41 protein-coding genes are annotated in these 46,591 nt (G+C 73.0%); 12 read left to right on the plus strand and 29 right to left on the minus strand.

The window, feature by feature from the left end:
* Positions 1-13: 13 nt before the first annotated feature.
* The 10 genes from ACFFJG_RS17575 to ACFFJG_RS17620 form a co-directional block, all read right to left on the minus strand.
* Positions 14-1,207, minus strand: a complete 1,194-nt coding sequence (locus ACFFJG_RS17575) for an acyl-CoA dehydrogenase family protein (protein ID WP_378520074.1) — start codon at positions 1,205-1,207, stop codon at positions 14-16.
* A gap of 87 nt (positions 1,208-1,294) precedes the next feature.
* Positions 1,295-3,565 (minus strand): YfhO family protein, encoded by a 2,271-nt coding sequence (locus ACFFJG_RS17580; protein WP_378520075.1) that lies wholly within the window; start codon positions 3,563-3,565, stop codon positions 1,295-1,297.
* Positions 3,562-4,608, minus strand: a complete 1,047-nt coding sequence (locus tag ACFFJG_RS17585; protein WP_378520076.1) for a glycosyltransferase family 2 protein — start codon at positions 4,606-4,608, stop codon at positions 3,562-3,564. The genes ACFFJG_RS17580 and ACFFJG_RS17585 overlap by 4 nt, the downstream gene beginning before the upstream one ends.
* Positions 4,605-4,814, minus strand: coding sequence for a hypothetical protein (locus ACFFJG_RS17590; RefSeq protein ID WP_378520077.1), 210 nt, complete (start codon positions 4,812-4,814; stop codon positions 4,605-4,607). Before ACFFJG_RS17590 ends, ACFFJG_RS17585 begins: the two co-directional genes overlap by 4 nt.
* Positions 4,811-6,142: a DUF6752 domain-containing protein gene (locus tag ACFFJG_RS17595; protein WP_378520078.1), complete on the minus strand. Its 1,332-nt coding sequence runs from the start codon at positions 6,140-6,142 to the stop codon at positions 4,811-4,813. Before ACFFJG_RS17595 ends, ACFFJG_RS17590 begins: the two co-directional genes overlap by 4 nt.
* Positions 6,139-7,740 (minus strand): LicD family protein, encoded by a 1,602-nt coding sequence (locus tag ACFFJG_RS17600; RefSeq protein WP_378520079.1) that lies wholly within the window; start codon positions 7,738-7,740, stop codon positions 6,139-6,141. The genes ACFFJG_RS17595 and ACFFJG_RS17600 overlap by 4 nt, the downstream gene beginning before the upstream one ends.
* Positions 7,741-7,800: 60 nt before the next feature.
* On the minus strand, positions 7,801-10,875 hold the full coding sequence (locus tag ACFFJG_RS17605) for a cutinase family protein (protein WP_378520080.1): 3,075 nt from the start codon (positions 10,873-10,875) through the stop codon (positions 7,801-7,803).
* A gap of 1 nt (position 10,876) precedes the next feature.
* A complete protein-coding gene (locus ACFFJG_RS17610; protein ID WP_378520081.1) occupies positions 10,877-12,265 on the minus strand; it encodes a phospholipase D-like domain-containing protein in 1,389 nt (462 codons plus the stop codon).
* Between the two features lie 177 nt (positions 12,266-12,442).
* The gene (locus ACFFJG_RS17615; protein ID WP_378520082.1) at positions 12,443-12,859 is read right to left on the minus strand and encodes a hypothetical protein; all 417 of its coding nucleotides are present in this window, start codon (positions 12,857-12,859) and stop codon (positions 12,443-12,445) included.
* Complete coding sequence (locus ACFFJG_RS17620; RefSeq protein WP_378520083.1) at positions 12,859-14,037, minus strand: exonuclease/endonuclease/phosphatase family protein; 1,179 nt, start codon at positions 14,035-14,037, stop codon at positions 12,859-12,861. The genes ACFFJG_RS17615 and ACFFJG_RS17620 overlap by 1 nt, the downstream gene beginning before the upstream one ends.
* A gap of 167 nt (positions 14,038-14,204) precedes the next feature.
* Between ACFFJG_RS17620 and ACFFJG_RS17625 the strand changes: the two genes are divergently transcribed.
* From ACFFJG_RS17625 to ACFFJG_RS17640, 4 genes are read left to right on the plus strand one after another with little or no spacing between them, the layout of a single operon-like run.
* Positions 14,205-15,500 (plus strand): magnesium transporter MgtE N-terminal domain-containing protein, encoded by a 1,296-nt coding sequence (locus tag ACFFJG_RS17625; protein ID WP_378520084.1) that lies wholly within the window; start codon positions 14,205-14,207, stop codon positions 15,498-15,500.
* A complete protein-coding gene (locus ACFFJG_RS17630) occupies positions 15,497-16,042 on the plus strand; it encodes a DUF1003 domain-containing protein (protein WP_378520085.1) in 546 nt (181 codons plus the stop codon). The genes ACFFJG_RS17625 and ACFFJG_RS17630 overlap by 4 nt, the downstream gene beginning before the upstream one ends.
* A gap of 31 nt (positions 16,043-16,073) precedes the next feature.
* Positions 16,074-17,234 (plus strand): Mrp/NBP35 family ATP-binding protein, encoded by a 1,161-nt coding sequence (locus ACFFJG_RS17635; RefSeq protein WP_378520086.1) that lies wholly within the window; start codon positions 16,074-16,076, stop codon positions 17,232-17,234.
* 30 nt (positions 17,235-17,264) lie between these two features.
* Positions 17,265-17,597 (plus strand): sec-independent translocase, encoded by a 333-nt coding sequence (locus ACFFJG_RS17640; protein WP_378520087.1) that lies wholly within the window; start codon positions 17,265-17,267, stop codon positions 17,595-17,597.
* 22 nt (positions 17,598-17,619) lie between these two features.
* Here the strand turns inward: ACFFJG_RS17640 and ACFFJG_RS17645 are convergent, their stop codons facing one another.
* Positions 17,620-18,165 carry a hypothetical protein gene (locus ACFFJG_RS17645; protein ID WP_378520088.1) on the minus strand — a complete coding sequence of 182 codons (546 nt, stop codon included), beginning with the start codon at positions 18,163-18,165 and terminating at the stop codon, positions 17,620-17,622.
* 103 nt (positions 18,166-18,268) lie between these two features.
* Here ACFFJG_RS17645 and ACFFJG_RS17650 point away from each other — a divergent pair, with 103 nt between their 5' ends.
* Both ACFFJG_RS17650 and ACFFJG_RS17655 read left to right on the plus strand, forming a co-directional pair.
* Positions 18,269-18,904: a LysM peptidoglycan-binding domain-containing protein gene (locus ACFFJG_RS17650; protein WP_378520089.1), complete on the plus strand. Its 636-nt coding sequence runs from the start codon at positions 18,269-18,271 to the stop codon at positions 18,902-18,904.
* Entirely contained in the window at positions 18,904-19,440 is a 537-nt protein-coding gene (locus ACFFJG_RS17655) for an Rv3235 family protein (protein ID WP_378520090.1), read from the plus strand. Before ACFFJG_RS17650 ends, ACFFJG_RS17655 begins: the two co-directional genes overlap by 1 nt.
* A gap of 28 nt (positions 19,441-19,468) precedes the next feature.
* Here ACFFJG_RS17655 and secA read toward each other — a convergent pair whose 3' ends face one another.
* The 10 genes from secA to ACFFJG_RS17705 all read right to left on the minus strand — a co-directional run bounded on the left by secA (position 19,469) and on the right by ACFFJG_RS17705 (position 32,928).
* Positions 19,469-22,309: a preprotein translocase subunit SecA gene (gene secA, locus ACFFJG_RS17660; RefSeq protein ID WP_378520091.1), complete on the minus strand. Its 2,841-nt coding sequence runs from the start codon at positions 22,307-22,309 to the stop codon at positions 19,469-19,471.
* 15 nt (positions 22,310-22,324) lie between these two features.
* Positions 22,325-23,545 carry a winged helix-turn-helix domain-containing protein gene (locus ACFFJG_RS17665; RefSeq protein ID WP_378520092.1) on the minus strand — a complete coding sequence of 407 codons (1,221 nt, stop codon included), beginning with the start codon at positions 23,543-23,545 and terminating at the stop codon, positions 22,325-22,327.
* A gap of 35 nt (positions 23,546-23,580) precedes the next feature.
* Complete coding sequence (locus tag ACFFJG_RS17670; RefSeq protein ID WP_378520093.1) at positions 23,581-24,267, minus strand: response regulator; 687 nt, start codon at positions 24,265-24,267, stop codon at positions 23,581-23,583.
* A gap of 49 nt (positions 24,268-24,316) precedes the next feature.
* A complete protein-coding gene (gene hpf, locus ACFFJG_RS17675) occupies positions 24,317-24,931 on the minus strand; it encodes a ribosome hibernation-promoting factor, HPF/YfiA family (RefSeq protein ID WP_378520094.1) in 615 nt (204 codons plus the stop codon).
* Positions 24,932-25,343: 412 nt separating this feature from the next.
* Positions 25,344-26,066 (minus strand): ComF family protein, encoded by a 723-nt coding sequence (locus ACFFJG_RS17680; protein WP_378520095.1) that lies wholly within the window; start codon positions 26,064-26,066, stop codon positions 25,344-25,346.
* Positions 26,067-26,134: 68 nt separating this feature from the next.
* On the minus strand, positions 26,135-27,871 hold the full coding sequence (locus ACFFJG_RS17685) for an LpqB family beta-propeller domain-containing protein (RefSeq protein ID WP_378520096.1): 1,737 nt from the start codon (positions 27,869-27,871) through the stop codon (positions 26,135-26,137).
* A gap of 11 nt (positions 27,872-27,882) precedes the next feature.
* A complete protein-coding gene (gene mtrB, locus ACFFJG_RS17690; protein WP_378520097.1) occupies positions 27,883-29,499 on the minus strand; it encodes an MtrAB system histidine kinase MtrB in 1,617 nt (538 codons plus the stop codon).
* Between the two features lie 3 nt (positions 29,500-29,502).
* On the minus strand, positions 29,503-30,201 hold the full coding sequence (gene mtrA, locus ACFFJG_RS17695; protein WP_378520098.1) for an MtrAB system response regulator MtrA: 699 nt from the start codon (positions 30,199-30,201) through the stop codon (positions 29,503-29,505).
* A gap of 81 nt (positions 30,202-30,282) precedes the next feature.
* Positions 30,283-31,731, minus strand: a complete 1,449-nt coding sequence (gene ahcY / locus ACFFJG_RS17700; RefSeq protein WP_378520099.1) for an adenosylhomocysteinase — start codon at positions 31,729-31,731, stop codon at positions 30,283-30,285.
* A gap of 90 nt (positions 31,732-31,821) precedes the next feature.
* The gene (locus ACFFJG_RS17705; protein WP_378520100.1) at positions 31,822-32,928 is read right to left on the minus strand and encodes a DUF808 domain-containing protein; all 1,107 of its coding nucleotides are present in this window, start codon (positions 32,926-32,928) and stop codon (positions 31,822-31,824) included.
* A gap of 420 nt (positions 32,929-33,348) precedes the next feature.
* On the opposite strand from ACFFJG_RS17705, the gene ACFFJG_RS17710 reads away from it, so the two are divergent.
* A complete protein-coding gene (locus tag ACFFJG_RS17710; protein ID WP_378520101.1) occupies positions 33,349-34,767 on the plus strand; it encodes an HNH endonuclease signature motif containing protein in 1,419 nt (472 codons plus the stop codon).
* 102 nt (positions 34,768-34,869) lie between these two features.
* Complete coding sequence (locus tag ACFFJG_RS17715) at positions 34,870-35,829, plus strand: alpha/beta fold hydrolase (RefSeq protein ID WP_378520102.1); 960 nt, start codon at positions 34,870-34,872, stop codon at positions 35,827-35,829.
* On the opposite strand, the gene ACFFJG_RS17720 is transcribed toward ACFFJG_RS17715, so the two are convergent.
* On the minus strand, positions 35,775-36,512 hold the full coding sequence (locus tag ACFFJG_RS17720; protein ID WP_378520103.1) for an alpha/beta hydrolase: 738 nt from the start codon (positions 36,510-36,512) through the stop codon (positions 35,775-35,777). The genes ACFFJG_RS17715 and ACFFJG_RS17720 overlap by 55 nt on opposite strands.
* Before the next feature lie 66 nt (positions 36,513-36,578).
* On the opposite strand from ACFFJG_RS17720, the gene ACFFJG_RS17725 reads away from it, so the two are divergent.
* The gene (locus ACFFJG_RS17725; protein ID WP_378520104.1) at positions 36,579-37,466 is read left to right on the plus strand and encodes a GNAT family N-acetyltransferase; all 888 of its coding nucleotides are present in this window, start codon (positions 36,579-36,581) and stop codon (positions 37,464-37,466) included.
* A gap of 10 nt (positions 37,467-37,476) precedes the next feature.
* Here the strand turns inward: ACFFJG_RS17725 and ACFFJG_RS17730 are convergent, their stop codons facing one another.
* The 4 genes from ACFFJG_RS17730 to ACFFJG_RS17745 all read right to left on the minus strand — a co-directional run bounded on the left by ACFFJG_RS17730 (position 37,477) and on the right by ACFFJG_RS17745 (position 39,768).
* Positions 37,477-38,076 carry a hypothetical protein gene (locus ACFFJG_RS17730; RefSeq protein ID WP_378520105.1) on the minus strand — a complete coding sequence of 200 codons (600 nt, stop codon included), beginning with the start codon at positions 38,074-38,076 and terminating at the stop codon, positions 37,477-37,479.
* 92 nt (positions 38,077-38,168) lie between these two features.
* Positions 38,169-39,200 (minus strand): SIS domain-containing protein, encoded by a 1,032-nt coding sequence (locus ACFFJG_RS17735; protein ID WP_378520106.1) that lies wholly within the window; start codon positions 39,198-39,200, stop codon positions 38,169-38,171.
* 18 nt (positions 39,201-39,218) lie between these two features.
* The gene (locus ACFFJG_RS17740; protein ID WP_268932199.1) at positions 39,219-39,395 is read right to left on the minus strand and encodes a Trm112 family protein; all 177 of its coding nucleotides are present in this window, start codon (positions 39,393-39,395) and stop codon (positions 39,219-39,221) included.
* A gap of 10 nt (positions 39,396-39,405) precedes the next feature.
* Positions 39,406-39,768, minus strand: a complete 363-nt coding sequence (locus tag ACFFJG_RS17745; RefSeq protein ID WP_378520107.1) for a DUF3499 domain-containing protein — start codon at positions 39,766-39,768, stop codon at positions 39,406-39,408.
* A 49-nt stretch (positions 39,769-39,817) separates the two neighbouring features.
* Here ACFFJG_RS17745 and ACFFJG_RS17750 point away from each other — a divergent pair, with 49 nt between their 5' ends.
* Positions 39,818-40,264 (plus strand): metallopeptidase family protein, encoded by a 447-nt coding sequence (locus tag ACFFJG_RS17750; RefSeq protein ID WP_378520108.1) that lies wholly within the window; start codon positions 39,818-39,820, stop codon positions 40,262-40,264.
* On the opposite strand, the gene ACFFJG_RS17755 is transcribed toward ACFFJG_RS17750, so the two are convergent.
* The 3 genes from ACFFJG_RS17755 to ACFFJG_RS17765 are packed head-to-tail and all read right to left on the minus strand — an operon-like array spanning position 40,261 to position 44,854.
* Complete coding sequence (locus tag ACFFJG_RS17755) at positions 40,261-41,646, minus strand: DUF5719 family protein (protein WP_378520109.1); 1,386 nt, start codon at positions 41,644-41,646, stop codon at positions 40,261-40,263. The two genes, ACFFJG_RS17750 and ACFFJG_RS17755, sit on opposite strands and share 4 nt — an antisense overlap.
* Positions 41,639-44,536 carry a glycosyltransferase gene (locus ACFFJG_RS17760; RefSeq protein ID WP_378520110.1) on the minus strand — a complete coding sequence of 966 codons (2,898 nt, stop codon included), beginning with the start codon at positions 44,534-44,536 and terminating at the stop codon, positions 41,639-41,641. The genes ACFFJG_RS17755 and ACFFJG_RS17760 overlap by 8 nt, the downstream gene beginning before the upstream one ends.
* A 60-nt stretch (positions 44,537-44,596) precedes the next feature.
* Complete coding sequence (locus ACFFJG_RS17765) at positions 44,597-44,854, minus strand: WhiB family transcriptional regulator (RefSeq protein ID WP_121140335.1); 258 nt, start codon at positions 44,852-44,854, stop codon at positions 44,597-44,599.
* Positions 44,855-44,979: 125 nt separating this feature from the next.
* On the opposite strand from ACFFJG_RS17765, the gene cofD reads away from it, so the two are divergent.
* Positions 44,980-46,050 (plus strand): 2-phospho-L-lactate transferase, encoded by a 1,071-nt coding sequence (gene cofD, locus ACFFJG_RS17770; protein WP_446686238.1) that lies wholly within the window; start codon positions 44,980-44,982, stop codon positions 46,048-46,050.
* On the plus strand, positions 46,047-46,591 hold a 545-nt coding region (locus ACFFJG_RS17775), incomplete at its 3' end, for a coenzyme F420-0:L-glutamate ligase (RefSeq protein WP_378520111.1). The genes cofD and ACFFJG_RS17775, both read left to right, overlap by 4 nt.

Below are 46,591 nucleotides of genomic sequence, written 5' to 3' on the forward strand. Positions count from 1 at the left end.
CGGACGAGGTGGCTCAGAGGCGGTAGTCCTTGAGCAGGCTGCGCCCGATGATCATCTTCTGGATGTCGGAGGTGCCCTCGCCGATCAGCATGAACTTCACCTCGCGCATCAGCCGCTCGATCTCGTACTCCTTGGAGTAGCCGTAGCCGCCGTGGATGCGGAAGGAGTCCTCGACGACCTCGTTGGCGTACTCGCTGGCGACCATCTTGGCCATGCCGGCCTCGACGTCCATCCGCTGGCCGGTGTCCTTGAGCCGCGCGGCCTTGACCATCATCGTGTGGGCGACCTCGACCTTGGTGGCCATCTCCGCGAGGCGGAACAGCACGGCCTGGTGCTCGGCGATGGCCTTGCCGAAGGTCTTGCGCTGCTGGGCGTAGGCGATGCCCAGCTCGAACCCGCGCCACGCGAGGCCGCACGCGCGGGCGGCGACGTTGACCCGGCCGACCTCGACGCCGTCCATCATCTGGAAGAAGCCCCTGCCGGGCTCGCCGCCCAGCACCTGGTCGGCGCCGATCCGGTGCCCCTCGAGGATGAGCTCGGTCGTCTCGACGCCCTTGTAGCCCATCTTCTCGATCTTGCCGGGGACGGTGACGCCCTGCGCGGTCTCGCCGAACCCGGCCTCCTTCTCGACCAGGAACGTCGTCATGTTCTTGTAGACCGAGTCGGCACCCTCGTCGGTCTTCGTGAGCACCGCGACGAGCGTGGAGGTGGCGCCGTTGGTCAGCCACATCTTCTGCCCGGTGATGGAGTACGAGCCGTCGTCCTGCCGGGTGGCCCTGGTGGACACGGCCGAGACGTCGGAGCCCAGGCCCGGCTCGGACATCGAGAACGCGCCGCGCACCTCGCCGGTCGCCATCCGGGGGAGGTACTTCTGCTTCTGCTCCTCCGTGCCGTGCTGGACGAGCATGTAGGCGACGATGAAGTGGGTGTTGATGACCCCCGAGACGCTCATCCAGCCGCGGGCGATCTCCTCGACCACGAGCGCGTAGGTGAGCAGCGACTCGCCGAGCCCGCCGAACTCCTCGGGGATCGTCAGGCCGAAGACGCCCAGCTCCTTGAGCCCGTCGATGATCTCCTGGGGGTACTCGTCGGCGTGCTCGAGCTCCTGCGCGACCGGGATGATCTGCTCGTCCACGAACTGCCGCACGGCCTTGAGGATCTCGGTCTGGTCCTCGGAGAGGCCGTCGGTCTGGCAGAGGCGGGGCATGCAGGGCTCCTTGCGCTCGCGGTGCGGATCGCTCGGAGTCTAGTGAGCGGTACTACGGCATGGCAGGGGCGACGGCGGAGACTGATGTCACACCGTGCGGGGCTCCAGGTCGGCCTCGTCCCGCCGCTCCGCGTCGCGCTCGCGGCGGCGCTGCCTGCGCTCGCGCAGGCCCCAGAGCAGCAGGCCCGCACCGAGCAGGGTGCCCGCCCCGGCGCCCACCAGGCCGAGGGCCAGGCCGGGCGGGCGGTAGGTGAGGTCGACGGTGCCGCTGGCCCCCTGCGGGAGGCTCACGGTGAGCAGGCCGGCGTCGGTGCGCCCGGTCGTCAGCGCACGCCCGTCGAGCTCGGCGGACCAGCCGGGCCACGCCAGCATGGAGAACACGAGCTGTCCGCCGTCGGTGGCCGAGGTGACGTCGACGCTCTCGTGGAGGTCGCTGCGGGTGCGCGCCGAGGCCACCTCGACGCCGTCGGAGGCCCACGACAGCTCGGACCCTGCCCACGGCTGCTCGCCGTCGTGGCGCAGCAGGACCATCCGGTCGTCCTGGGAGTCCACCGACCAGCCCTCACCGGGCTGGACGCCCGCGGCGATGTCGGGCTGCACCACGACCGTGTCGAGCTTCATCAGGTCCGCGAGCGGCGGCTGGCCGGAGCCGCCGGCCTTCCAGAGGTTGCGGTAGCCGCAGGGCTGGGTGAGGCCGTCGTACTCCATGCAGAACGTGCGGGTGAAGGGCACGAAGCCCATGCCGGTGTAGTTGTTCACCGCCTGCACGCCTGCGGGGTGGTACATGCTGCCGGGCAGGAACGCACCCTGCCACTGCTGCTCCAGCTTGCGGGTCTGGCCCTTGTTCTGCAGCGGCTTGAGGTCGGCGAACTGCATCACCCGGCCGGTGTGGTCGGAGAAGCTCGCCTGCAGCGCCGCGACGTCGCTCGGCACGTGCCACAGCCGCGAGCTGGCGTTCTCGCCGTAGACGCCGACCTGCAGGGCGAGGACGGCGCCGACGCCGCCCATCGCCACGAGGGCGACGAGCGCGGTGCGGCGCAGGACGAGGTGGGCGGCGAGCGCCACGACGGTCAGCGCGGCGACGACGGCGGTGCCGAGCGCGGCACGGCGCAGCGCCTCGGGGTCCTGCGACCAGGTCATCCAGCCGAGCGCGACGACGACGAGGGCGGTCACGACCAGGCGCGGGCGCATGGTCGAGCGGGCCAGGCCCTGGCTGAGCAGGACCGCGAAGACGACCATGACGCCGAGGTAGAAGTACTCGATGACGCGCAGCGGCCAGCGGAACAGCCACAGCTTGCTCGGGCCGAGGGTGAGGGCGAGGTAGGCCACCGTGACGAGGCCGAGGCCGACCATCTCGCGCGAGCGACGGCGCAGCACGTCGTAGCGCAGCCACGGCAGGAGCGGCAGCACGAACCACGCCAGGAAGGTGGCCGGCACCATCATCGGGCCGGTGATCGCCCGGATCGGCGGCGTGTGGAGCGGCGAGCTCGCGGCGAGGAGGTCACCGGCCGCGGGGCGGAGCTTGCCGCTGTTCTCGAAGAGCGCACCGGTCGAGCGCACGGCCAGGTCGGAGGACTCCAGCAGCGGGAGGTAGACCAGCGGGAGGAACGCGGCCACCGCGACGCCGACGAGCGCGATCCTCAGGACACCGCCCCAGCTGCGCTGCACGACGCCCTCGACGAGCAGGGCGGCGCCGACCACGATGACCGCCAAGGTGCCGTAGGGGTTGCCGTTGAGCACCGCGAGCACACCGGCGAGGAACGCCCAGAACGGGCTGCCGACGCCGCGCAGCGCCCGGCGGAAGGTGAGCCAGACCCAGGGCGCGTAGGCGAAGGACATCAGCCCCGACGGCCACGAGCCGGCGTCCCAGAAGAGCGTGAAGCCGGAGAACGGCAGCGCCACCGCCACCGCCGCGGCCGCCGCGGGGACGGCGTCGTACTCGCGGGCGAGGTGGTAGGTGCCCAGGGCGAGCAGCACCATCACCGTCGCCTTGACGAGGTACGTCGACACCGCGAGGTCCGGGCCGAGGTTGACCGCGAGCCAGACGAGGACGTTGAGCGGGTTGTAGGTGCCGAAGAGCGCCTCGCCGACGTAGTTGCCGCCCGCCCACGACTCCGGGTCGAGCCACAGCGGCCACTGGCCGGAGCGCAGCATCTCGCCGAAGTGCCACCAGGTCGGGGCGAACTGCGCGGCGGTGTCGCCGCGCTGGTAGAACCAGCCGGTGATGGCGTACGGGACCGCGGTGTAGACGGCCGTGACGACCACGACGAGCAGGGCCCACGCCCATCCCGACCTGAGCGGCGCCCGACGCGGCCCCCTCCGGTCGGTGCGGGTGCGCGGGGGGGTGGGGTCGCTCACGCGTGCTCGCTCCGTTCGGTGACGTCGTTGAGCGCCTCGTGCTCCCGGCCGAGCGCGGCGGTGACGGGCACGTCGGACTCGCTGCTCTCCTTGAGCAGGAACAGCGGGCGCTGCTTGGTCTCGGCGTAGATGCGTCCGAGGTACTCCCCGATCACGCCGAGCACGATGAGCTGCACGCCGCCGAAGGCGGTCACCGCGCAGATCGTGGTGACGTAGCCGGGGACGCTGTTGCCGTGCCAGACCGCCTCCAGCACCACCCACAGCGCGTAGGCCACCGCGACGACGGTGGCCAGGATGCCGAACCAGATCGACATCCGCAGCGGGCGGTAGTTGAAGGACACCACGCCGTCGATGCCGTAGTTGAAGAGGTTGCGGATGCTCCACTTGGTGGCGCCGGCCTCGCGGGAGACGTTCTCGTAGTCGACGACCGCGGTCGGGAAGCCGATCCAGGCGAAGAGGCCCTTGGAGAACCGGTTGGTCTCGCCGAGCGTCAGCAGCGCCCGCACCGCGCGGCGGTCGAGGACCCGGAAGTCGCCGACGCCGTCCTGGAGCTCGACGTCGACCAGGCGGTTCATCAGGCGGTAGTAGAGCCGCGACAGGGCCGTGCGCACGGCGGGGTCGCCCGCGCGGGTGCGGCGGGCCACCACCTGGGAGTACTCCCCCGACTCCAGCAGCGGCAGCATCTGCGCGAGCAGCGTCGGGGGGTGCTGGAGGTCGGCGTCCAGGATGGCGACCTTCTCGCCCCGCGCGTTGCTCAGCCCGGCCAGCATCGCCGACTCCTTGCCGAAGTTGCGGCTCAGCGAGAGGTAGCGGAAGCGCGGGTGGTCGCGGTGCACCTCGCGCAGCATCGGCAGGGTGCGGTCGCGGCTGCCGTCGTCGACGAGGATCACCTCGAAGTGCGGCGTCAGCGCCGAGAGCTCCTGGGTCAGCACCTCGACCAGGCGCGGCAGCGACTCCTCCTCGTTGTAGCAGGGCACGACCACGGAGAGCTCGACGTGCTCGTCCTCGTCGGGGGCGGCGGGTCCGGTCGGCATGGCGCTCATGCTCCCATCCCCCGGCCGTGGCGCCGCGCCAGCACCTCGGCCACGTCGCGCTCGAGGCCCCCGACCAGCGCGGTCAGCGGCACCGCGAGGTCGGCGTTCTCCCGCACCGCGACCTCGAGGGAGGTGATCCGGGCCTCCAGGCCGGGGGTGCCGGCCAGCCCGGTGACGGCGCGGACCCGTTCCGCGACGCGCTCGCGCGCGCTCACAGCGACCGGTCCCGGTAGGTCCGCAGCGCCTGCATGGTGATCTCCTCGTCCTGCTGGGCCGCCGGCAGCAGCAGCTCGGCGACGACGTCGGAGAGGGTGGCGACCCGGAGGTGCAGCGCACGCGCTGCCTCGACCTGGGCCTCGAGCTCGACGACGCGCTGCTCCAGCTGCGCCACCCGCCGGTCGCGCACAGGTGCGGTGGCCCGGTGCAGGGTGCCGGCGACCACGCGGCGCAGCCGGGCGGCCCGTCCGTCGTCGACACCCCCCTGCGCCGGGTGCGCTGCCCCGGAGGCGTCGAGCGGCGTGCGTACGTCGGCCCCGGCCTCCCGTGCCCACACGAGCAGGTCGGCGAGCGCGAGCGCCGCCGACCCGGCGACCTCCTCGTCGCCGACCTCGCCGGGGAGCCGGCCCGCGGCCGGGCCCGGACGCAGGTCGTCGAGGTCGCCGTGGACCTGGTAGCCCGCGGCGGTGATCGCCTCGACGGCCCGGCCGGCCTCGGCGGTGGCCTCCTCGGCGTGGGCCGGCGTCAACCCGATCGGCTCGCGCCCGATCGGGGCCAGGACGGTGTGCGCGAGCAGGTCGCGCAGCCACAGCGACTTCTGCCGGCCGCCGGTGATGCGGCCGTCGAGGGCGACGTTGACCCGCCGCAGCAGCTCGGCCTCGACCACCCCGAGCGACTCGTTGGCGCGCTCGACCGCGAGGTCGAGGTCGGGCACGTCGGTGAGCCCCGTGGCCGCGGCGAAGCGGTGCCAGAGCTCGTCGGTGCCGGCGGAGCGCGAGGGCACCGTCACCACGTGCACGCGGTCGGCGGGCAGGTCGGCCCCCCAGCGGGCGGCAACGTTGGCCGGCTGCATGGTGCGCCAGCCCCACTCGCTGCCCTCGGCCGACTCCTGCGGCGGCGACCACTGCTCGAGCGGGCGGGTGACGCCGAACTTCAGCTGCTCCTGCCACGACGACGCGATGGCCTTGCCGAGGTCGCGCGCGGTGACCACGACGTGCACCTCGATGCCGTCGAGGTCCGCGAGCGCTGCTCGCGCCTGCTCGGCCGAGGCGTTGGCGAAGAGCTCGTAGCTGACCACCGCGCTGCGGCCCTCCCACGCGCGCACCTGGGCCACGACCCGCTCCCAGGCCGCTGCGGCGCTCTCGGGGAGGTCGGCCAGGCGCGGGTCGCCGCGCACGGCCATGGCGGCGTGGATGAGGTCCAGGCGCGGTCCCACGACGAGGACGCCGGCCCGGGCCAGCGCCTCGGCGTTGTGCTCCAGCACCTGCTGGACGAACGTGGTGCCCGACTTGGGGCCACCCACGTGGAGATGTACGACCTGCGTCATCGGTGCGTCCGATCCTCCTGAGCCTGTGCCGCGCCGACCGGGGCCCGGTCGGGGTACTCGACCATCATCCGCCACCGTGCCGGGCTGCCTGTGCGGCTGGCCCGGGCGGCGGCAGCGAAGCCCTCGCGGTGCACCACGCGGCCTCCGCTGGCCCGTACGTCGGCCTCCACCGCGGTCGGGTCGACCGGCCACAGCCGCGGCGAGCCGGTGCGCTCGGACTCGAGGCGGCACTGCTCGGGCGAGCGGCTGACCCCCTCGACGTAGGCCCGACCGCCCGTGGCGAGGGCCATGGACGCGAAGCGCCACAGCTGTGCGCGCGAGCGCGGCGGGACGGCCTCGAGGAGCCGGCGCGCGGTCACCACCTTGTCGCCCTTCTGCCGTGCCGCGAGCGCGCCCACGGTGAGCACGTCGCGCTCGTCGAGCAGGTTGAGCACGCGGCGCCCGACGCTCTCGGGGAGGTCGATCTCCTTGCCGCCGAGCGCGTGCTTGCCGGGGTGGGCGTAGTCGTAGCCGATCGCCTTGCAGCCGGCCCGGTCGTAGAGCCGCAGGTCGGCCGAGGAGCCGGAGCCGACGTCGAGGACGCGCAGGCCCTCGACGTCGTCGCCGAGCCGGTCGACGACCCACCGGGCGAACGAGCTCGGCTGCATCCCGGCCGCACCCTGCTGGCCGTTGAACTGCGTCCAGTCGCGGCGGTTGGTCATCACCGAGCCGAACCAGCCGTCGAAGCGGTCGGTCACCTCGCGCGAGGGCAGGTGGCGGAACGAGGGGTCCGGCACCCGCCACCCGGGGCCGTAGGAGACCGTCAGCATCCGGTCGGGGTCGGCCGGGGCCGGCATGTCGCGGCCCTCGAACTCCAGCGCGCGCAGCGGCAGGATCGCCGACCGCGGGACGCGCTCGCGCACCGTCGCGGTCTCGTGGAGCAGGTCGCCGACGTAGAAGCAGGTGTAGATGTCGATGCCGTCCTCGCCGCCGTCGGGGGCGTCGTAGACGACGGTGATGAAGCTGGCCGTCTTGTGCTTGACCGAGATGCCCGCGTCGACCAGCGCGCGGGCGACGCCCCAGATCTCCACCGCCATCTCGGCGGGCGTCTGCTTCTCGGACAGGAAGCAGAGGTCGATGTCGCTGTCGTGGCCGATGACCGAGCCCGAGCGGGCGGCGCCGAGCAGCGTGCCGAAGGAGATCCACCCCTCCAGCCCGCACGCCTGCCGCATCACCTCGAGCACGCGCTCGGCCATGGAGGTCATCGCCTCGACCGCCCCCGACTCGCGCCGGGTGGCGAAGACGCGCTGCGTCAGCCCCCACTTGTCGATGATGACGGGGTTGCCGAAGCGGTCGACGATCTCGACGCGGCCCTCACCGCTGCCGAACGAGACCTCGGACCGGAAGACCTCCTCGTCGTCGGAGGTGACCGTGACCAGCGACCGCCCGTCGAGGCGCGCCGCGAGCCGCTTGGGCCACGGGACGGTCACCGGGTCGGGGCTGTCCTCGACCGCGACGGACCAGCCGCGCCAGCCGTCGAAGTGGACGTCGAGGGAGCAGTCGGTGCCCCGCTCGAGGTGGAGGCCGTCGTCGTCGACGCGCAGCACGACCGGCAGCATCCACGACTCCTCCCTGCAGTGGCTGCCCACCCCCGTGGCGCGGGGCGGGCAGCCGGGACACTACTGCACGGAGAAGCGCGAGGAGACCACGGCGTGGTCGGTCGTGCGGCGCACCTGGGCGCCCTGGTTGACCTCGGTGGTGTCGAACGTCCCACCCTTGCCGAAGATCCAGTCGACCCGCATCGCCTTGGGCAGCTGGCAGGTCTTGCCCTTCGTGCGCCCACCCACCGCGGCGTTCATGTCGAGCGGGCAGGCGATGCGCTGGAAGGCCTTGGCGTGCTCGTTGAGGTCACCGGTCACCAGGACCGGCAGGCCGTCGACGGAGAGCTGCTTGACGACCTGCTTGATGATCTCCATGCCCTTGTCGCGGTCGTCCTGCATCTTGCCCGGCGACAGGTGCGCGTTGATCCAGTAGACCTCCTGGCCGGTGGCCTTGTTGCGCAGCCGCACCAGCGCCTGCGGGCGCGAGGACCTCATGAACGGCATCTGGACGGTGTTGCTCCAGACGTAGGCCCACTCGGAGTCCTTCCACATCACCGACTGCGGCGCGGCGTCGTAGCCCATGGTGTTGCCCGGGAAGATCGAGAAGTCCCCGTTGGTGGCCACGTCGAGCGAGGTGATCTGGTCGGGCTGCGGCTCGGAGAGCCCGACCAGGGTCGCGCCGCGCTGCGTGATGAGGTTCTTGGCCCACTCGGCCCGGACCCGCCCGGGGGCGAAGTTCGGCCGCGCCCCGCCGGGGGCGGTGTGCTGGCTGCCGAGGATGTTGAAGGTCATCACCTGGATCGCGGTGCTGCCACGGCGGGCGCGGGCGTTGACACCGGGACGCGAGGCGATCGCGGTCTGCGCGACCTTCGCCGCCGACCACTTCCGCACCTGCTGGGTGGTCAGCGTGGTGCCCGGTCCCCACGGCGCCGCGGCCTCGGCCGGCATCGGCGAGGGGGCGATGGTGCCGTTGCCGAGCTGCCCGGCGTCGTTGGCGCCCCAGCAGCCGGCGCCCTCGGCGCACAGGTGCAGCCAGCCGCCGGTGACGGGGCCCGAGGAGACCAGGCCGGAGCCGACCGGGGTGCTCGACCCGCTGCCCGAGGCGGCCGGGCCGAGCTGGCCGTAGCGGTTGTCGCCCCAGCACAGCACCTGGCCGTCGTTGCGCGTGGCGCAGGTGGCGGTCAGGGCGGTGCCGACGCCGGTGAAGGTGCCGGGGTCGCTGACCTGGACCGGCTTGGCGGAGTTGGTGCGGGTGCCGTTGCCGAGCTCGCCGTTGGAGTTCTCGCCCCAGCACCAGGCCTGGCCGCTCGCGGTGACGCCGCAGGTGCGGCCCCACGTCGTGGCGACCTGCACCAGCTGGAGGCCGCCGCCGACCACGGTCGGGCTGGGGCGGTTGGTGATGGTGCCGTCGCCCACCTGGCCGAAGGCGTTGTCGCCCCAGCAGTAGGCCGCACCGGACGTGGTGGTGCCACAGCTGTGCCAGCCGCCCGCGGAGACCGACGTCCACTGCTGCGTGCCGGCCACCCGCACCGGGGCGGTGCTGGCGTTGGCGGTGGCGCCGTTGCCGAGCTGGCCGCGCTGGTTCTGGCCCCAGCACCAGGCCGAGCCGTCGGCCTGGGTCGCGCAGGCGTGCTGCCACGACGCCGAGACCTCGCGCCACGTCGTGCCCGTGCCGACCTGGCGCGGGACCAGCGAGGTGGCGCGGTCGGCGCCGCCGAGCTGGCCGAAGTTGTTGAGGCCCCAGCACCACAGCGTCCCGTCGAGCTTGACGCCGCAGGTGAAGCTGCCGCCGGTCGCGATGCGAGACCAGCCCCCGGCGCCGGCGACCTGGACCGGGCTGATCCGCAGCGTGGTGGTGCCGTCGCCGAGCTGGCCGAAGTCGTTGCGGCCCTGGCACCAGGCCGTGGCGTCCGCGTGGACGCCGCACGACGACTGGCCGCCGGCGGCGGCGCCGCTGGACGGAGCGCGCACGTTGACCAGCACGCTGCCGCTGCGCCCGGGCGTGACGGGCGAGACGCCCGCGACCGTGAAGGACACGGTGTAGATCCCGGCGGTGTCGACGCGGCCGGTCAGCAGGCCTGCGTCGCTCAGCGTGAGGCCCGCGGGCACGGAGACCGGCGTGAACCGGGCGGGCTGGCCGGACGGCGAGCCGCCCTGCACGGCGACCTGGGTCGAGACCTGCTCACCGATGGCGACCACGACCTGCTGGGTCGCGGCGACCGGCCACAGGGAGACCTGGTCGAAGGCGCGCTCGGCGGCCAGCCGCATCGCGGCGCGCGACTTCTTCGAGGCGTACGACAGCGACAGCCCGAGCGCCTTGCGCGCCGAGGTCTTGCCGCCCGGGTCGCAGACCAGGTCGCCGCGGTGGCAGACCTGGACGACGCGGAAGGTGTCGGTGGGGTCCGGGACGTCGCCGGCCGACCGGGTCAGACGGGTCAGCACGCCCTCGGTGGCGCGGCCGGCACCCGGGTTGCCCAGCGGGCGCCCGGCCGACGACTTCGGCGTGCGGGTCGGGTCGGAGACGAGGACGGCCGCCGGCACCTGGCGCAGGGCGTCCTTCTTGTCCAGGTCCTGGAGCACCTGGTGGGCGACCGCGGCGCCCTGGGCGTAGCCGACGAGCACCACCTGCTGCTCGGGGCACGCCGAGAGCTGGCTGTTGACCTGCTTGCGGGTGGCCTTGATGCCGGCGCGCACGGGCTTCTTCCAGCGCTTGAGACCCGGACGCGACACCGCGGGCAGGGCGGCGCCGCGCTTGGTGCGCAGCACCACGACGGCACCGGGCGTCCTGAGCCGCACGCGCTTGGTGGTGACCGTGCGGCCCTGAGCCTCTGCCTTCTTCTCCAGCTTGGAGCTGATGGCCGAGACCACCTGGCCGGGCGCGCTGCCCTTGCCCTGCCCGTTGCCGTCGATCCCGACGACCAGCAGGTCGGTGCAGGACGCGGCGCGACGGGCCTGGGCGGCGACGGGGGCCAGGTCGGCGGCGGTCCGGCCGCCGACGGCCGTCGGGGCCTGCTGGCCGGCGTTGGCAGCCAGCAGCAGGCCCGCGACGAGGCTGACCGAGGCCAGCCGGGCGATGCGTGACGACGCGGGTGCGAACCCGGCGACGCGAGACTCCTCGGGGAATCGTCGGGACCGGGATCGCAGCTGCGTCATGTCAGTTCTCCTCCTTGATGAGGGCGTAGGGGTCGACGCCGCGCTTCTTCGCGCGGGCCTCGACCATCGCGTCGTACTGGTCGGTGGCAGCAGCCCGGGCGGCGTAGCTGCCGAGACCGCTGGCGACGACGCGACCGGTCGGGTCACCGCCGCCGCTGTTGCCGGGGTGCTCGGGGCCCCACGCGGCCGGACGGTGCGTGAACATGTAGTCGATCCACTGCATGTAGCGGTTGGTGACCCACTTCTTGCGGACCACGCCGACCACCTCGTCGCTGGCCAGCGCCACCGAGGTCCAGTTCGCCGAGCCGTTCCAGGTGATCCGCGCGGCGGGGTCGCCCCCGACGTTGCCGCTGATCGCCATCGACTTCATGTGGACGTACCGGTCGTAGAGGCCGTCCTCGTTGTTGTCGTAGGCGAGGTGGGTCAACGGGACCTGGGCGGCGCGCATGATGCGCAGCACCTCGCCACCGAACATGGCGTAGACCAGGCGGATGTTGCAGCCCTGGCGCTGCAGCTGCGCGATCTTGCGGGCGAGCTTGAGGCCGCGGTCGCCGTACATCGACGTCTGCGCGATGCGGATGCGGGTCGTGCCGTTCTTGTTGGTCGTGGCGCCCTTGCAGGCGACCGAGTTGAGCACGTCCATGATCGGGTCGGGCGTCGCGGCCTGCTTGCCGACGTAGGGGTAGAACGAGGTGCCGACGACCCCGTCGTCGTAACCGGTGTAGGCGTTCTTGACCGGCTGGTCCTCGACCATCTGGTCGAAGATGTCGAGGAAGTTGCGGTAACGCGTCTCGTCGTTCTTGATCGTGTAGAGGTCGTTCCACTGGATCGTGGCGCCGAGCTCGGTGGCGTTGTAGGAGCCGAACATCGTCACCCAGCGCACGGTCTTGACCTGCTTGTGCTTCTTGGTCCTGACCTTGTTGAAGAGGAAGAACTTGGAGTGCGGGATGCCGTGCTTGCCGCGGCACGAGCCGATGCAGCGCTTGAGGAAGCTCTTCTTCTCGGGCGAGAGGCCCTTGTTGCCGACCTTGAGGGCGGCGGCGAGGCGGGCGGCGTCGGCGTTCGGGTTGTTGGGGTTCCAGTTCGCGCGGTCCATGACGACCTGGACGCTCACCTTGCGGTTGTGGGCGCGGATCAGCGAGTTGGTGATCGCCGCACTGCGCACGTTCCACGCCGAGATGCGGATCTTGCCGCCCTTGGGCACCGAGTCGACCGTGCGGTTGACCTGGCTGATCAGCCGGCGCACGTCGGCCTGCTTGCCGTAGGGGTTGTTGAAGGCGGGGCCCGCCTTCGGGACGTACTTGTCCGGCGTCCCCTTCGCCGAGGCCGGGGCCCCGGTGAGCGACACGGCGACCAGGGCGGTCGCGACGAGCATGATGATCTTGCGCACGGATGATCCCCACATGGTGTGTGTCACGGCGCGTGGACCGGCCACCGCGAGGGCATGCCGGGGCTCTCCCCGTGACGATTGGTTGTCGACTGTATCTCAGTTTTCACATCAGTCACACCAGCCCCATGCCGGGTGGGTGCCTGGATCGTGACCGACGGCCGTCCAGGCCGATCCGGGTCAGGCCCCGCAGGAGGCCAGGATCTTCTGGAAGTCCTTATTGCGACGCAACGGTACGTCGGACTCGTTGACGACCTCACCCTTGGCTGCGTAGAAGGTGGTCCCGAAGGTCACCAGCCGCTGGCCGGAGGAGCAGCGGTAGGTCATCGCCTGGACCCACTTCCCCTTCGCGTCGTCCTGGCACCCGGAGTAGTTCGCGGGCAGGGTGGCACCCGCCACCCAGACGTCCGCGCACGCCGGTCCGGCGGGCTCGTCAGACGAGGTGTCGGACGGGGTATCAGACGGGCTCTGGGACGAGCTGCTCGGCTGCTGCGACGGCTCGGCCGCGGAGTCGGGCTCCTGGTCGCCGCAGGCCGTGAGCGCGAGCCCGGCGAGCGCGAGCCCGGCGAGCAGAGGTGCGCGGCTGGTGCGTGTCATCAGTTGTCCCCCGGGTCCACGACGTTCACGTCGGCGTGGATGAAGTAGTGGTCACTGGCCCTTGCCAGCGTAGACCCGTCCTGCATGTAGCCGGAGAACGCGACGCCTCCGCCGCCGCCGCCCATGATCCAGTCGACGCGGAGCGGGGGCGGGGGCAGGGTGCAGCCCGCGCCGCCGCCGTTGGCGGCGAGGAAGCCCGTGGCCTGGCAGACCTTGTAGAAGAACTCCTCGTGCTCGTTGACGTCGCCGCCGATGATCACCGGCTTGCCCGTCTCGGCCTCGAGGCGCTGCATCAGGGAGATGGCGACGGCCGTGCCGGCGTCGCGCTCGCCCTCGAGGCCGCCGGCCGAGGTGTGGATGGAGATCACCCAGAACTCGGCGCCGGTCTGCAGGTCGCGCAGCAGGACGTAGGGCATCGGGATGGCCTGGCTGGCGAAGGTGAAGGTCACCGACCCGCCGTCGACCATCTCGAAGCGCGAGGAGCGCCACGCGATCTGCAGGCGCTGGCCGTTGTTGCCCAGCGACTGCTGGGGCCAGATGGAGTAGCCGGCGAGGCGGGCGTTGAGCACGCCGAGCTGGTCGTCCTGGACCTCCGAGAGGGTCACCACGTCGACCCCGCGCGACATGATGATGCCCGAGGAGATCGCGGCACGCTCGGTGCCGGGGCCGTAGCCGCCCGGACCGGCCGTGTGCTGGCTGCCGAGGATGTTGAGGGCACCGACGCGGAAGCTCGAGGACTTCGACATCGCGGCGACGCGCGCCTCGCGACGCAGCCGCTGGGCCTCGCGCTTCTCCCGCTTCCTCTCGAGCGCGGCCTGCCGCTTCGCGCGACGGGCCGCGGCGCGCGCCTGCGCCTCGCGCTGCTCGACCACGGCGTGGCCCTTGCGGGCGGCGGCGTTGTCGAGGGGCAGCGCCCGGCGGGTGCCGACGTCCTCGAGGCCGGCGACCTTGCGACGCACCTGGGCGCGGGACGCCTGCGGGGTGTGGGTGGCGGCGACGTCAGCAGCAGACAGGCTCGTCGTGCCGCTGACGCGGGCGACGTCGTCGCCCGAGCCCGGCAGGAGGAACAGGGAGGCCACCATCACCCCCGTGGCCACGGAGGCGGGCACGAGGAGCCGCCACGAGGCAGCACGGGAGGTCGGCTTGCCGCGGCGGGGGGCAGCGCGGTGGGAGGACACGGAGGAGGGGATCCTTCGACGTCGGGGGCAGGAGCAGACCCCGAGGGGGGCACGCGGGGTCGGTCGAGGGTAACGCATGACGCGCCCTCGCCTCAGGCCTTCGGCAAAGACCGCCGGCGGCCGCACCCGCCCACGAGGAGGTGCTCGCGCACGCTACCGTTGCCGACGTGAGCACCACTCCGACCCGCGTCTTCGTGGCCCGGCTCGTGGGACTGCCGATCTTCGACCCCCAGGGCGACCAGGTGGCCAAGGTGCGCGACCTGGTCGTCGCGCTGCGGACCGAGACGAGCCAGCCGCGGGTGCTCGGCATGGTCGCGGAGGTCTTCGGCCGTCGCCGGATCTTCGTGCCCATGACGCGCATCACCGCCATCGACAGCGGCCAGGTGCACACCACCGGGCTGCTCAACATGCGCCGGTTCGAGCAGCGCTCGACCGAGACGCTGGTGATGAGCCAGATGCTCGACCGCACGGTCACCATCAAGGACTCGGCCCGCGACGGCGGCATCACCGGCGTGGTCTACGACGTCGCGATGGAGCAGGCGCGCAACCGCGACTGGGTGCTCTCGCGCGTCGCGGTCCAGGAGCCCAGCAAGGGGTTCCGCCGGCGTGGCCAGACCCACGTCGTCGAGTGGCGCGACGTCACCGGCCTGACCCGCCAGGAGCCGACGCAGGGGGCCACGCACCTGATCGCCGCGCTCAACGACATGCGTCCGGCCGATGCGGCCAACATGATCCACGACCTGCCGGCCGAGCGACGCACGGCCGTGGTGGCCGCGCTCGACGACGAGCGGCTCGCCGACGTCCTGGAGGAGCTCCCCGAGGAGGACCAGGTCGAGATCCTCGAGCACCTCGACTCCGAGCGCGCCGCCGACATCCTCGAGGAGATGTCCGCCGACGACGCCGCCGACCTCATCGCCGACCTCAACCCCGAGACCGCGGCCACCCTGCTCGGCCTGATGGAGCCCGACGAGGCCGAGGACGTGCGGCGGCTGATGTCCTACGCCGACAACACCGCGGGCGCGATGATGACGCCGGAGCCGGTCATCCTCTCCCCCGACGCCACGATCGCCGACGCGCTCGCCCACGTGCGCAACCCCGAGCTGACGCCGTCCCTGGCGGCGCTGGTCTACGTCTGCCGCCAGCCGCTCGAGACTCCCACCGGCAAGCTCCTCGGCGCCGCGCACATCCAGCGGCTGCTGCGCGAGCCTCCGTCGACCCTGGTCGCCGCGGCGCTGGACGACTCGATGGACCCGCTGCGCCCCGACGCCTCGATGGACCAGGTGGCGGCCCACCTGGCGACCTACAACCTCGTCGCGGCGCCGGTCGTCGACGACGAGGGCCGTCTGCTGGGCGCCGTCACGGTGGACGACCTGCTCGACCACATGCTGCCCGAGGGCTGGCGTGACCGTGCACCGCGACCCGGCCGGATCAACGGCGGGCCCAGCGCAGGGAGGGCCGGGTGAGCGACAGCCGGCGCGAGCGCCTCGACACCCCGCGCGACACCCGGCGCCAGATCGTGCGGCGCCCGACCGTGGACGCCGACGCGTTCGGTGTGTTCGCCGAGTCCTTCGCGCGCTACATGGGCACGGCCAAGTTCATCCTCTGGATGACGCTCTTCGTCATCGTCTGGGTGGCCTGGAACGTGCTGGCACCCGCCGACCTGCGCTTCGACGAGCCGCCCTTCATCGCCCTCACGCTGATGCTCAGCCTCCAGGCGTCCTACGCGGCCCCGCTGATCCTCCTGGCGCAGAACCGGCAGGAGCAGCGCGACAAGGTGATCGCCGAGCAGGACCGGCAGGCCAACGCGCGGGCCCACGCCGACATGGAGTTCCTGGCCCGCGAGGTGGCCTCGCTGCGGATGTCGGTGGGCGAGGTCGCGACCCGCGACTTCCTCCGCTCGGAGCTGCGCGGGCTCCTCGGCGACATCGAGGACCTCCAGCGCAGGGAGACCGACGACGAGACCCCGCCCACACCGGGCGAGACCGGCCCCCGGTCGCCCGCGTAGTCCCTCGGGGCGGCTCGTAGACTTCTGCGTCATGAGCACCCCCACGCAGCAGCAGGTGACCGACGCGCTGGCCGGCGTCAACGACCCCGAGATCAAGCGCCCGATCACGGAGCTGGGGATGGTCGACTCGGTCGAGGTCGCCGAGGACGGCTCGGTCGCGGTCCACGTGCTGCTGACGGTGGCGGGATGCCCGCTCAAGGACACCATCGACCGTGACGTGACCGCCGCCGTGTCGGCCGTCCCGGGCGTCACCTCGGTCGAGCTGAGCCTCGGGGTGATGACCGCCGAGCAGCGCGCCGGCCTCAAGGAGATCCTCAGCGACGGACGCGCCCAGCGCGAGATCCCGTTCGCCCAGCCGGGCTCGCTCACCAAGGTCTACGCGATCGCCAGCGGCAAGGGCGGCGTCGGCAAGTCGTCGGTCACGGTCAACCTCGCCCTCGCCCTCGCCTCGCAGGGGCTCAAGGTCGGCATCGTCGACGCCGACATCTACGGCCACTCGGTGCCGGCCATGCTCGGCATCGCCGACGCCCGTCCCACCCAGGTCGACGACCTGATCATGCCCGTGCCCACCGCCAGCGGTGTCTCGGTGATCTCCATCGGGATGCTCAAGCCGCGCCGCGACCAGGTCGTGGCCTGGCGCGGCCCGATGCTCGACCGCGCGCTCGTGCAGATGCTCGCCGACGTCTACTGGGGCGACCTCGACGCGCTCCTGCTCGACCTGCCGCCCGGCACCGGTGACATCGCGATCTCGCTGGGCCAGCACCTGCCCAGCGCCGAGGTGGTCGTGGTGACCACCCCGCAGGAGGCCGCCGCCGAGGTGGCCGAGCGCGCCGGCACGATGGCCTCGATGATGCACCAGCGCGTGGTCGGCGTGGTCGAGAACATGAGCTACCTGCCCTGCCCGCACTGCCCGCCCGAGGACGACCACCGGCTCGAGGTGTTCGGCACCGGCGGCGGCGACCGGGTGGCGGCGACCCTCTCCGAGCGCTTCGGGTACGACGTCCCGGTGCTGGCCCGGATCCCGCTCGACCTCGCGCTGCGCGAGGGCGGCGACGTGGGGAAGCCGATCGTGGAGGCCGACCCGGCCTCGCCCGCCGCGCGTGAGCTCGTCGGCGCCGCGCAGACCCTCTCGGGTCGCGGCCGCGGCCTTGCCGGGATGCAGCTCGGCCTGACCCCGTCGAACCGGTTCTGACGGCCACGGCGGCCCGGTAGGTTCTGCAGCATGTTCGACATCGGGTTCATGGAGCTGGCCGTGATCGCCCTCGTGGCGGTCGTCGTGCTGGGGCCCGACCGGCTGCCCGACCTGGCCCGTCAGGCCGCGCAGCTGCTCCACCGTGCGCGGGGCCTGGCCCACAACGCGCGCGACGAGCTGCGCAGCGAGCTCGGTCCGGAGTACTCCGACCTCCAGCTGCGCGACCTCGACCCGCGCACCATCGTGCGCAAGCACATCACCGAGGCGATGGCGGAGGTCGACCGCGAGGAGGCCGAGCGCGCGGCCGAGCGCACCCGGCTCGCCGACGGCCAGGTGCCCCCGTTCGACGTCGAGGCGACCTGAGGGTCCCCCGCCGGTCGTCCGGCTAGCCCTCGCGGCTCTGCACCGCCACGAGCGCGGCGTGGGCCACGAGCACCGGCTCGCCGTGCGCCTCGTCGTCCGGGACGCACTCGACGAAGTCCGCGCCTGCCCGCTCCAGGCGCCCGGCGCGCCACGAGCCGTCGGCCAGGTGCAGGACGCAGCGCGCACCTGTCTCCGCGAGCCGTCGCAGCGCGGCACGGAGGCCCAGCCGGTCGACCGGTGACCACGCCACCTCCGGCACCGAGCGCTCGCCGCAGCCCTCCACGGTGACGAGGTGCGCGAGCGGCACGATCCAGTCCTGCCCGGCCCCGGACAGCAGGCACCACCCGTCGCCGACGCGGTCCAGGCGCCCCTCCACGCGGCCGACGTGCGGCAGCCCGAGCTGCACGTCGCGGCCCCGCGAGGCCATCAGCCGGCTCGCCAGGCTGACCGAGGCGTACTCGGCCCGCGCCCGGTCGGCGAGCTCGGCCTCGCGCTCGGCCTCCCACAGCGCCGCGGCCTGCCCCTCGAGGTCGTCGAACAGGGCGAACAGCTCGTGCTCCCAGGACATGGTCCGAGCCTAGGGCCCCTCCGCTTCCTGTGGAGGACGCGTTGACGTCGCTCCCAAATCGTCGTTGGATGAAGCAAACGCACGCAAACGAAAGGATCGGACGATGTCTCGGGGGATCATCCGGCCACTGCGCACGGCCGTCGTCTGGCTGCTCGCCTCCGCTGCGGCACTCGGCGCCGCCCGGCTCGCGGCCGGCAGCTGCACCGCGTCCACCGCACCCGGCGGGCCGACCGGTGCCGCGCCGCTCCTCGTGGCCGTCTGCGCCGTGGCCCTGGCGGTGGCGCTCGCCTGGCTGTGGGTGGTGACCACCTGGACCGTCGTCGAGGTGGCCACCGGACGGGTGCGCGCCGGCGGCGGCGCGACGCGGCGCCTGGTCCTGCTCGCCTGCGGGGCGGCGGTCGTCGCCGGGGTCGCCTCTCCGGCCGCGGCCGCCGGAGGTGGCGGGCGGGCCGACGTGCTGGCCGGCCTCGCCCTTCCGGAGCGGGCCGTGGCGCCGAGCGCGTCGCCGGCGCCCGTGGTCGACCGGCCCGGCACCGGGGACTACGTCGTCCGCGCGGGCGACTCGTTGTGGTCCATCGCCCGCGACCACCCCGCGGCCGCGACCAGCACCGACGAGCGCTGGCGCGAGATCTGGCGCGCCAACCGCGCGGTCGTGGGCACCGACCCCGACCTGATCCACCCCGGACAGGCGCTCCGCCTGCCGGTCCACAACGACGGCCACCAGGACGGAGACCGATGATGAGCACCCTCCACGACCGAGCCCGCCACGCCGAGGTGATCGCGCTCCACCCGCCCGGCCCCGGTGCCGTGCCGGTGGGGAGCGTGCAGGGAGCCCTCGCGCTCGACCTGACCCCCCGCACCGCTCCCCCGCGGCCACGACTGCGCAGCGCGCGGGCCAACGACCTCGTCGAGCTCGAGCGAGCGGCCCGGGCGCACGTCGACGCGTTCGTCGGGCGCTACCTCCAGGCAGCCGTCGAGGTGGCCGCGGGCGACCGCCCGGTCACCCAGGTGCTGCGGCACACCGTGCCCGAGGTGTACGAGGAGCTCGGCGAGCGTGCCCGCCTCGTCGCGGCAGCCGCCGGCGCGACCGACGCGAGCGTCCGCGGCCCCCACCCGTCACGACCGGTCGTGCTCGGGGTGCGCACGGCGCTGATCCGCCCCGACGCCGTCGAGGCGAGCGCCCACGTGCGCTACGGGCGACGCTCGCGCGCGGTCGCCGCCCGGTTCGAGGTCGTGCGCGGCCGCTGGCAGTGCGTCGCCCTGGTCTGGGGCTGACGCACTGCCGCGGGACGCGTCGAGCTGCTCAGCCGCCCATGGTGGCGCGGCCGGTGGCCCCGCCGGGGGCGCCGTGGCAGCGCTTGAACTTCTGGCCGGAGCCACAGGGGCACAGCGCGTTGCGGCCGGTGCCGGCGAACTCGTCGTCCTCCTCGGCCACCGACGCCACGACCTCGGCGTCGCCGTCCTCCGACGGCGCGCTGTAGGACAGGTTCTGCGGGCGCTTCGGCTTGTCGAGGCCCTTGGCGCGGATCGTCGGCGTGTGCGGCTGCTCCGCCTCGGCCTCGCCCGCCGCGGCGGGTGCGTGGGCCGCGGCCTGCGCGAAGTCGATCTGCGGGGTGGCCACCGAGATGGTCGGCGCCGGGGCCTGCTCCTCCTCGACCTCCACCTGGAGGTTGAACAGGAAGCCGACCGACTCCTCCTTGATGCCGTCCATCATCGCCGCGAACATGTCGAAGCCCTCGCGCTGGTACTCCACGAGCGGGTCGCGCTGGGAGTAGGCCCGCAGGTAGATGCCCTCGCGGAGGTAGTCCATCTCGTAGAGGTGCTCGCGCCACTTGCGGTCGAGCACGGAGAGCACCACGCGACGCTCGAGCTCGCGCATGACCTCCTCGCCCATCTCGGCCTCGCGGCGGTCGTAGGCGGCCTGGGCGTCCTTCTGCAGGTCCTCGACGAGCTTCTCGCGGCTGACGTTGGCCAGGCCGCCGGCCTCCTTCTCCAGGACCTCGCGGGACAGCGAGACGGGGTAGAGCTGCCCGAGGGCGGTGAAGAGCGCCTCGAGGTCCCAGTCCTCGGCGTAGCCCTCGGTCGCGCCGCGGACGTAGCCGGCGATGACGTCGTCGATGAAGCCGCGGATCTGCTCACCGAGGTCGGCACCCTCGAGCACGCGGCGGCGCTCGGCGTAGATGACCTCGCGCTGGCGGCTCATCACGTCGTCGTACTTCAGCACGTTCTTGCGCGACTCGAAGTTCTGCGACTCGATGTTGGCCTGCGCGCCCGCGATGGCGTTGCTGACCCGCTTGGCGTCGATCGGCACGTCGTCGGGGACCTTGAGGACCGTGAGGATCCGGTCGACCCACTCCGACTTGAACAGGCGCATCATCTCGTCCTGCAGCGACAGGTAGAACCGGGACTCGCCCGGGTCGCCCTGACGGCCCGAGCGACCGCGCAGCTGGTTGTCGATGCGGCGCGACTCGTGGCGCTCGGTGCCGACGACGTAGAGGCCGCCGAGCTCCTTGACCTCGTCGTGCTCGGCGGCGACCTGGGCCTTGATCCGCTCGAGCATCGCGGGCCAGGCGGCGTCGTAGGCCTCCGGGTCCTCGACCGGGTCGAGGCCCTGCTTGCGCAGCTCCTGGTCGGCGAGGAAGTCGACCGAGCCGCCCAGCATGATGTCGGTGCCTCGGCCGGCCATGTTGGTGGCGACGGTGACCGCGCCCTTGTGGCCGGCGAGCGCGACGACCTTGGCCTCGTCGGCGTGCTGCTTGGCGTTGAGGACCGTGTGCGGGATGCCGCGCTTCTTCAGCAGGTTGGAGAGGTACTCCGACTTCTCCACCGAGACGGTGCCGATGAGGACGGGCTGGCCCTTCTCGTGGCGCTCGGCGATGTCGTCGGCGACCGCGATGTACTTGGCCTCCTCGGTCCGGTAGACGAGGTCGACGTTGTCGATGCGCTGCATCGGGCGGTTGGTCGGGATGGGGACCACGCCGAGCTTGTAGATCTTGTCGAACTCCGACGCCTCGGTCATCGCCGTGCCGGTCATGCCGGAGAGCTTGGTGTAGAGGCGGAAGTAGTTCTGCAGGGTGATCGTGGCGAGGGTCTGGTACTCCTCGCGGACGGTCACGCCCTCCTTGGCCTCGATGGCCTGGTGGAGGCCGTCGTTGTAGCGGCGCCCGGCCAGGATGCGGCCGGTGTGCTCGTCGACGATGAGCACCTCGCCGTCCATGACGACGTACTCCTTGTCGTTGCGGAACAGCTCCTTGGCCTTGATGGAGTTGTTCAGGAACGAGATGAGCGGGGTGTTGACCGAGTCGTAGAGGTTCTCGATGCCGAGGTGGTCCTCGACCTTGGTGATGCCCGGCTCGAGGACCGAGATGGTGCGCTTCTTCTCGTCGACCTCGTAGTCGGTGTCGCGGACCAGCGAGCGCGCCACCTTGGCGAACTCGGCGTACCACTTGACCTCGTCCTGGGTGGGGCCGCTGATGATCAGCGGCGTGCGCGCCTCGTCGATGAGGATCGAGTCGACCTCGTCGACGACGGCGAAGTTGTGGCCGCGCTGGACGCACTCCTCGACCGAGTCGGCCATGTTGTCGCGCAGGTAGTCGAAGCCGAGCTCGTTGTTGGTGCCGTAGGTGATGTCGCAGGCGTAGGCCTCGCGGCGCTCGGCGGGACGCATCGACGGCAGGATCACGCCGGTGGTGAGGCCGAGGAAGTGGTGCACGCGGCCCATCTGCTCGGACTGGAACTTGGCGAGGTAGTCGTTGACCGTGACGACGTGGACGCCCTTGCCCTCGAGGGCGTTGAGGTAGGCCGGGAGGACCGCAACGAGGGTCTTGCCCTCACCGGTCTTCATCTCGGCGATGTTGCCGAGGTGCAGGGCGGCGGCACCCATGATCTGCACGTCGAACGGGCGCATGCCCAGCACGCGCTTGCTCGCCTCGCGCACGGTGGCGAAGGCCTCCGGCATCAGCGCGTCGAGGGACTCCCCCGCCGCGAGCCTCTCGCGGAACTCCGCGGTCATCCCGCGCAGCTCGTCGTCGCTCATCGCGACGAAGTCGTCCTCGATGGCGTTGACGGCCTTGGAGACGGCCTCGAGCTCGCGGAGGATCTTGCCCTCGCCGATGCGGAGCAACTTGTCGATGATGGCAGGCACGAGTGGTAACTGTACCTACCGCGGCAACGCGGCTCCCAATGCGTGCGACAGGTCACCCCTCGGGCCCACGACCACGTCGTCGAGCCCGAGCCAGCCGGCCAGCCGCCACAGCTCGGCGGCGAGCTGCTCGGCGGTCTCGGCGGGGGCGTGCGGCTCGGCGAACGCGCCGGGGACCAGCAGCGTGCGGGAGGCGCGGTCGGCCTTGAGGTCGACCCGGGCGACGAGCCGGTCGCCCAGCAGGAAGGGCAGGACGTAGTAGCCGTGGACGCGCTTGTCGGCCGGGACGTAGATCTCGATGCGGTAGAAGAAGTCGAAGAGCGCCTCCGCGCGGCTGCGCTCCCAGACCACGGGGTCGAACGGGCTGAGGAGCGTGCGGGCGCCCACCGTGCGGGGCAGCCGGGCGTCGCGGTGGAGGTACGCCGGGCGCTTCCAGCCCTGCACGGAGACGGGGAGCAGCTCGCCCGCGGCGACCAGCTCGTCGACGGCGACCCGGGTGCTCGGCAGCCCGGGCGCCGGCTGGAGCCGGAGGCGGTAGTAGTCGGCGAGGTCGGCGGCGGTGGCCACGCCGTGGGACCGCGCGGCCCGGCGCACCAGCTCGGTGACCGCCTCCTGCGGCGTCGGGGTGGGGGCGTCGAGCACGGCGGCGGGCAGCACGCGCTCGGTGAGGTCGTAGAGGACCTCGAACTGGCTGGTGCGACCGGCGATCGCGACGTCGCCGACGAGGAAGAGGTAGTCGAGGACCTTGCGGGCCTCCGACCAGTTCCAGCCCCAGTGCTCCCGGCTGCGCGGCCCGCTGCTGAACTCCTCCTCGAGGTCGCGCGCGGTGACCGGTCCGCGCTCGCGGACGGCCTCGAGGACGCGGGGCTCGAGGGTGGGGTCGGCGGTGAACCCCCACTTGCCGCGCTCGGAGCGGTAGTGCGCCATCCGGTGCCGCATCGCCGGCCAGAGCTCCACGGGCATCAGCGCCTGGACGTGGGCCCAGTACTCCACGACACGACGGGGGCGGCGCTCGGAGGCGCGCCTCAGCAGGTCGGTGTCGTAGGGGCCCATCCGCGAGTAGAGCGGCATGAAGTGGGCCCGCTGGAGCACGTTGACCGAGTCGACCTGCAGCACCCCGGTGCGCGTGAGCGTGCGGTCGAGGGTGCGCATCGACGGCACGGCGTGCGACCGGTCGGTGAAGCCCTGGGCGGCGAGCGCGATGCGGCGCGCCTGGAGCTGGGTGAGGGACTCGGTCACGCCCCGCACTCAACCACCTGCGTCGGACACCCGGGTCAGGGCAGGTCGAGGAGCTTCTCGCGCATGGCGTACATGACGGCCTCCATGCGGGAGTGCAGCTGGAGCTTCTCCAGGATGTTGCGCACGTGGTTCTTCACGGTGTTCTCGGAGATGAACAGCTCCTTGGCCACCTCGCGGTTGTTGAGGCCCTTGGCCACCAGCCGCAGCACCTCGAGCTCGCGCTCGGTCAGGCGCAGGCCCGGTCCCTGCTCGCGCTCGGGCTTCGACATCTGCTTGAACTCGTCGATCAGCTTGACCGCCATCGACGGGCTGATCAGCGACTGGCCCTCGTTGACCACGCGGATCGCCTGCGCGACCTCCTCGATCGAGGAGTCCTTGAGCAGGTAGCCCGAGGCACCGTTCTTCACCGACTCGTAGAGGTCGGCCTCCTCGTCGGAGACGGTGAGCATGATGATCTTCGCCGCCGGGACGGCCTCCTTGATCGCGCTGCACGCCTCGACGCCGGTGCGGCGCGGCATGCGGACGTCGAGGAGGATCACGTCGGGCGCGGTGCGCACCGCGAGCTCGGTGGCGGTCACGCCGTCGGCCGCCTCGCCGACGACCTCGATGTCGGAGTCGCCGCTGAGCAGCATGATCAGCCCGCGCCGGAAGAGCTCCTGGTCGTCGACCACCAGGACTCGGACGGGCTCGGTGCCACCTGGGATGCCAGTTACCTCGGTCACGCGCGCATCATGTCATGCGCGCGTGACCCAGGTGTGGTGCTTGTGTGGATCACTCGTTCACGTCGAGCGAGATCACGCCGTAGTCGTAGCCGCGACGGCGGTAGACCACCGACGGCTTCTCGCTCTCCTTGTCGACGAACAGGTAGAAGTCGTGGCCCACGAGCTCCATCTCGTAGAGGGCCTGGTCGAGCGTCATCGGCGCGCCGGTGTGGGACTTCTCCCGCACCACCAGCGGCCCGTCTCCCGTCACCGTGATGGGCCCGACCTTGCGCTCGACGACGCCGTCGTCCTCGGCCTCGTCGCCCAGCTCGGGCAGCTCGGCGAGCGCCTGGCCCACGGACACGTGCTCGTTGCGTCCCTTGTGCACACGCCGGCGGTCGGCCGCGCGGCGCATCTGGGCCTGCATCTTGTCCAGCGCGAGGTCCAGCGCTCCCATCTTGTCCTCGGCGGCGGCCTCGGCGCGGATCACCGGGCCCTTGGAGAACGCGGTGAGCTCGACGCGGGTCGCGCGGTCGTGCTGTCGGGGGTTCTTCTCGAGCTCCACCTCCACCTGGACGCGGATGATCCTGTGGTCGTGCTTCTCCAGGCGGCTGAGCTTCTCCGAGACATGCTCGCGGAACCGGTCGGACACCTCGCAGTGCCGTCCCGTGACCACAACCTCCATGTGAACCTCCTCAAGTGGCGAACGGCCGCACCCCTCCATGGGCCACGACGCCGTGCACGAGGGCACGGATCGCCGGGGCAGGGTGGGATGGAGTCCGCCCGGCCGACCTGGTCTTCGACCCCACAGCCGCCTGCTGAGACGTTCGCAGCTTCTCCGCCACTACTGGCCTTCTCCCGACGTCCCCCGCTCGCGCGAGGAGACCGGCGCATCTGACGCCGGCGTCGAGGCAGGACTTACTCCTAAGCCGCACCGTGATCATCCCGCGGGCAGGACCCGGGGACTTACGTGGACCGTTTCGCCTGCGACTGGCATCGGCTAGCCACGGCGCGGGCTGGGCGGCGGACCTGGCGGAACGCCGCGCACCCCTCTCCGTGACGCAACCACGGACCCGGGCGGACTCCATGCAACGACGCTAGCCGCTCCCGGTCCCACCGCCAACTGCGGGTCCCGTCCTGCGAGTCGCGGCGACGGCCGCGACGGCCACGGGCGGCAGGCCGACCGCCTCGAGGGCGCGCTGGGCCTCGCGCGCGGTCGCGCCCGTGGTGAGCACGTCGTCGCAGACCACCACGTGCGCCGCGCCCCCGCGCCGCGCGGCCCGGCGCAGCCGGGTGGCCGGGCAGTGCATCGACCCCGCCACGTTGGCCGCGCGTCCGCGGGCGTCGAGCCCGGCCTGGTCGGCGGCGCCGCGGGACACCAGCAGCGAGGCCACCGCCACCGCCCGCTCCTGGCGCAGGTGCGCGGCGGCCGCCCGGACCAGCGCGCCCGTGGCGTCGTACCCGCGCTGGCGGGCGGCTCCGGGCCGTGAGGGCACCGGCACCAGCAGCAGCGGCACCCGCGGGTCGAGCCCGGTCGCCGCGGCGCGGACGGCGGTGCCGAGCAGGTCGCCGAGGACTCGTCGGTGCCCCCACTGGCCGCGGTCCTTGTGCCCGACCACCAGCTCACGCACGGCGCCGGAGTAGGACTCGGTGGCCCACGGCGTCACCAGCCCGCTCGGCACGGGCGAGGGCCACGCCGGCGCGGCGACGCCCGACAGCCCCGCCCGGCACTCGCGGCACAGCATCCGGCCGGCCAGCCCGCAGCCCACGCACCCGCTGCCGAGGAACAGGTCGAGGGCGGCGTCGAGCACGGCCCCCATCGCAGCAGCGGGCCGGGTGCCGCCGCAACGCCCTCGCACGGACCTGTGGAGGACCCCGCCGGCCCGGGTCAGCCGACGTAGGTCAGCGACGTCAGGCCGGCCGGGAGGTCGGGCACGGTGCGCTCCTGGCGGGTGAGGTCGCTGATGCTGCGCCCGCCCACGGCGTACGCCTCGGGGTCCTCGAGCGGCGCGGACACCAGCGCGCGGAACCGGCCGCGCAGGCTCGTCGCGCCCCCGGTGTCGACGCGACCCGGCGCACCGTCGACGGAGATGGTGCGCACCTGGGAGAAGTCGGCGTTGATGTCGCTGAGCACCGACACGGTCGTCGGCGAGCGCCAGGCCACGTCGCGGACGCGGGTGCTGCCCTCGGCCGGGAGCGGCAGGGTGCGCAGCGAGGTGAACCCCAGGACCGCTCCGGACGCGTCGTGGAGCACCCGGGCCGCGACGATCCGGTCGGCGCTCGCGCCGCGCACCACCGCGACCAGCCGGGTGCCGTCGCGCGAGACCAGCAGCTTGGTGACGTCGCGACCGGTCAGGCCCGGGACGTCGACGGCCCGGGCGTCGCCGTCGACCACGAGGAGGATGCGCGCCCGCCCGCCCGCGCGGTCGAGCAGCCAGGTGCGGTCGCGGTAGTCGAAGGCGGGCGCGGCCAGGTCGACGCCGTCGGTCACCGGGGCCGTGACCACGCCGTCGGGGGTGTCGGTGGGGGCGGTGAGCAGCTGGGTGCCGTCGCGGGAGATGCCGGCGACCCGCGCGCCGGTGAGCGTGACGCCGAGCGACCTCAGCCGGTAGGCGCCCTGGCCCAGCGGTCCGAGCGTCTCCTCGAACGAGCCGACGTCGCCGGCGACCACCCGCCCGCGGTCGAGCGCGAACAGCTGGCGGCTCGAGCCCGGGCCGCTCGGGTCGTAGCGGCTGCCGACGTCGAGGCCGACCTGCGTGGAGCTGCTCCCGAAGGTGATGAGGCGGTCGCCGACCGTCAGCTGGACGGCCCGGATGCTCAGGTCCTGGCGCAACGTCCACGCCAGCTGGGTGAGCATCCGCTGCGCGGTGTCGGTGTCGATCGCGTCGGGGTCGCCCGAGAGCGAGACCTCCGCGATGCCCGCGCGGGTGATGACCACCGGTCGGGTGGTGGTGCCGGCGGGGAACCAGGTGCGCGCCACGTCGACCGACTCCCCCGTCGGCTGCGCCAGCAGGCCCCGCACGAGGGAGGAGGCGAACTGGTCGCCGCGCGGCACGAAGACCGGCTCCGGGACGAGCACCTCCGACGTGGGGTCGAAGTAGTAGAGCGAGACCCGCTGGTAGAAGTCCTCGAACCACGAGTCGGGCACCACGAGGGCGTCGGGCACCTGGTCGATCCGCCACTCCCCGTCCTCCTGCACGAGCGTGAGGTCGAGGTCGCGCGTGGCGCGGGTGCGCTGCCAGGCGCCGCGGTCGTCGTAGAGGTTCACGTCGGACATCGGGAGCCGCACCGCGGAGACGCCCGTGGGCGTGCCGAGCTCGGCGTACGTCACGATCTGCTTCTCCGGCGCCCACGTCTTGTCGGCGCTGCGGGACAGGAACTGGCGCGCCACCGTGAGGCTGATAGGGGTGGCCTTCATCGCCTCGAGGAAGCCGGCGACGATCTCGGAGGGCGTCTCGTCCGGACGGGGCGGCCGCGGGTCGAACGAGATGCCGGGGGCCTGCTCGCTCTCGGCCGGCACCCGCGGCTCGACCACCGGCCCCTCGGTCGGCATCCGGACGCAGCCCGCCAGCAGGACGCACGCGGCGGCCGCGAGGAGGGCCCGCAGCCCGCGCGTGCGTCGCACGCACCGGGCGCTCACGCGGTCTCCCGCGCGTCGTCGGGCACCAGCGGCAGCGGGGAGTGCCGCAGCTGGGTGCCGAGGTGGCGCGGCAGGGTCAGGCGGAACTGCGCGCCCTCGCCCGGCCGGCCCCACGCCTGGAGCCAGCCGCCGTGGAGGTGGGTGTCCTCGAGCGAGATCGACAGCCCGAGCCCGGTGCCGCCGCTGGTGCGGGCGCGGGCGGGGTCGGCGCGCCAGAACCGGTTGAAGACCATGGCCGACTCCCCCGGACCGAGGCCCACGCCGTGGTCGCGCACGGCGATCGCCGCGCCCTGCCGGTCGGCGCCGATGAAGACCTCGATGTCGCGGGTCTCGGCGTGGTCGATGGCGTTGGTGACCAGGTTGCGCACGATCCGCTCGACCCGTCGTACGTCGGCCTCGGCGACGCACGGGTGGCCGGGCTCGTGGACCACCACCCGCGTCCCGCGCTGGGCGGCGAGCGCCGAGGTCATGTCGACCACCCGGTGGGCGACGTCGACCAGGTCGACGTCGTCGGCGTCGAGCACCGCCGCGCCGGCGTCGAAGCGGCTGATCTCGAGCAGGTCGGCGAGCAGCGTCTCGAACCGGTCGAGCTCCTTCTGCAGCAGCTCGGCGGCCCGGCCGGTGACCGGGTCGAGGAACGGCCGGGCGTCGTGGATGACGTCGCTGGCCATCCGCACGGTCGTGATCGGGGTGCGCAGCTCGTGGGAGACGTCGGAGACGAACCGCCGCTGGAGCCGGCTGAGCTCCTCGAGCTGGCGGATCTGCTTCTGCAGGTTGGACGCCATCTGGTTGAACGACGTCGCCAGGCGCGCCAGGTCGTCCTCGCCCCGCACCCGCAGCCGCTCCTGGAGCTGCCCGGCGGCGAGCCGCTCGGCGACCCGGCGGGCCATCCGGATCGGCGTCACGACCTGGCGGGTGACCAGCCAGGTGAGGCCGGCGACGAGCAGGAGCAGCGGGACGCCGGCGACGAGCATGGCGCGCGAGACGAGGGCGAGCGTCTCGTTCTGCTCGTCGAGGGAGTAGAGGTAGTAGAGCGTGTAGAGGTTGTCGTCGGCCGGGAGTCGCACCTGGCTGCCGACCACGATGCCGGGGCCCTCCGGCAGGCCCGGGATGTCGCGCAGCGTGCGGATGTCGGTGTAGGTCCAGGCGGTCGGCGAGGCCTGGTCGAAGCGGGCCTCGAGCTTCTCCGGCACGCTGCTGAGGTCGAGGTCCTGGGTGAACTTCGCACCGCCGTCGGCCAGGCGGCTGCCGTCCTTGACCGGCGGGGACAGCACGACCGCGAACCCGCGCGTGGCGCCGCGGGCGATGAGCGGCTCGACGAGGTCCTGCTGCTGGCGCGACTCGTTGACGTCGAGGCCCGGCGTCGCCGCGAGCGCGTCGCGCGCCGACTGCGTCTCGCTCTCGGCCTCCGCCACGACGGCGTCGACGCGCTGGTCGAGGAGGCCGTCACGGGTCTGCTGCATGAGGAACCACCCGACGACACCGACGACCGCTGCCGAGAGCAGCACCGTGCTGACCACGACGCGCGCCTGCACCGAGCGCCGCCAGAAGGCCGGGCCGTGGCGCAGGATCTGCGGGAGCCGGTCGAGCAGGCTCCCCTGGGTCCGGGCCATGTCCTAGGACTTGCCGGCCTTGTAGCCCACGCCGCGGACGGTCACCACGACCTCCGGGTTCTCCGGGTCGTGCTCGACCTTGGAGCGCAGCCGCTGGACGTGGACGTTGACCAGGCGGGTGTCGGCGCTGTGGCGGTAGCCCCAGACCTGCTCGAGCAGCACCTCGCGGGTGAAGACCTGCCAGGGCTTGCGGGCCAGGCAGACGAGGAGGTCGAACTCCAGGGGCGTGAGGTTGATCGGCTGCCCGTCGCGCGTCACCGAGTGGCCGGCGACGTCGATGCTGACGTCGCCGATGGTCAGCCCCTCGTCGGGCGCGACGTCGTTGCGGCGCACGCGCGCGCGGATGCGGGCGACGAGCTCCTTGGGCTTGAACGGCTTGACGACGTAGTCGTCCGCGCCCGACTCCAGGCCGACCACCACGTCCACGGTGTCGCCCTTGGCGGTGAGCATCACGATCGGCACGCCGGACTCGGCGCGGATCTCCTTGCACACGTCGATGCCGTCCTTGCCGGGCAGCATCAGGTCGAGCAGCACGACGTCGGGCCGGTAGTCGCGGAACGCCTCCATGGCGAGGTCGCCGCGACCCACGATGCGGCTGTCGAACCCTTCCTGGCGCAGCACGATGGAGAGCATCTCCGCGAGGGAGGCGTCGTCGTCGACGACGAGCACGCTGCCACGCGCGGGCTCGGCCAGGTCACTCATGGCGCCAGTGTAGGGCGGGGCCCCGCCCCACCTGCGTGGAACGGGGCCCCGACCGGGAGCCGGGCAGGGCCCGGCCGGTGCTCAGTAGCGGTAGTGGTCCGACTTGTACGGACCCTCGATCGGCACGCCGAGGTAGGCGGCCTGCTCCTTGGTCAGCTCGGTGAGCTCGACGCCGAGGGCGTCGAGGTGCAGCCGGGCGACCTCCTCGTCGAGGTGCTTGGGCAGCACGTGCACGCCGAGCTCGTAGTCGTCGGCCTTCGAGAACAGCTCGATCTGGGCCAGCACCTGGTTGGTGAAGGAGTTCGACATGACGAAGGACGGGTGGCCGGTGGCGTTGCCCAGGTTGAGCAGGCGGCCCTCCGACAGCACGATGATCTTCTTGCCCTTGCCGGGCGTGCCGTCCTCGGCGGGGAAGATCCACTGGTGGACCTGCGGCTTGATCTCGTCCTTGACGATGCCCGGGATCTTGGCCAGGCCGGCCATGTTGATCTCGTTGTCGAAGTGGCCGATGTTGCCGACGATCGCCTGGTGCTTCATCTTGTGGAAGTGCTCGACGGTGATGATGTCGAAGTTGCCGGTCGTGGTGATGAAGATGTCGGCGGTCTCGACGACCGACTCGAGGCGGCGGACCTCGTATCCGTCCATCGCGGCCTGCAGCGCGCAGATCGGGTCGATCTCGGTGACGATGACGCGCGCACCCTGGCCGCGCAGGGACTCGGCCGAGCCCTTGCCGACGTCGCCGTAGCCGCACACGACCGCGACCTTGCCGCCGATCATGACGTCGGTGGCGCGGTTGATGCCGTCGACGAGCGAGTGGCGGCAGCCGTACTTGTTGTCGAACTTCGACTTGGTGACCGAGTCGTTGACGTTGATCGCCGGGAAGAGGAGCGTGCCCTCCTTGAAGCGCTCGTAGAGGCGCAGCACACCGGTGGTGGTCTCCTCCGAGACGCCCTTGATCATCGGCGCACGGTTGGTCCAGCGCTGCGGGTCGGCCTCGAGCGAGCGGGCCAGGACGCGCAGCACCTCCTTGAACTCGTGGTTGTCGGTCGAGTCCTGCGAGGGGACCTCGCCGGCCTTCTCGTACTCGACGCCGAGGTGGAGCAGCATCGTGATGTCGCCACCGTCGTCGAGCAGCATGTTGGGGCCGCCCTCGGCGAAGTCGAAGACCTTCTCCGCCTCGTCCCAGTACTCGGCCAGGCTCTCGCCCTTCCACGCGAACACGGGGACGCCCTGGGGGTCCTCGGGCGTGCCGTTCGGGCCGACGACGACCGCGGCGGCCGCGTGGTCCTGGGTGGAGAAGATGTTGCAGGTGGCCCAGCGGATGTCCGCGCCGAGAGCCGCGAGGGTCTCGATCAGCACGGCCGTCTGGATCGTCATGTGCAGCGACCCGGCGATCCGGGCGCCCTTCAGCGGCTGCTCCGCGCCGTAGCGCTCGCGCATCGCCATCAGGCCGGGCATCTCGTGCTCGGCGAGCTCGATCTCCTTGCGGCCGTAGGCGGCCAGGGTGAGGTCAGCGACCTTGAAGTCCATCGGATGTCTCCTGGTGATGAGGACGTCTGCGCCGCACATCTGTGCGCTGTCGGGATCTCCCGCGCGGACCAGAAGAGAGTAGGTCGGGGGTCAGGGATTCGGGGAATCCTCGGGGAGCCCCCCGGCGGGCTCCCCGGCATGCCCGCCGGCGTGCTCGTCGGCGTGCTCGTCGGCGTGCTCGTCGGACGCGTGGTCGGACCCGTGGCCCCCGATCCCGAAGGGGCGGAGCGCGAGCAGCACGACGAACCCGACGACCAGGCCGACGACCGCGGACAGCACGGTGTTGAGCAGCCAGCCGGCCAGGCCGCCGAGCACGCCACCGACCGCGTCGTGGACGTCGACCTCCCAGTGGTGGACCTGGTCGTACGGGACGTGCAGCGCGTGGCCGAGGCCGGTGCCGTCGAGCAGGCCGCCGTCGCCGCCGATCTCGTAGAGGCTGACGAGGAAGATGTGGCCGCCGACCCAGAGCATGGCCAGCGTGCCGATGAAGGAGATCGCGGCGAGCAGGCGCGGCATCGCCTGCACGAGCGCGAGTCCCACGCGCTGCGAGGCCTTCGAGTCCTTCTCAGCGAGGTGGAGCCCGACGTCGTCCATCTTCACGATGAGCGCGACCACGCCGTAGACGAGGACGGTGATCACCACGGCGACGACCGCGAGGACGATGGCACGCATCCAGATGCTGGCGTCGGCGTCGGAGCTGACGACCTCCTTCAGCGCGATCACCATGATCTCGGCGCTCAGGATGAAGTCGGTGCGCACGGCCTGCGCCACGGTGCGCTTCTCGTGCTCCGGGGTCAGCTCGCCCTGCTCCGAGAGGTCGGCCTCGGCGTCGGAGGCGTGCCCGGTGAGGCGCTCGTGCACCTTGTGGGCGCCCTCGTAGGCCAGGAAGGCACCACCGAAGATCAGGATCACCGGCAGCAGCTCCGGCAGGAACTGCCCGAGCAGCACGGCCGCGGGGAGGATGAACAGCAGCTTGTTGCGCAGCGAGCCGATCGCGATCTGCTTGATGATCGGCAGCTCGCGCTCGGCGGCGGAGCCCTGGAGGTACTGCGGGGTCACCGCCGTGTCGTCCACGACCACGCCCGCGGCCTTCGCGCTGGCGCGACCCGCGGCGGCACCCACGTCGTCGACGCTGGCGGCGGCGATCCGCGCGAGGGCGGCGACGTCGTCGAGCAGGGCGAACAGTCCGCCGGCCATGGGTGGTCCTCCGGGTCGTGGGTCGGTGAGGGTGCAGCCTAGCGGCGCGCCGGCAGCCCACCGGCTCTGGCAGACTCCGGCGCCACGCGGGGGACGCAGCGCGCAGGGTGGCCCGCGCCGTGGTGGTCGCCGGCGTGGTCCTCGGTGCCGTGACGGCCTGCGGCGGCCGGGCGGTGGAGCCGGTGACGACCGATGCCGCGGTCGAGGTCGGCCTCGGTGAAACCCTCGGCGCCGTCGCCCTCGACCTCTACCCGCGTCGCACCGGTCGCCCCGTCACCGACCCGGGCGTCCCCTGCTCTGGCGCCGAGGGGCTCCGTCCGTCCGCTAGGGGGTTTCCGTGGTGCGGCGCGCTTCGGACTGTCCACAGGGGTGGCCTCACCTGATCGACGACTGTCGGACCCTTCGCCTAGAATCGAACACATGATCGACACGCGAAGCGGACTCGGAGCGAGCGAAGTCACCGACGACCTCAGCGCCTCCGACCTGCTCGCTCTCGCCCGCCGCCGCAAGGCCGACGAGGACCGCGCCGCCGCTGAGATCCTCCAGCTCGCGGCCCGGTGGGCCGACCTGCACCCGCCGGAGTCGATCCACCACGCCGCCGCGTTCAGCGTGCCGGGCTTCGACCACGAGGAGCCCATCGCCGGCGAGGGGTGTCCGCTGGTGACGGAGTTCTGCATCCCGGAGCTGGGCACCGTCCTGGGGATCTCCACCACCGCGGCGAAGAAGCTCATCGGTCACGCCCTCGAGCTGCGGCACCGCCTGCCCCGCCTGTGGGACCAGGTGCACGCCGGCCGGGTCCCGGCCTGGCGGGCACGGCTGGTCGCCGAGGCCACCATCCACGCGGTTCCGACGTTGACGGTCGAAGCAGCCGGGTGGATCGACTCCCAGGTCGCGGCGGTCGCCGGGAAGGTCAGCACTGCGCAGCTCGACCGGCTCGTCGCGGAGGCCATCAAGCGCTACGACCTCAGCGTCGAGCCCCGGCCCGACTTCGCCGCGGGTGAGGACCACGAGGACTTCGAGGCCGACCAGTACCTCAACCACGACCGTCGTCACGTCACCTTCGACACCCGGCACGTCCACTACGACGGCCTGATGAGGATGGAGGCCGAGCTCGACCTCGCCGACGCCTACGACCTTGACGCCGCCATCGCGCACGGTGCCGCGGCCTTGAAGGCGCTCGGCTCGACGGCTGCGCTCGGTGCGCGGCGTGCCGCTGCGCTCGGTGACCTCGCCCGCACGCAGACCGCGCTCGACCTCCACACCCAGGGCACGCCCGCCCCGGCCCCGGCCGGTGACAACCTGCCGGCCGCTCGTGAGGTCGTCCTGCACGTCCACCTCGACGCCGACGCCGTCGGTGGTGAGACGGTGTTCGGCCCCACTGGGCGTCTCGAGAACGGGCAGCGCCTCGCGCTCCTCGACCAGGTCAAGGGCTGGTGCGCGTCGTCGCGGACCAAGGTCACCATCCGCCCCGTCCTCGACCTCAACGCCGAGCTCACCACCGACACCCACGCGATCCCCGACCGGATCCGCGAACAGGTCATGCTCCGCGACCGGACCTGCGTGTTCCCCTGGTGCACCCGCCCCGCCCGGGCCTGCGACATCGACCACATCACGCCGTACGACCACGACGCCGCTGCCGAGGGCAGACCACAACCCGGCCCGACCGCGACCTCCAACCTCGCCCCACTGTGCCGGTCGCACCACCGGCTCAAGACCCACACCGCCTGGCGCTACGTCCACCTCGGCCCCGGCGTCTTCGAGTGGACCTCACCCCACGGTCACCACTTCCTCCACGACCACGACGGCACCACCGCCCTCGACCCGCCCTGCCGACCATGACCCCGCCCCGCACCCCGCCACCCACCCGGTAGCGGGGCCACCGGCACGTCCGGGCCGGAAAAGGAGCTCAGCCCCACGGGCACGGACCGGCACGATGACCCCATGGATCCCCTCACGGTCGACCTCCCCGACGGGCGCCGGGTCGCCTACCTCGACGGTGGCGACCCGGCCGGCTACCCGGTGATCGGACTCCACGGCACGCCGGGATGCCGCCTCAACCGCCTGCCCGACGACTCGGTCTACGCGCGCGCCGGGATCCGTTACGTCACGACCGACCGGGCCGGCTACGGGCAGTCGTCACGCCACCACGGGCGCGTCGTCGCCGACGAGGCCGCGGACGTCCGTGCCGTCGCCGACGCCCTCGGTCTGAACACCTTCTCCGTCATCGGAGGGTCGGGCGGCGGCCCGCACGCCTTGGCGTGCGCTGCGCTGCTGCCCGGCCGGGTCGAGCGAGTCGCCTGCCAGTCGAGCCTGGCCCCGCTCGGTGGAGGTGGACTCCGTCGCGACGAGTGGCTCCACCAGATGGCACCGGACGCCGCTGAGGCACTCGCGTGGGCCGAGGCCGGCGAGGACCACCTCACCTCCAGGATCACCTCCGCCCTCGACCGGATGGAGCGAGCCCTGGAGTCCGACCCGGCGTCGTTCCTCGGCGAGGGGATGAGCGCGGGCGACCAGGAGGTGCTCGCCCGGCCGGAGGTCGTCGAGGTCTTCGCCCGCATCATGGCCGAGCAGTCCGCCCACGGTGTCGGGGGCTCGGTCGACGACACGCTGGCGTTCGCCCGACCCTGGGGGTTCGAGCTGGCCACCATCACGGTGCCGGTCCTGCTCACCTACGGGCTGCAGGACTTCTCCTGCCCGCCCGACCACGGGCGGTGGCTCGCCCGGCACCTGCCCACCGCCACGGTCGTCGTGGACGCGACCGGCGGGCACCTGCCGCAGGACCTCGGGAGCGAGATCGCGACCGTCTTCGGCTGGCTGCGGACCGGCGAGCTGCCCGCGTCCGCGGGTCAGGCCCCGGGCGGGGACGACCCGTCCAGGAAGTCGACGATCGCCGGCCAGTAGCCGGGGTCGTCGGAGATGTCCTCGTGGTCGGCGTCGGGGTAGGACACCACCGTCGGCGCCGCCAGCGCCTCGACCAGCCGGTCGGTCCGCTCGGGCCGGACCACGGCGTCCCGTCCACCGCGGACGACGAGCACGGGCACGTCGAGGTGGGGCGCGAGGGCGGCGCTGTCCCAGTGGTCCTCGATCAACGTGGCGACGGGGAGGTGCGGGACGAGGTCGGCCGCCGTCGCGACGAGGCTGTCGAAGGGCGTGACGAGCACGACGTGGGCGACGTCGCGCTGCGCCGCGACCTGCATCGCGACCCCCGACCCCAGGCTCCTGCCGATGAGGTCGACGGGAGCCCCCGGGTGGCGCCCGCGCACGTGGTCCACCAGCGCGACGGCGTCGGCCGTGAGGGCCGGCTGGCTGGGGCGACCGTCGCTCGCGCCGTAGCCGCGGTAGGCCATGAGGTACGTCGTGTGCCCGGGGAACCACCGGGCCACGACCTCCTGCCAGAGGTCGAGGCGCTCGCCGTTGCCGCCGAAGTAGAGCAGCACCCGGTCGCGACCCGGGTTCACCACCCAGCCGCGCAGGACCGTCCCGTCGACGACCAGCTCGTGCATGGAGCCGTCGGGCGGCACGCGGGTGCCGTGCCGCGGGTAGACGACCTCGCGGACGAGCGGGGCGAGCAGCGCGTCGAGCACGCCGCCAGCGTAGGCCAGCGTGGGTCAGCGCCGGTCGCTGTCGGAGGGTCGCGGCAGACTCACCCCATGGACGCCGCCACCCTGCTGACCCGGCTGGCCGAGGTCATCGACGCGCACGACTGGGACGCGCTCGCGTCGCTGCTCGACCCCGGGTTCACCTGCCGCCTCGTGCACACCGGCGAGGTCTTCGACCGCGACGGGTGGGTGCGGCTCAACGCCGACTACCCCGGGTTCCAGCGCATGCACGTCGACGACCTGGTGGCCGACGGCGACCGCGGCGTGCTGCGGGCCACCGTCGTCGGCACGGCCGACGACGGCGGCGACCAGCTGTTCGCCGTGGCGAGCTTCGCCACCGTCCGCGACGGGGCGCTGGTCGAGCTCGTGGAGGTGTGGACCGACGTCGGCCAGGCCCCACCGTCCGGCACCCGTCCCGGGCGCTGGCCGGAGGGAGCGGTCCCCGACGCGACCGAGCGGCTGCGCTTCCGGCCGTTGACGATGGCCGACGTCGACGACGTCACCGCGATGCTCGTCGACTTCGACCCGATGCGCGGCGACCGGCCGCCGAGCACCCGCGACGACGCGGTGCGCTGGGTGGAGTGGCAGCAGCGCAACTACGCCGAGCACGGGTTCGGCCTGTGGGTGGTGGAGACCCACGACGGGACGTTCGTCGGCGACTGCGGGCTGACGGTGCAGGACGTCGAGGGCACGCCCCTCGTGGAGATCGGCTACCACCTCCTGGCCGGCCACCGGGGCCATGGCTACGCCCGCGAGGCGGCCCGCGCCGTGCGCGACCTCGCGGCCACCCACGGCGTCGGGCACCTCGTCGCGCTGGTCCGGCCCGACAACACGGCCAGCCAGGGCGTCGCCAGGAGCCTCGGCATGGAGGTCCTGCGGACGGCGTACGTCCACGGCGGCGACGCCCTGGTGTTCGGGACGGATCCAGCGCTGGTCTAGCGGGCCTGCGTCACCTGAGCTTCTTGACCGCGACCTTGGCGAGCTTCTTGATGCTCGCGGTGGGGACCGCGGCGTCGTCGACGGCGGCGATGCTCGCGACCTTCTTGCCGTCCACGACCAGGACGCTGGTCGAGTAGCTCACCACACCGTTGATGGTCGTCTGCTGCACGACCGTCAGCGAGCCGTCACCGAGCCGGAACGCCTTGCCCGTCGACGACGTGATCACGGCACCCGTCGTGGGCTCGGTGAAGGTGGCGCACTTCTTCACGTACTTCTTGTAGGCGGCGAGGTAGGACTTCGCCTTCCTCGGCGACGCGACCTCCGCGGCGCCGGTGACCACGATCGACGTCCCGCTCGTGGAGACACCGGTCGTGGTGACGCCCGACTTCGCCTTTTCCGTCGACCCCGTGCCACAGGTCTTGCCGGGCACCGCGACCTGCTTGGTCCTCTGCGTGGTGAACTGGCCACCGGCCAGCTCGGGGAACGCCTTGACGATGTCACCCTCGCTCGGGACGTCCTTGGCGCCCACGGCGGCGTGAGCGGTGGGGGCGGTGACGAGCATCAGTGCGGTGGCGAGGCCACCGGCGAGGGACAGCGACGTGCGCTTCATGGGATCTCCTTGGATCGCGAGGGGTGCGTCCCTCCCACCTACCCACCCCGCACGCGGCCCAGCCCTGCCGGATCCTGAAGTGTTGCTGAGGATCAGTCCTCGACCAGCCCGATGCGGAGGTACTCCGCGGCGTAGGTGCCGGTGAGCAGCAGCGAGGCGTAGCGACCCACCTCGGCGTCGGCGTCGGTCGTCACCGTCTCCACCCGTACGCCGTGGCGCGCGGCCACGTCGAGGAGCCCGCGGGTCTGCTCGACGACGGCGGGGTCGTCGGAGCGGTCGTCGAGCACGAGCAGCAGCGGCCGCAGCTCGGCGCCGTCGTCGGCGAACGGGTCGGCGAACAGGTCCGGCGGGCGGGTCGCCTCGATCACCGGCAGCAGGTGCTCGGCGTCGCCCGCGATCGCGGAGCGCCCGGACGTGCGGCGCAGCGACTCCGCGAGCCGCCGGGCCGCCCGCGCGGCCAGGACGGAGCCGCCCCACACGAGCGGGTTGGTGTCGGCCATCGCGATGGCGAGCATCTTGGCGGGGTTGACCGCGAGGTCGCGGTGGGGCGAGCAGCGGGTGGCCACGTCGTCCAGCGACGCGGCGACCGCCTCGGCGTCGGCGCGCGGTCCGAGGTGCACGTGGGCGAGGTAGTCGAGCATCACCACGGCGGTCGCGAGCTGGTCGCCGGTCACGGTGGGCAGCACGGTGACGTGGCGCCCCGCCGCGTGCTCCCCCACCAGCGACCTCTCCGGGCAGGCCACCACGACCTGGGCCCCGCGTCGCACGGCCTCGGCCACCGCGGACGCCGACCCGTGGTCGTTGCCCTCCGGCGCGAGCATGACGACGAGGTCGAGCGACCCGGCCCAGCCGGGCAGGCCGGGGTTGGGCCAGGCGACGAACGGCACCGGGCACCACGGCTCGAGCACCGCGCGCAGCAGGCGCGAGTCGGGGCCGGCGGCGATCACCGCGCGCGGACGCGACTCCTCACGACCCCGCGCGATCAGCTCGGCGGTCGCGGTCGCCGCCTCGTGCGACTCGCGTCGCACCCGCGCGCCGCTCTCGGCGAGCGTGCGTAGCCGGAGGTCGGCCGTCTCAAGCACGGCGGCGTCGTCGAGCCGGGCCTCGTCGAACCAGGTCGCCACAGCGGATCCCCGTCCTGCTCAGGCGGGCTTGCGGGCCTCGTCGACCAGCAGCACCGGGATGTCGTCGCGGACCGGGTAGGCGTTGCCGCAGCCCTGGCAGACCAGCTCGTCGGCGCCGTCGGTGGACGCCGCGACCAGCTCGCCGTGGCAGGCCGGGCAGACGATGATGCTCAACAGCTGCGGGTCGATGTTCACGTCCCGGATCCTAGTCAGTGGAGGAGAGCACCCGGAGGTGTCCCCGCTTCGCCCCGCGCGACGGGTCGTCGGTGGAGTGCAGGGGGGCCGGCGCCGGAGCCGGGCGCGCAGCCTCGCGGACCGCGTCGGCGAGTGCGAGCAGGTCGTCGCTGCTGGGCCCCTGGGCCTTCTGGTCCGAGGCCAGTCGCAGCACCTCCCAGCCCCGTGGGGCCGAGAGCCGTTCGCTGTGCACGTCGCAGAGGTCGTAGGCGTGCGGCTCCGCGTAGGTCGCCAGCGGACCGAGCACCGCGGTCTGGTCGGCGTACACGTAGGTCAGCGTGTTGACCGCGGGACGGCCACACGCCGTACGCGAACAACGACGGGCAAGGCTCACGGCGCCGACGCTACCTGCCGGACGCACGCCCGGCGCTTAGGCTCGCGGCGTGGACGAGGTCAGCACCGACGAGCAGGCGCCCCGCCGGCGCACCCGTGACCGGCGCGGACGCGGCATGCGGGGTCCGGGCGTGGTCCCGGTCCAGCCCGGCACCCCCGCCCTGCGGACCGCGCGCCAACGCTTCGACCAGCTCGTGCTCGACGTGGTCACCCCGCTCGACGAGAAGTGGCAGCGCCACCTCGGCATCGTCGAGTACGCCGTCGAGGACGCGCCGATGCTCCCCGACGACTGGGGCGACGAGACCGTGCCATTGTCCTCGCTGGTGCGCGGCAAGGGCACCGAGCCGACGCGGCTGGTGCTGTTCCGGCGCCCGATCGAGCACCGGGCGGGCTCCCGCGAGGACCTCGAGGCGATGGTGCACACGGTGGTCGTGGAGCAGATCGCCGAGCTGCTCAACCTGACCCCCGGCCAGGTCGACGAGCGCTACGAGGACTAGCGCTGCGCGGGACGCACGTCGGGCACCTCGCTCGTGGTGACCAGCTGGGCCAGCGGCAGGAACGACACGCCCGCGTCGCTCACCTCGAGGGAGACCACCGCGGTGGTCCGCTCGAGGGCGAGGTCGGCGAGCACGGCGTCGTCGGGGAGGCGGATCCGTGCCGCCGTGGCGGGGTCGAGCTCGACCCGGCGCTCGCGCACCACGGGCTGCCCGTCGGCGTCCCAGGCCCGCAGGACGACGACCCCGGGGGCGGTCGCCCCGGTGACGACCAGCCGCTTGGCGCCGGCCGGCAGGGCGACGCCCGTGGCGTCGTCGACGGTGGGACCCGCGACGGAGAGCGCGAGGTCCTGCGGCGTGCGGACCCGGAGTCCCGCGGTGACCGGGCCGGTCGCGTCGAGGCGCAGTGCCTGCACTCCCTCGGCCGTGCGCCCGCGCAGCACCCCGCCGAGGTCGACCTCGGTGACCGAGGCCGCCGGGAGGGTCACCTCCTCGAAGCCCGACGGCGCGAACTCGCTGTCGGCGCTGACCAGCTTGAGCCCCACGCGCACCTCGCTGTCGCCCGGGTTGGCCAGGGTCAGGGTGCGGTCGGCGGCACCGGTGCCGACGCCGGCGACGTAGGACGTCGTCGCGGGCGCGTCCTGGCCCGGCAGCCACTCGCGCACGGGCCGGTCGCGGCCCAGCGGGTCGATGACGTCGACGACGCTCGGCACCAGCCGGCCGCGGGAGACCTGCACCCGCACCGCGAGGGCGTCGCGGCTGGGCGCGACCTCCGACAGGTCGTAGGTGGTCGAGCGGCCACCCGGCACCCGGATCCCGCGCAGCGCCGGCACGTCGACCAGCCCGCTGCCGTCCCACACGGTGACGTCGGCGACCGCCGGGCCCTTGTCGGGGTTGACCAGCGTCAGCGTGGAGGCGTGCTGCGCCGACGCGCCGACGCCGGTGAACCACCGCTCGGGCGCCGGCTGCGCGCAGGCCGTGACGGACCCGCCGCCGGAGCGGCTGGCGACCAGGCCGGGGGCGAGCTCGCCGCTGCCGTCGACGACCACCGAGCCGCGCTCGGTGCGCGAGCCCACGCCGCCGGACAGCGTCTCGGTCTCCTCGGTGCGCCCGACCCGCAGCGCGAGGTCGCCCGAGGCGAGCGTCGTGCTGCCGAGGCGTACGTCGTCGGCCCCGGGGAGCCGCGCCGGGCAGACCGTCGTGGAGCGCACGAGGGTGGCCGACGTCGGCGCGTGGGTGGTGGCCGGCACCGACGCCGGTCGCACCAGGGCGAGGGCCGCGACGGCGAGCAGCGGGATGACCACCGACAGCACGGTCAGCGGCGACGGCAGCCGGCGCGTCGACTCGGCGGCACGACGGCGGGGTGCGGGGGTCGGCTCAGTCATCGTCGCCTCCTCGGCGCTGGCGCACGGTGGGGGCGGCGAGCACGAGGGACAGGAGGATCGCCAGGCCCTGCACGACCAGCAGGACCGTGCGCCACCACTGCCCGGACCCCTGCAGCGCGGAGTCGTCGAGCGGCCGGTCGACGTGCCAGGCCCGGGTGCTGCGGTCCTCGGCGCTGGCCTGGTCGAGGCCGGCGGTGGCGTCGAGCAGCGCGGAGACCCGGCCGTCGGCAGGACCGGTGAGGACGACGTACTCGATGCCTCGGGCGCCCAGCGACGCGACCACCGACGGCGTCGGCGCGGACACGAGGGTGCGCACCTCCCGGGTGAGCGTGGTGTCCTCCTCGGACAGGGTGAGGACCTCGTCCTCGCCGAGCGTGGTGCCGTCGTCGCGCCGGATGCGGTAGGTGATGCCGTCTCCGACGGACCCGTCGAGCACCAGCACCCCGTGCTCCGGGCCGAGCAGCGAGCTCTGCTCCATGTAGGCGGGGACGGTCTGCGCGGCGTCGCGGGTCATCGCGTCGTCGGGCGTGGTGAGCCACCAGGCGAGGCCGCCGAGCGGCACCACCGCGGCTGCCACGGACAGCACGGCCGCGACCCCCCGCTGCCACACCGGGTGGTGCTCGTCGAGGCGGCGCAGGTAGGCGTCGGCGCCCAGCACGACCGCCACCACCGAGGTGCCCTGGAGGATGACGACGAACAGGCCCAGGCTCGGGCGGGTGGACACGGCCGGCAGGTCGAGCCGGAGGTGCGAGACCAGCCCGCACACCAGCGCGGCGGCCAGGGCGACGAGCCAGCAGATCAGCACCGGCACCCGGGTGCGGCGCGGCAGCAGCGCGACGAAGGCCAGGACGAGCAGCACGACCCCCAGCCACGCCGGCGCACCGAGGTCGTTGAGCCGTCCGGTGAGCAGGCCGCCGAAGGTCACCCGGTCGGGGGTCAGCCGTCCGGCCTCGAGCAGCAGCCCGGCCGCCGAGCCGGTGGTCAGCAGCGGCAGCAGCCACGGCGCGAGGAGCACCGGCGTCGCGGCGACCGCCACGACCGGCGGGCCCCAGCTGTCGCGCTCGCGCAGCAGGCGCGGGGCGATGAGGGCCGCGGAACCGAGGACGACCCCGGTGGCGAGCAGCGCGAACAGCCACAGCCCCGGCACGAAGGCGGCACCGAGCGCGAGCAGCAGGCCGGTGCGCCAGGCCGCGCGCCAGCGCCGGTCGCGGTCGGGGTCGACGAAGCCGAGCGCGGCGCGAGCGGTCCAGGGCAGGAGGGCGGCGACCGCGACGGTGCCGAAGCGGCCCTCGCCCCACGCGCCCGACGAGACCGGCACGAGGGCGTAGCTCAGCGCACCCCACACCACCAGCCACCGCGGCAGGCCGTACGGGTCGACGAGCCGGCCCACGACGCCGAGCAGGCGCCACGCGCCCCACGCAGCGATCGGCACCGCGAGCAGCATCAGGCCGGAGACCACCGCCCCGGTGTGGCCGAGCAGCACGGTGGCCGCGACGGCGAAGGGCAGGACGTAGGCCGGCGCGGGAACGTCGGTGCCCGTGCCGAGGGGGTGCCACGACGAGACGTGCAGCGACCACCAGTCCGACGCGCTCCCCGGCACCGGGGACAGCGCGCCGCCGGTGATCGAGCCGAACGCCTCGCGGCCGGCGAGGAGGGAGAGGAAGCCGAACAGGACCAGCACGACGGCCACCGGGTTGGTGAAGAAGCGGGCGACGAGCCCCGTGTCGGTGAGGTAGGCGTCGTCGTCGTCCTCGGGGCCGGCGCGACGCTCCTCCCGGGCCCTGGCGGGCTCGGGCGCCCGGGCGAGGCGACGCCGCTCGGCGACGTCGGAGGCCTGGCTGGTGGCGGCCGAGGCGAGGTCGGTGACGAAGTCGAGGCCGTGGCGGTAGGGCAGCCAGCGCGGGGCCATCAGGTGGCGTACGTCGGCGGGCTCGCCCTCGCGCCGGGCGGCGCGCTCGCGGCGGGCCGCGAGGACCTGCCGGGGGCGGCCGTGGACCGACAGCGCCGCGGCGAGCTCGTCGAGCGCCTCCCCCACCGACCGCACCGCGAGGAAGCCGACGACGCGCAGCAGCGAGCCGAGGAAGAGGCGGACGTACTGCCACGGCAGCGCCCGGCCCGAGACGTTGGCCAGCGAGGTGAAGAGCGCTGCGCGCCGCTCCTGGTAGTGGGTGTGACGCCCGGTCAGCGGGGTGCGGCGCACGCCGCGGTGCGCCGCCTCGGCGTGGAACACCACGGCCTGCGGCACCACGAGGGTGCGGTGGCCGGCCTGGGCGGCACGCCAGCCGAAGTCGATGTCGTTGCCGAAGATCGGCAGCTCCTCGTCGAGGCCGCCGAGCTGCTCCAGCACCCGGCGTCGCACCAGCATGCCGGCGGTGTTGACCGCCAGCACCTCGCGGACCTCGTCGTGCTGGCCCTGGTCGTACTCCCCGCGCTCGAGCCCGGTCTCGCGGTGACCGGTGCCGGAGATGGTGAGGCCGACCTCCAGCAGGCGGCGCAGCGAGGGCCACTCGCGCAGCTTGGGACCGAGCACCGCGGCCTCGGGGTAGGTGGCAGCCGCCTCGAGCAGCGCCGCGAGCGCGGTCGGCTCGGGGTTGCTGTCGTCGTGCAGCAGCCAGATCCACTCGTCGAGGTCGTCGGCGGTGGACGGCACCAGCCCGAGGCCGTGCCGCACCGCTGCGGGATAGCTCGTCGATCCGGGCACGACGTCGACGACCAGCCGCTCACCCAGCGGGGTGAGGGCCTCGCGGACAAGGTCGACGGAGCCGTCGCGGCTGGTCGTGTCGACGACCGCGACGCGGTCGACCGGGAGGGTCTGCCCGGTCAGACCAGCGAGAACTGCTGGGAGCCACCTCGCTCCGTCGTGGCTGACGAGAAGCGCTGTGACGGACACCGGAGCACCTTAGCGAGGCGCTCCGCGCCGTGCGGAAACGGCGTCAGGTGCCGTGGTGGGTCAGACGGCGCGCTTCTTCAGCTTGCGGCGCTCGCGCTCGGACAGGCCGCCCCAGATGCCGAACCGCTCGTCGTTCATCAGCGCGGACTCGAGGCACTCGTCGCGCACCTCGCACGTCAGGCAGACCTTCTTGGCCTCCCGGGTGGAGCCGCCCTTCTCGGGGAAGAAGGCCTCGGGGTCCGTCTGCGCGCACAGCGCACGGTCCTGCCAGCCGAGCTCCTCGCCCTCGGGCTCGAGGAGAAACAGTTCTGCTCTCATGGTGTTCAGCCCTTTCGACCCTGGTTGTCACACCTGAATGACACTGTGGGAATTACATGCCTGTCGTGCACCGAAGTCAAGCCCGGATCTGATATGGCCATTTGCCCTTCAGGCAGGCTGTGCGCATGTCATCATCCGGCTCGATGCCCCCCGACTCCGCCGCCGCAGCACCCCTGTCCGCACGCCCCCTCAGGCGCATCACCGTGCTCTCCGGAGGGGTGGGCGGGGCCCGCTTCCTGCAGGGACTGTTGCACGGCCTGGCAAACGGCTCGGTGCCCGGCGGCACGCCGGAGACCGAGGTCACCGTCATCGCCAACACCGCCGACGACTGGTGGATCCACGGGCTCAAGGTCTGCCCCGACCTCGACACCGTGATGTACACCCTCGGCGACGGCATCGACCACGACCGCGGCTGGGGCCGACGCGACGAGACGTGGAGCGCGAAGACCGAGCTCGAGGCCTACGGCGTCGAGCCGACCTGGTTCGGGCTCGGCGACCGCGACATCGCCACCCACCTCGTGCGCACCCAGATGCTCGAGGCCGGCTACCCGCTCTCGGCGGTCACCGAGGCGCTGTGCCGCCGCTGGCAGCCGGGCGTGCGGCTGCTGCCGATGAGCGACGACCGGGTCGAGACCCACATCGCCGTCGCCGACCCCGAGAGCCCCAGCGGCCGCCGGGTCGTGCACTTCCAGGAGTACTGGGTGCGGATGCACGCCGCCGTCCCCGCCGAGGCCGTGCTGGTCGTCGGGCAGGAGGAGGCCACCCCCGCGCCCGGCGTGCTGGAGGCGATCGCAGAGGCCGACCTTGTGCTGCTGCCGCCGTCCAACCCGGTGGTCTCGGTCGGCACCATCCTGGGCGTCCCGGGCGTGCGCGACGCCGTGCGCGCCACGGCCGCGCCCGTGGTGGGCCTGTCCCCGATCGTGGGCGGCGACCACGTGCGCGGGATGGCCGCCCAGGTCCTGGCCAGCATCGGCGTCGAGGTCAGCGCGTCCGCGGTGGGCGCCCACTTCGGCGCCCGGTCCGCGGGCGGGGTCCTCGACGGCTGGCTCGTCGACGAGCGCGACGCCGACCAGGTCGCGCCGCTCGAGCGGGCCGGGCTGCGCGCCCGCGCGGTGCCGTTGATGATGACCGACCTCGACGCCACCGCGGCGATGGCGGCGGCCGCCGTCGCGCTGGCGGGGTCCGTCACCGCATGAGCGGGCGCCCCGGGCGGATCGAGGTCTGGGCGCCCGACGGCCTGCCCGAGGTGGGCCCCGGTGCCGACCTCGCCGCACTCGTCCTCGACGCGACCGCGCGCGGCGCCGACCTGGCCGACGGCGACGTGGTCTGCCTGACCAGCAAGGTGGTCAGCAAGGCCGAGGGCCGGGTGCGCGCGGGCGGTCGCGACGCGGCGATCGAGGAGGAGACCGTGCGCGTGGTCGCGCGCCGCGGCGCCACCCGCATCGTGCGCAACCGCCTCGGCCTGACCATGGCGGCGGCCGGCGTCGACGCCTCCAACGTCGAGGCCGGGCACGTCGTGCTGCTGCCGCTCGACCCGGACGCCTCGGCGCGCGGGGTGCGCGCAGCGCTGCTCGAGCGCGCCGGCGTCAACGTCGCGGTCGTGGTCACCGACACCTCGGGCCGGGCCTGGCGCGAGGGTCAGACCGACCTCGCCATCGGCGCGGCCGGGCTGGTGGTCGCCGAGGACCACGCCGGGCGGACCGACGCCCACGGCAACCCGCTGGTCGTCACGCTGCC

The organism is Nocardioides zeicaulis (genome assembly GCF_042432345.1).
Taxonomy (GTDB): domain Bacteria; phylum Actinomycetota; class Actinomycetes; order Propionibacteriales; family Nocardioidaceae; genus Nocardioides; species Nocardioides zeicaulis.

Bases quoted from the DNA above. Each gene is read 5' to 3' on its own strand.
- ACFFJG_RS17680 (WP_378520095.1), bottom strand. From the start codon at position 26,066: ATGGGGGCCGTGCTCGACGCCGCCCTCGACCTGTTCCTCGGCAGCGGG.
- ACFFJG_RS17655 (WP_378520090.1), top strand. From the start codon at position 18,904: ATGAGCACCCTCCACGACCGAGCCCGCCACGCCGAGGTGATCGCGCTC.
- ACFFJG_RS17595 (WP_378520078.1), bottom strand. From the start codon at position 6,142: ATGACGCAGGTCGTACATCTCCACGTGGGTGGCCCCAAGTCGGGCACC.
- mtrB (WP_378520097.1), bottom strand. From the start codon at position 29,499: ATGGCCCGGACCCAGGGGAGCCTGCTCGACCGGCTCCCGCAGATCCTG.
- ahcY (WP_378520099.1), bottom strand. From the start codon at position 31,731: ATGGACTTCAAGGTCGCTGACCTCACCCTGGCCGCCTACGGCCGCAAG.
- ACFFJG_RS17585 (WP_378520076.1), bottom strand. From the start codon at position 4,608: ATGAGCGCCATGCCGACCGGACCCGCCGCCCCCGACGAGGACGAGCAC.
- ACFFJG_RS17645 (WP_378520088.1), bottom strand. From the start codon at position 18,165: ATGTCCTGGGAGCACGAGCTGTTCGCCCTGTTCGACGACCTCGAGGGG.
- hpf (WP_378520094.1), bottom strand. From the start codon at position 24,931: ATGGAGGTTGTGGTCACGGGACGGCACTGCGAGGTGTCCGACCGGTTC.
- ACFFJG_RS17635 (WP_378520086.1), top strand. From the start codon at position 16,074: ATGAGCACCCCCACGCAGCAGCAGGTGACCGACGCGCTGGCCGGCGTC.
- ACFFJG_RS17575 (WP_378520074.1), bottom strand. From the start codon at position 1,207: ATGCCCCGCCTCTGCCAGACCGACGGCCTCTCCGAGGACCAGACCGAG.
- ACFFJG_RS17765 (WP_121140335.1), bottom strand. From the start codon at position 44,854: ATGAGAGCAGAACTGTTTCTCCTCGAGCCCGAGGGCGAGGAGCTCGGC.
- ACFFJG_RS17710 (WP_378520101.1), top strand. From the start codon at position 33,349: ATGATCGACACGCGAAGCGGACTCGGAGCGAGCGAAGTCACCGACGAC.
- ACFFJG_RS17725 (WP_378520104.1), top strand. From the start codon at position 36,579: ATGGACGCCGCCACCCTGCTGACCCGGCTGGCCGAGGTCATCGACGCG.
- ACFFJG_RS17705 (WP_378520100.1), bottom strand. From the start codon at position 32,928: ATGGCCGGCGGACTGTTCGCCCTGCTCGACGACGTCGCCGCCCTCGCG.
- ACFFJG_RS17730 (WP_378520105.1), bottom strand. From the start codon at position 38,076: ATGAAGCGCACGTCGCTGTCCCTCGCCGGTGGCCTCGCCACCGCACTG.
- cofD (WP_446686238.1), top strand. From the start codon at position 44,980: ATGTCATCATCCGGCTCGATGCCCCCCGACTCCGCCGCCGCAGCACCC.
- ACFFJG_RS17615 (WP_378520082.1), bottom strand. From the start codon at position 12,859: ATGACACGCACCAGCCGCGCACCTCTGCTCGCCGGGCTCGCGCTCGCC.
- ACFFJG_RS17650 (WP_378520089.1), top strand. From the start codon at position 18,269: ATGTCTCGGGGGATCATCCGGCCACTGCGCACGGCCGTCGTCTGGCTG.
- mtrA (WP_378520098.1), bottom strand. From the start codon at position 30,201: ATGAGTGACCTGGCCGAGCCCGCGCGTGGCAGCGTGCTCGTCGTCGAC.
- ACFFJG_RS17755 (WP_378520109.1), bottom strand. From the start codon at position 41,646: ATGACTGAGCCGACCCCCGCACCCCGCCGTCGTGCCGCCGAGTCGACG.
- ACFFJG_RS17605 (WP_378520080.1), bottom strand. From the start codon at position 10,875: ATGACGCAGCTGCGATCCCGGTCCCGACGATTCCCCGAGGAGTCTCGC.
- ACFFJG_RS17640 (WP_378520087.1), top strand. From the start codon at position 17,265: ATGTTCGACATCGGGTTCATGGAGCTGGCCGTGATCGCCCTCGTGGCG.
- ACFFJG_RS17600 (WP_378520079.1), bottom strand. From the start codon at position 7,740: ATGCTGCCGGTCGTGCTGCGCGTCGACGACGACGGCCTCCACCTCGAG.
- ACFFJG_RS17715 (WP_378520102.1), top strand. From the start codon at position 34,870: ATGGATCCCCTCACGGTCGACCTCCCCGACGGGCGCCGGGTCGCCTAC.